We start from the raw sequence: 57,671 nt of genomic DNA, 5'->3' as shown, positions 1-57,671 counted from the left end.
GTGCTCGTCTACGGCGACACCAACTCGACCCTCGCGGCGGCCGTGAGCGCGGTCAAGCTGCACTACCCGGTCGCGCACCTCGAGGCAGGCCTGCGCTCCTTCAACCGCGCGATGCCCGAGGAGCACAACCGCGTGCTCACTGACCACGCGGCTGACCTCTGCCTCGCCCCCACCGAGGTGGCCATGGGCCACCTCGCGAATGAGGGGCTCGCAGATACCTCGGTGCTCGTGGGCGATGTCATGACCGACGTGCTGTTCCAGGTGCGCGACGCGGTGCAGGCCGACGGCACCGCCAACCCGGTCGCCGATATTGATGCCCCCAACGGTTACTACCTCGCCACGATTCACCGCGCCGAGAACACCGACGACCCCGAGCGCCTGCGCGAAGTCGTCGCGGCCCTCGCAGCGGCCGACAGGCCTGTCGTGCTGCTCGCCCACCCCCGCGTGCGCGCCAAGGCGGAGGAACACGGCATCTCGCTCACCACGGGATCACTCATCGTGCGCGACCCGCTCGCTTACCCGCAGCTGATCGCTGCGGCGCTCGGCAGCTCCGGCGTCGTCACCGACTCGGGCGGGCTACAGAAGGAAGCGTTCTTGCTGCGCGTGCCATGCACGACCGTGCGCTTTCAGACCGAGTGGGTCGAGACCATCGAGCTCGGCTGGAACGTGCTCGCAAACACGACCGACGAGATCACGGCCGCGCTCACCCGCCCGGCACCCGCGGCGACCGACGCCGCGCCCTACGGCGACGGCTTCGCGGCCGCGCGCGCGATCACAGAGATCGCGACGCGCATCGGCACGCGTAGCTAGCAGCTAGCGGCGCTACACACAGCGAGGCCACGATCCGGCAGTGTTCCGGATCGTGGCCTCGCTGTGTTGCATCGTCTCCAGCTTTCCCCTCTAATACTGCACGCACGCAGTCACTAGCGTAGGAATCGCCGCTGCTGCGGCCGCAGGCGGGCGAAGGGGGACGCCGATGCTCTGGAAACTTCTCGTGCGACACATGCAGCACGCGTGGCTGCTCGTTATCGGCGTCGTCGTGTTTCAACTCGCGCAGTCAATCGCTTCGCTGCTGCCAAACCTCAACGCCGACATCATCGATCAAGGTGTGGTGAAGGGCGATATCGGTTTCATCTGGTCGACCGGGCTCACGATGCTGGGCATCGCCCTGGTGCAGGTCGGCAGCGCGAGGTAGGCCAGTTTGGTGCCCCCTCACTGATCACCCGCAACACCAACGACGTGCAGCAGGTGCAGGTGTTGGTGCAGGTCACCGCGACGCTCATGGTGGCCGCCCCAATGCTCGCGATCGGCGGCGTGGTCATGGCGCTGCAGCAAGACATCGGACTGTCGTGGCTCATGGCCGTAAGCATCCCGGTGCTGCTGATTCAACGGGCGATGATTCGGTTGCGCGAGAACCGCACCGCGTCTGTGATTGCGCAAAGGTGCCTACTGGCGGCTCTACAACGCGCAGTTCGACGCTCCCATGAGCGAGGCGCTACCGCAGGCGCTTCTGGCGGCGCCAGCACTCCCGAGCGCACCCGTCGATCCGGCAGCGGGGCCGGATCCGGCGCGATCGGAGGGCGAGGGGTAGTCTTCGAGCGCTACGAGCCGAGGGCCGCCGCGGCCTGGGCGGCGCGCGCTGCCCAGCTGTGCTCGAGGCGCACCTCGCGCGCCCGAGCCGCAGCCGCCTCGTACTCGGCGGGGTACTCGCGCAAGCGCGTGAGCAGTCCCTCGAGCGCGTCGACCGAGTACGGCAGCGCCCAGCCCACCCCGTTCTCCTCGACGAACTGGGCGGCAAGCGATCCCTCGGTCGCCACGATGGGGCGGCCGTGGGCGAGGTACTCGTACATCTTGAGCGGCGCCGCGAACTCGCGGTAGGCGATCGGCTCCATGAACAGGCAGCCCAGGGCGGAGCGCGCGTAGTGCGGCTCGAGCTCGGCCCCGCTCGCGTGCACGACCCGGGTCGCGCCCGAGGTCATGAGGGGCTCATACTCGCCGCGCTCGGCCGCCCAGAGCGCCGCGCTCGTGCAGAGTGTGAACGGCGCGTCGGCGCTCCCCGGTGTGCCCGGGGCACCCGGCATGGGGCCGAGGGCCTCGAATGCGCGCACGGCATCGTGCAGCCGGTAGTAGTTGCCGAGGGCCCCCACGTAGAACATTGACGCCGGGTCGTGCGGGGCGGGCGTCTCCACGGGGTCAGACCCGGGCGGCAGAGCCGTGCACTGGGCCACGTCGGTGTGCGGCATGACCTCGGCCATCTTGAGCGACGGTACGAAGATGCGGGTGGCCGCGGTGCGGTATCGCCGCAGGTCTGACCGGTACAGGGCGCACGTGCCGACGGCGATCAGGCGGTTCACCGATTCAAGGTACGCGTCGCTGTTCCAGTAGATGTCACGGTAGAACACTCCCGTCGGCACGCCGCGGCGTTTGCAGAACGCCAGGAAGCTGAGGTCCATGCGGGGGTGCAGCGGGAGCCGGTGCGGGTCGGTAAGTGCGGTGGGCATCGTCGATGACTCGGAATACACAAACTCGAACCGCTCGCCCGCACGGATGCGCCGCTTCACGTCTCGCATCGCGGCACGGCGCTCGGCCGAGTAGCCGGTGATCTCGGTGACCTCGTACCCGAGCTGCGTGAACGCGTCGCGCATGCGCACTGGGCGAATGCCGCTCGCCGCCGTTGCCTCGCGGTTGAGCGGGTACGGCGTGTGAAAAATCATCTGCTTCATGAACCGGCCTTCCGGTAGACCTCAACGTAGTTGTTTACAAACACGGCGCGGCCGCAGTGTTCAATGCTCCGCGCACGAATGTGTGCGGCGTCGAACGCGTCAAAGCGTTCGCGCAGCTCGATCAGCGCGGCCGTCAGTGCGGCTCGATCGCCCACGGGAACGAGAATGCCGGTGTCGGGGCGCGCGGCGCCCCGCCCGCCCCAGGTGTCGCTCGCGATGACGGGGATGCCGAGCGCCATCGCCTCCCAGAACACCGTGCCGAAGGTTTCGGCGTCACTCGTGAGCACGAACGCGCTGAACCCCGCGAACTCGTCGGTGATGCGTTCGCGGGGCACCGCGCCCACGAATTCGATCAGGCCCGCGGCCGGGCTGCCCGCGGCGCGGGCTTCGAGGGCGGCGCGCTCGGGCGAATCGCCCACGATGCGCAAGATTGGTGCGCTGGCTTCGTCAGGAGCGCCGTCGGTGCCAAACGCGTCGGCGAAGGCGTCGATGAGCTGGTCGACGCGCTTACCCTCGTCAAGATGTGAAACATGCCCAAACACGAACCGAGATGTGGGCACGGGGCGCACCGCCGCGCCCTCGAGCTGCGGCGAGAGCAGCCCGGGGACGGCCTGCCAGCGGTTGGTGTCGTATGCCGCGTTGAGGGCATCTGCAAAGCCCGTCGACACCGCAACGAGCGCGCCTGCATCGCGTGCTGCGGCGAGCGCGCGACGCCTCGTGGCCCCGCTGCCGACCTGCGCGGCGACTGACGGTCGGTGCTCGGTGACCACGAAGGGCACGCCCGTGCGCCGAGATATCCGCGCTGCGATGAGCCCCGCCGGCAGCATGGTGTGAGCGTGCAGCACATCGGGGGTGCCGTGCTCGCGCTCGTACCGCTCGTACAGGTCGAGCCAGGCGCGCTCGAGCAGCTTGAGTTTGAGCCCCTCGGCCTTGGGCACGGGGAGCAGCACGTCGCGGCGCAGTACCGCGACGCCGCTCTCATGGGCGCTGCGCACCCCTGAGGGCCGCGCCCGCAGCGCGGCGAGCTGGTAGATCGCGAAGCCGCGCACCGCGAGGACCCCCACCGTGTGCCCCGCGGCGGCGAGCGCCTCGGCCTGTTCCCTGAAAAAGCTGCCACTGAAGTCGGCCGCCGTCTCTGGGTACCAGGAGGGCATCATCAGTATGTGCATCCCATCGAGTTTACGCGGGGCAACTGTGTACCGCGTAAGGCCGGGTGCCGCGCGTCGCGCGACTCTGAATCCGGCTCTGGGAGAATAGGAGCATGCAGCATCTCACGCTCTCGCTCACCCGCCCCCTCGTCTCGAGCGAGACCACTGACGATTTCCCGCTGCACGACGGGGTTTCGCTGTTCGGCCACCCCACGCACGCGGGCGAGCTCGCGGACGCGCTCGTGGCGTCGGCGGCCACTCCCGCCGACACTGGCACTGGCACTGGCACTGACGTGGCCTACCCTGCGGCGATCGCGGGATCGAGCGGCCACTGGGCCGGCGTGGTGGAGGGGCCGGATCGCGTCACGCTGTTCGCGGATCACCTGCGCAGCTACCCACTGTTCTACTGTGTGCTCCCCTCGGGGGTGATCGTCACCGACGATATTGCCGAGGCGCGTCGACTCTCTGGGCTCAACGCGCGGGAGGCGAAGGCCGCGGCAGAGTTTCTATCGCTCGGATTCGTGACGGGGGCGCAGACGCTTTTCACCGGCATTCGCCAGGTGCAGGCGGGCGAACGCATCACCATTCACGCCGACGGCCGCGTGGAGAGCGCATTCACTCGTCGCACAAAGTACACGGGTCGAGACATAACTGACGACGAGCCCGCGAACGAGCGTTTCACGACCGCGTTCGACCGCGCCCTCGATGCCATGTTCAGCTGGGTCGGCGACCGCCAGGTCGTCGTGCCATTGAGCGGCGGGCTCGACTCTCGCCTCACCCTCATCGCGCTGCGCGATCGCGGGGTTGAGAACGTGCTCGCGTTCACGTACGGGGTGGCGGACTCGCGCGAGGCCACCATCAGTCGCGAGGTGGCCGAGCGGCTCGGCTACCGGTGGGAGTTTGTCGAGTACGACCCCGAGGGGCTGCGCACCGCGTGGGCGGGCAAGGACGCCGGCGACTTCGTGCGCGCGAGCTACGCCGGAGCGTCGCTGCCGCACGTGCAGGACTGGTTTGCCGTGCGCGAGCTGCAGCGCCGCGGGGTGCTCGCGAGCGACGCCGTGTTTGCCCCGGGTCACTGCATCGTGGGCAACGGGCATGACGACGAGATCATCGACGCACCGGGCACGGTGTCGCGCGAGCAGATGCTCGACCTCATTCTCGGTCACCACGCCTCCATGCGCGCGGGCGGGCGCCAGGCGCTCGTGCGCGATTCAGACTTCTCGGCCAAGGTGTACGCGTACTTCGACCGCGTGGGCTTCGACGGCTCGCCCCTCGCCCGCTGGCAGACGCTCGAGGATTGGAACCTGCTCGAGCGGCAGACCAAGTACATCAACAACTCGGTGCGCACCTATGAGCATTTCGGGTATGACTGGGCGATGCCGATGCTCGACCGGGAGCTGTTCGAGGCGTGGGAGGACTTCGCGCTGAACATCACTCGCGATCGTGACTGGTACCACCGCTACGTGTTCAACCGTTACGAGGCCACCACGGGCGAACGCATCGGCACGTTTACGGCCACGAACGTGAGCGCGAGCAAGCGCGACGCCGTGAAGCGCGTGCTCGCGAGCCTCGGGCTGCTCGATGCGGTGACGAGGCGCATCACGCTGCGCGCCGTTGAGCACCACCCCATGTCGTTTCAGGCGTTTTTGGGAGCGGCGACACCGCGTCAGCTGCGCCGCGAGATTCTGCGCGGCGGCACTCAGATGGGGCTCTACACCGAGCAATTCCTCGCAGACACGTGGAGCCCCACCGCCCACATTTTTGACTCCCACTAGGGCACAACTTCTAGCTGGCGGCGAGGATCAGCTCGCTAGTGGACGCGTTGAGCCCGTAACGCCTTTGCGAAGGTGCTGACTGATTGCACCATCAGGAGGTCACCCTGTCTCGAAGTAGAATGGGCGGGTGACCAAACCTAGCCTGCTGATCGTGTCGTTCTCGGACATCGCAAATGATGCACGAGTAAAAAAACAGATTGGCCTGTTTGCTGAGAAGTATCGTGTCACGACGTGTGGTCGGGGCCCCGCAATCAGAGAAGACGTTGAACACATTCAGCTCTCTGCGGCTGGTTCACGTGCGGGAGCGATTGGGCAGGCCATCTGTTTGCGTATGCATGCCTGGCGAGCTGCGTTTCTCTTCGAACCCGAAGTAAAACAGGCACGGCGGCTACTCAAGGGCCGTAGCTTCGATGTCGCGATTGCAAATGATGTCGAGAGCGTCGTTGTCGCCGCTGAAGCCGCCGGATACGATAGAACACTTTCAGATCTGCACGAGTACTGGCCTGGCCTGCACGATCAGAATCCGAGCTGGGTGAAGCTCAGGCGCCCGTTCTATAACTGGATGATTCGCCGCTATGTCGCACGGGCAGGGGCCGCGATAACTGTGTCGCAGGCGATCGCTGATCGTTACCTTCGCGAGTTCGGCATTGCGTGCAATGTCGTGCACAACGCGACTCCCAAACACGACCTGTCTCCCACCGCAGTCGGTGCGAACATTCGTATCGTTCATTCAGGGGGCACCCAACCCAACCGGCAACCCGAGGTCATGATGCGGGCTGTTGCAAATAGCTCCGCGCCCGTCTCCATGGACATGTATTTGACCGGGCAGGGAACCGAGTATGCCCGCACCCTGATCAAGCTTGCCGATGAGCTCGGTGACCGCGTCACGATTCTGCCCCCGAAGCCGTATGACGAGCTGATCGCCGCGTTGAACCAATATGACGTGGGCATTCACATCTTGCCGCCAACAAATACCAACAACGTCCTCGCACTACCCAACAAGCTTTTCGACTATGTGCAGGCCCGGTTGGCTGTGGTGGCAGGCCCCACGCCTGACATTCAGCACAGAGTCGAAGAGTTCGACCTCGGCGTCATCACGGATGGTTTTGATGAGGCCGATGTACAACGTGCAGTTGATGCGTTGACTCCTGCTGCGGTGACTGAATGGAAGCACAACGCACACCGAGCAGCGCAGGTGCTGAATGCCGAGTATGAGCTTCCGGTGCTCCGCGACGCCATTGATGGGCTCTTGAAAGCTCGTCGATGATCACCCCTGATGTCGATGTGATCATCGCGGTGCACACCCCCACGCGCCCCGTACACCGAGCAATTTCTTCGGTGCTAAGCCACACGCTCGCCAAAGCGCGCATAACCGTGGTCGTGCACAACACGGACCCGGCACCGATCCATGCGCAATTGCTAGAGTTTCTCGACGATCCTCGGGTTCGATTTGCGACGCATCAAGATGAGTACCGCACACCGGCTGGTCCCAAGAATGTTGGGCTCAAGATGGCTACGGCTCCATTTGTTGCCATGCTTGATTCAGATGACACGCTCGAACCCGGCGCTCTTGACGCTTGGTTGGCCGCAGCTCGCCTCGAAGGTGGCTACGCTGACGCGGTGATTGCCCCCACCGCGTCGGTGAACGGTATGTTCCACCCGTCACCTCCTGTCAGACAGGGTCACGTGCGGAGTGGGCGGTTGCGGCCGCTGAACCCTGTGAAGGATCGTCTGGCCTACCGCTCGTCACCGCTCGGGCTTATCGGGCGTAGCAAGTTTGCCCACTTGAGATTTGCGGAAGGCGTCCCTACGGGGGAAGACCAGCCGCTCACCGCCGAGCTGTGGTTCTCACCTGGAAGCAGAGTCGTCTTCCCCGTTCTCGCTCCGAAGTATCAGGAACACCATGACCAGAGCGATCGAGTCACTGGAGTCATTCGATCGGTGGCTGAGGAGTTTCGCTCCTTAGATTTCACGCTTGATCCGGCTGCGGTGTGGGGGCGGCAGCCGGGAGTAAGGCTCTCACTCGCCGCAAAACTCATTCGAGTGCACGTCTTTGACGCGGTACGAAACCGCGTCGGTCATGGCTGGGATGATCTTTCGGCTCAGCAGACGTCGCTCGTGATCAAACGGATTCTTGAGTGGGAGCCGCGCGCTCGATTCGTGCTCGCCCGCGCGGATGAAGCTCTGCTCGATGCGCTCTGCGGTGGCAGTTGCACCGAAGCAGAGCTGGAAAAATTGCTTGCGGCGCGTAGCCAGCTCCGTAGCGCTCAGGCGCTGCTACCCAAGCGCTTGCGCTTCATGCTTCATGCGCAGGCGCCTCTGCGCTTTCATGCTGCTGGCGTGCTGCTGGCGAGACGAGTGAATCGCCCGCGTTAAAGCTCTGAACGGCCACGAAGCACTCGGTTGACTCCCGGCCGTTCAGAACGATTAGAGCAGTCCCGCCAGTTCTGCCTGCAGTCTAAATTCGGGCACCTGTTCCACGACCTCGTCAAAGGAGCCGCGGCCCAGAATATTGCCCCGGTCGAGGTAACAGACCTGATCGTAGTCGCGAATCGTGGCGAGGCGGTGCGCCACCGTGATGAAGGTCACCTCACCCTGCAGCTCGCGCATCGACTCGGTGACCCGGTTCTCAGTCGCAGTGTCGAGCGAGCTCGTCGCCTCGTCCATCACCATGATGAACGGGTCAGAGTACAGTGCACGGGCGATGCCGAGGCGCTGCTGCTGGCCGCCCGAGATGGAGGTGCCCCGCTCGCCGATGTACGCGTTGATACCGTCGCCACGCTCGGCAAGGTCACTCAGGTGCGCCCGACGCAGTGCATCGCGGACGCGCTGCTCGTCGTAATCATCGCTCCAGGTCAGCGCAACGTTCTGAGCGATCGACGCGTCGAATAGGGCGACGCGCTGTGGCACGTAGCCGACCCGGCTGCGCCACTGGCGCATAACGTTGGTCAGCGGCTCCCCGTCGATCGTCATCGCGCCGCCCGTGGGCACACTGAGCCCCAGCAGAATATCGATTAGCGTCGACTTGCCTGCGCCCGAGGGGCCGACGATCGCGAGGCTCGACCCAAACGGAATCGTGAGCGACAGCCCCGAAAGCACATCTTGCTCACCGCCCGGGTAGCGAAACTGCACGTCGCGCAACTCGAGCGCACGCGGGGAGTGAGGGATCTCGGCGGTGTCCACTAGCTCGACCACCCCGGCGCCCGTCTCGCGGGACTCGCGCAGCTCGCGAATCACGTCGCGAGCGTAGACCTCGTTCGCGGTGGCGAGCGTGAAGCCGCCCTGCACCGCGTTCATCGCGGGAATCATGCGAAAGCCAGTGGCAGCGAACAGTGCGATCGCGACAACGGCCTGGGCTGCACCACCCATCGCAAAGGCGACACCGCCCACGAGGAGGAAGCCGCCGATGAGCACAATCTCGAAGGCATACTTGGGCACGATGCCCAGAAACGACATGTTGGCGCGCGCACGCGTCGCGATGCGGCGGTTCTGCGTCACGACCTCCCCGATTTCATCGAGTTTGCCTCGCAGCACCACCTCCTTGAGCGCATCGACCATCTCAGTCATGAGTGTGGCCACCCGGTAGGCGTACTTGCGGTTCGCGCGTCCAGCCTGCTGCGACTTGCGTGCGATCACGAACAGCATCAGCGTCGAGAAGAGCAGCAGGTAGACGAGCACGATCACAGCGATCACCGGCTCGGCGAACACGAGCACCGCGAGCACCGACACAAATGTGAGGGCGTTACCCGGAATCTGCGACAGTGGCAGAATGAAACCGAGGTTCGTATTGGCCATCGAGCTGTCCACGATACGGGTCACCTCGGCGGTGCTGATTTGTGACCGTTTCTCCCAGCTCGCGTGCGTGTAGGCACGGAACAACGCGTCACCTACCTCGAGCTCGTAGCGCGCAAAGCGGCGCGTCGCGAACCAGTGCAGGGTAACCGCGAACACCCCCTTCAGCACGAACAGGGCGCAAATCACCACGATCATCCACACGGTCGCAGACTCTGGGATCGCTCCGATGACGGGCAATTCGATGGCGGTCCCCGTTGCGAGCGGGGTCACGACCAGCACGATCAGGCCGAGCGCCGCCGTATCCAGGATGGCGAGCAGCCCAGTGACGATCGAGTACCGCAGGTAAAAGGGCTTGGCCCCCGCCGGAAGCACGTCAAAGAGCTCGATCAGGGTCTTCCACATGCTTTTCATCGGGTCGATTCCTCCGTGGGAGCGGCTGAGCGCTCCATCCATTCCAAAAGTGTTTGACCGCTTCGCGCCCCGTCGTGATGGCGCCGCACGAACCCGGGCCCGCGGCTGGCGAGCTCTCGGTACGCAACCGGGTCGGCGGCAATCGCCGTAAGCACCGATTCAAGGGTGCCAGGGGTCGCCTCAAGCACCGGTAGGTCTTCACCGGTGCGTTCGCGTGTGAGATCCCGCACCCGATCTGAGACATGCGACACAACAATTCGGCCAGCCGCGAGCGCCTCACACGCCGCGACGCCATAGTTGCCCACGCGAAACTGGTCGATGACCACGTCTGCCGCGCCGTAGATCCCAGGCATCTCGTGGTGCGGCACACCGCTCACGGGACGGTACTCGATCACGCCTCGCTCATGCAGGTCGTGCAGAGTCGGCTCGATCAGGTCGGTGCCCTTCACCGTCGAACTAGATGGAGCGTGGGCGACACGCAGCGGGCGTCCCGGTGCGAGCGGTGCCTCTGTCTGCACCCACTTGCTCGGGTCGACCACCACGGGCAGCCACTGCGCTCCCGGGATTTCGTCGAGCAGGTCGGGCGTCGATACAAACACCGGCACGTCCGCGGCGCGCACCAGCTCACGATTGCGCGCGGTCACACCGCGAAACACGCGCGTGAAATCGGGGTCCGCACGAAAGTGCGACAGCGGCTCAGCCGCTATATGGCGATCCGGATCACGAATGTCGCTGCCGTGAAACAATAGCGCGACACGAACGCCCGCACGCTGCAGCGCGTGCAACTGCTGCAGGGTGTCGCCGCCCCACAGCGTGGAGAACGGGGGCACGCCCGATTCGAGGAGCGCGGCCTGAGCGCGTGACACGGCGGCGAGCTGTCGCTTCTGCCAGCCGCGGCTGTGTGCCGCATACGAGGAGAGCACGCGCTGGTCGATATCGAAGGCGAAACCGGAGTCGTTGGTGAACGACATGCTGAATCCCCGGATCGCGGCATTGCTGTTGCGCTCCTGTGCCGCATATTGCTGAGCGGCGTGGGCCCAGGCGTGGCCCTGCCCTGCGCTGTTGGCCGGGCCGACGAAGAGCGTCCCGTCGTGAGATTCGATCCCAGCAACGGGCGGGCGGGCGGCACCGCGGGCGCGCAACTTGGCGAGCGTCAGCCAGCTGTAGAGCTTCGCTTTGAGCGCGTTGGCCCCGCTCACTGGCGCCCCCGTGCGGATGAGCCGTGAGCTTCGCGCAGACGCGCGTGAGTGAAGCTGGTCGCTCGATCGGCGACACCCGCGAGCGAAACGTTGGCCTGCGCCCACGCCGCGATCGCGGGTCGCGAGTTCTCGCGCTCACACGCAATATCTTTCAGTGCCGCCGCCACCACACCGGGTTCGAAATCTACGCCGGCACCCAGGTGGGGCGTCGCCGCAAGCACCTCTCGTGCCGGGCCCGGGCCCGCGTACACGACCGGGGTGCCACAGGCCCACGCGGCAAAAATCTTGGTGGGGTAGGCAAAGTCGTAGCCCGCGCCCGGCTTGATACTCGCAACGCTGACCGCCGCCCCGCGCTGCCAGGCCGCTGCCTGCGCCGGCGGCACGGGGTCGTGAAATTCGACATCAGCGCCCCGCTCTTCAGCCAACAGCTTCAGCGCGGGAAGTGCGGTGCCCTGCCCCAGGAACACGAGTTTGAGCGGGGTGCCGCTGTCTTGCAGTTGCGCGATTGCGCGCACAAAGATCTCGGCCCCCTGCCACTCCGATGCCGTACCGGTGTAGATGGCGTAGGGGTGGCGGACTGTTGATCCGGCGCCGTTGTTGTCCGCAGCACCGTCGCCCGCGTCGGGAGTAAATACCGCGGTGTCGATGCCGTTGCCCACGGTCTCGACGACCGCGCGGGGCGCGATCTGGCGCACTCGCTCGGTCACGCCCGCATTGACCGAATAGACGCCTCGCGCGCGGTTCCAGGCGAACCGCTCCATGCGCCGCACAACGTTGACGACGAGGCTCGGAGCCCCCGTGCTGGCGCTCGCGTCAGACCACACGTCGGCGGCGTACGCGAACACCGGGGTGCGACGAATTGAGGCCGCGAGGGTCGCGAACAGCACGGTGGTGGGCGGCGGTTCCACGATGATCGCGTCCTGCTTAGGCCCGAACAGGATGCGAAAGAAGAGCGGAATATCGAAGCTCAGGTACTGCAGGTACCCGCGCACGTAGCCGCTGCGGTCGCGAAGCACCGGAAAGCGCGTTACTCGATACGGCACCTGCCTCTCGGTCGCCGCGCCGCCGGGCTCGCGCAACTGTTTGACCGGCTGGACCGTGAGTACCCGCACCCGATCCCCCGAGCGTGCGAACCCCGAAGCGAGCGCCGCGAGTCGAAACGAGGCTGCGCTCGGTTCGGGGTCGAAGATACGGCTAGCTATAGCGACGCGCATGATTGGCTGGCGGTTTCGCCTACGCCCCCGCCGACATAATCGCGGTGACGCCCGCGATGATGCGCTCGACGTCGCCCTCACCCAGTGACGGGTGCACCGGCAATGACAGCACCTCGGAAGCAGCCTTCTCGGTCTCGGGGAGCTCGAGGCCCGGTGCGAACTTCGCGAGCGACGGCAGGCGGTGGTTGGGGATCGGGTAATACACACCCGCCCCGATGTTGTGTTCTGCCTTCAGCGCGTCGCGCAGTGCATCGCGCTCAGCGGCCTCAACGCGGATCGTGTACTGGTGGTAGACGTGCACCGCCTCGGGAGCAACATACGGCGTGGTCAGCCCGTCGATACCGGCCAGGCCCTCGTTCAGTGCAGCCGCGTTCGCCTGGCGCTGCGCGGTCCACGCGTTCACCTTGGTGAGCTGCACGCGGCCGATGGCAGCGTGGATGTCAGTCATCCGGGTGTTGAACCCGATCACTTCGTTGGCGTACTGCGTCTCCATGCCCTGGTTGCGCAGCAGACGCATATTGCGCGCGATCTCGGGGGTCGCGCACGTCACCATGCCGCCCTCGCCCGAGGTCATGTTCTTCGTCGGGTAGAGCGAGAACATCGCGAAGTCGCCGAGGGTGCCCACCGGGCGGCCCGCCCACGAGGCACCGTGCGCCTGCGCGGCATCCTCGTAGATCGCGAGGCCGTGCTCCTGGGCAATCGCCTCGATCTGGTCGACCAGGTACGGGTGGCCGTACAGGTGCACGGGCATGATGCCCTTCGTGCGGGGCGTGATCGCTGCCTTCACGGAAGCCGGATCGAGTGTAAAGGTGGCCGGATCGATGTCGGCGAACACGGGCGTCGCGCCCGTGAGTGCCACCGAGTTACCCGTCGCGGCGAACGTAAACGAGGGCACGATGACCTCGTCGCCCGCGCCGACACCGGCGGCGATGAGGCCCAGGTGCTGGCCGCTCGTACCCGAGTTCACCGCAACGGTTTCGCGTCCCTGCACGAAATGCGCAGCAAACTCGGTCTCAAAAGCCGCGACCTCGGGGCCCTGGGCGATCATGCCGCTGCGCAGCACACGGTCGACGGCCTCCCGCTCCTCATCACCAATGATCGGCTTGGCAGCGGGAATAAAATCCATAGACATAAACGTTTCACCTTTCGCGTGCGCGCCGACATGCAGGGATGCGCACACATTCGTCTGCCAGAATAGCCTGTATGAGCTTTGAATCCGCGGCACGCGACGCGTCTGCCGCCTCGGCTTGGGTCGTCATTCCGCTATTTAACGAGGCGACGGTGATCGCAACCGTGATTCGTGATCTGCTTCCCGTCTTTCCCAACGTGGTCTGCATCGACGACGGTTCTCGTGACGGTTCGGGCGAAATTGCCCGAGCAGCTGGCGCCCATGTCGTTACGCACCCCATCAACCTCGGCCAGGGGGCCGCATTGCAGACGGGATTCGAGTACGCCCTCGAGCGCGGCGCTAGCTACGTGGTGACATTTGACGCCGACGGCCAGCACCGCGTGATCGACGCCGCGGCGATGCTCGACCGTGCACGAGACGAAGACCTCGCGATCGTGTTTGGTTCACGATTTCTCGATGACCGCACGAACCCGGGCATCCTCAAGAAGATCGTGCTCAAGACGGCCGTCGCTGTCACCAATGTGACGACGCGCACCAAGCTCACCGACGCGCACAACGGTCTTCGCGTGATCCGGGCCGACGCCCTGCGCATGTTCAAGCTGCGGCAAGACCGTATGGCGCACGGCACCGAGATCGTCGTCAAGCTCGGCAGGACGGGCCTCCCGTACGCCGAGCACCCCGTCGAGGTCATCTACACCGACTACTCGAAGGCCAAGGGGCAGTCGCTGCTCAACTCCGTGAACATCCTCGTCGATCTCATCATCAGGTAGGGCGGCAGCATGACCCTCTTTCAGCTTCTTCTTATCGCCGCCGTCGTCATCGCGGCGACCCTCGCGGTGCGCTTCCTCCCGGGGGAACGCTCGCTCGCGCTGAAGCGCATCTTCGCAATTCTGTTTGTTGCAGCTGCGGTGTTCGCAATACTGTTCCCCAACGTGCTGACCGCGGTCGCGCACTTCTTTGGCATCGGCCGCGGCACCGACCTGCTGTTGTACCTGTTCATCGTCGCCATGCTGACCTTCGCGGTCGCCACCGTGCGCGCCAAGGCTCGCAGCGATGCCAGGGTGACCGACCTCGCCCGAGCTGTCGCGCTCATGGAGGCGCGGTTCGAAGAGGGGACCACGCGCGCTGATCGAAACCCCACAGCTGCGGCTGAGGCCGCGGAGTCTGAACAGGACGGGCCTCAGGAGTGATGGCCTGGGTTTCGCTCGGGATCGCAGCTACGGCGGCCATCGGCATCATCGCCCTGCTGGGCGCACCGATCGCCTGGGCACTGCGGGCCCGCGGCTTTGCCCTGGCGGTAATCTCGGTCGCGGCGGCGTTTGCGGTCGTTGCGGTGTCGTCGCTCATTGCCCCGGTTATTGGCGTGCGCTGGTCCGTCCTCGTACCCGTCGCCATCACTGTGGTGCTTACCCTCGTGCTTGTGGGGTTACGGCGCTTCATTCTGCCGCGGATCCCGTCTCGTGCTGCGCACGACGGCACACGGGACCTGTGGGTGGGTGTAGGCGCGGCCGCGATTGGCGGAGCCGTCATCGCGATTACCCTCGCGGTAGGGATTCGCGCGGGCGACGCAGTCTCGCAGACGTTTGATGCCGGGTTCCATCTCAATGCGGTGCGGTACATCCTCGACTCAGGATCTGCGTCACCGCTCGACATGGACATGTCGGCTCCTGGCCAGTCCGTGTTCTATCCGACGCTGTGGCATGCAATCGTCGTGCTCCTCGTGCAGCTCACAGGTGCCACGATTCCAGTCGCGACAAATGCGTTATTGTTCGTGGTCTCGGCGGTCGTGTGGCCTATCGGAGCTGTTGCCCTCGGCCGCGCCGTCGCGGGCCCGAGCCGAGCCGTCACCGTTGTTGCCGGTATCTCCGCCGCAGCTTTTCCAAACTTTCCACTGTTCCTCGCAGGCTATGGGGTGCTTTACCCCAACGTGTTGTCCTTGGCCCTGATGCCGTTCCTGGTGGTTTCGGGCCTGCTGCTGCTCAACCTGGGGCCCGCTCGACGCGCGCTTCCGATTGCCCCCGCTGGCAGGTGGCTACTCTTCTTTGGTGCGCTGGGCGCAGCCGCGCTTGCGCACCCCAACGTGGTGCACGCTGTGCTCGTTTGGGGCTTTGTACCCGTAGTTTGGGCTGCCTGGCGTGCCCTACGCGGTCGCCCTGTTCCTGGTAACAGCGGTGTACTCGAGGTGCCCCGCACCCCGTTGTGGGGCCGACGACTGCTCGCTGTTGTGGGACTCGGCACGCTGCTTTTCGTGACCGCAGCGGCGTGGATCTTCGGTCGCACCTCCGACAACGTGTGGCAGGGGTACTTCGGGCCCCGCAGCGCGTTGCTGCAACTCGTGGGAGGCACCCCCCACCTGGGCGGTGACGCGTGGGTAGTCTCGGCCATTATTCTTGTCGGCGCCGTCATCGTCTGGCAGCGTCGAAGCATGCGCTGGCTACTCGGCAGCGCAGCACTACTGGCTGTGTTCTATCTCATGGCCGACGGCTTCCCCACGTCCGACTGGCGCACGCTGTTCTTGAGCCCCTGGTACAACGATCCCCGACGCCTGGCCGCCCTTGTGCCGTTTGGCGCGCTGCCGCTGCTCGTGATCGGCGCTGTGTCACTGTGGGCCATGCTGCGCCCGGGCATCATGCGGCTTTCCCGGCAGCGGGTTTCGGCCGCGTTCCCTGGAGGTACGGCTCACTCCGGTCGCACTGGCAGAACATCATCCGTGGTGCGCACCCGCCGAGTGGTCACGATTCTCGCGGTTCTTCTGCTGATCGCAGCGGGTCAGTCGGGCACCTATACCGCCTCGCAGACGGTGCGTGGTAGCTACGACGCTGCGAAGCCGCGGTTGCTGAGCGACGATGAGCGCACGCTGTTGGATCGCCTCGACGAGTCGGTCCCTGAGGGTGAGGTCATCGCCAACAACCCGATGAACGGCAGCTCGCTCTCGTATGCGCTGGCCGACCGCGCCGTGCTGTTTCCCCACGCTGGTGGCTCCTATTCCCAGCTCGGGTACGAACTCGTGCGCGACCTCGTAAAAGATCCGGTTCGTGCCTGTGAGGTGTCAACCGAGATTGGCGTGAACTACGTGCTCGACTTCGGCAATGACTACGTGCTCGACGCCGATACCCAGCGCGCAGTGCCGTTCAAGGAGATGAAGAATCTCAAGAAGTCGCCGGTGCTGAGCGAGGTTGATCGCGAGGGCGACGCGGTGCTCTACCGCGTCGAGGGCTGCTAGCTAGTAGCCCCGCGACTGGTTGGTCATCGCGCCCACCAGCCCCATCAATAAAATATGCGCGACTAATTCCGCTTAACAGTCACTCTAAAACGGAATTAGTCGCGCATATTTCTTGGACCAGCGCCGGCTGAGAGTAGGCCTCGCCTACGGACGCCGGGCCACCCGCAACTGGCGCCCGGCCCCTGTGGTTAGTACCGCTCGCCCACACGCACCGTGTAACCCGCGTCGCGCAGCGCCTGCGCGACCTGTTCGCCGTGCTCCTGACCGCGCGTCTCAACGTGAAGCTCAAGCTCGACCTGGCTCACCGGTAGCTCGGTGGCGTGACGCGTGTGAATGACCTCAACAACGTTCGCGTTGTTCTCGGCGACAATCGTGGCGGTGCGCACGAGCTGACCCGGCTTGTCCGGCAACAGAATGCGCAGCTTGGTGTAGCGCGCCGAGGCCGCGAGTCCGTGCCCGATGACGCGCTGCAGCAGCAAGGGGTCGATGTTACCGCCCGAGAGCACGGTCGCGGTGACTCCCGTCGCCGAAACCTTGCCCGCAAGGATGGCCGCAACGCCGGCGGCGCCCGCGGGCTCCACGACGAGCTTTGCACGCTCGAGGAGCATGACGATGGCGCGCGCGATGTCGTCATCGCTTACGGTGACCACCTGGTCGACGTACTTGCTGACGATGTCAAAGTTACGGATGCCCGGTCGAGCGACAGCGATGCCGTCGGCGATCGTGGGTAGGGTCTGAATGGTGACCGGCTCCCCCGCCGCAAGCGAGGCCGGGTAGGGCGCGGCATTTTCGGCCTGCACGCCAATGACCCGGATCGTGCGGCCGTTGGCTGCAGCCCACTGCTTGGCCGCTGCTGCGACACCGGCGATGAGCCCGCCGCCGCCGATCGGCACGACAAACGTCTCGATGTCGGGGGCGTCGGCGAGCATCTCGAGCGCGACGGTTCCCTGGCCCGCGATCACCGCGGCGTCGTCGAACGGAGGAATGAACACGGCACCGGTCTCGGCGACGAACTCCTGAGCGGCCTTGTTGGTCTCGTCGAACGTGGCACCCACGAGCTGCACGTTTGCGCCGTAGCCCTTCGTCGCCTGCAGCTTCGGCAGCGCGACGCCGAGCGGCATGAAGATCGTGGCCTGAATGCCGAGCTCGCGGGCCGCATATGCGACGCCCTGCGCGTGGTTGCCTGCAGAAGCAGCCACGACGCCGCGAACGCGCTCCTCGGCGGTCAACTGCGTGAGGCGGTTGTATGCACCACGCAGTTTATAGGCACCGGTGCGCTGTAGGTTCTCGCACTTCATGTAGACGCGCGACACCCCCAGGCTTTCGGCAAGAAAGCGTGAAGACTCGAGCGGCGTGCGCCGCGTCACACGGTGCACCACCTCGAGCGTCTGCTCAAACTCGGCCAGTGTGGGGGCGGTGTAGGCCTCGGTCATCATTGTCCTTCCTTGCGGATAAATCTTGCGAACGATCGCGCGCGCTTCTTGGCCGCGGTTCGAGTGTGGTCACGCCGGTGATACTCGGCCACCGGATTGGTGCCGGGCGTCCATTCTTTTTTCACCAGCGTATTCACGATGGCGTTTGCAGAGGCAGCGAGCGGCACCGCGAACAGGGCACCGGGAATGCCGGCGAGCAGTGCACCGGTCGAAACCGCGAGCACGACGCCCAGCGGGTGTACGCGCACTGCGTTGCCCATAACGAGCGGCTGCAACACGTGACCCTCAATCTGGTTCACCAGAATCACGACGCCAAGCATGATCAGCGCGTTGACCGGGCCGTTGTAGATCAAGGCCACGAACGTGGCAATCAGGCCCGTCGAGATGGCACCCAAGAACGGAATGAACGAGCCCAAAAAGACGAGAATCGCGATCGGGATCGGCAGGGGTACCCCGAGCAGCGCTGCGCCAACGCCGATACCCACGGCATCAACGAAGGCGACAAAGATTTGCACGCGCACGTACTGGCCAATGGAAACCCAGCCGGCACGCCCCGCGGCGTCAAGGCCCGCGTGTGACTTCGCTGGCAGAAAGCCCAGCACCCAGAACCAAATGCGCTTGCCGTCGATGAGCATGAAGATCAACGAGAAGAGTGTGAGCAGCGCGCCCGTCACAAACGAGCCTGCCGTCGTCGCGACACCGAGCGCACCGTTCCAGATTTCCGACTGATGGTTCTCGATCGTCTTCATGATCTGGGCGACGAAGCCATCGATCTGCTCGGCTGAGAAGCCCAGCGCGTTTCCCTCGACCCACTTCAGCATGTCTTGCCAGACCTCTGCCGAACGTACGGTGAGGTCGTCGAGGCCGTTGCGCATCTGGGTCACGATAAGGGTGACGAGCAACCACACGGAGGCCCCGAACGCCCCAAGGGCGACCATCACGCCGAGCCATTTCGGAGCGCCGTGGCGTTCAAACCAGTGCACGACGGGTGCCAGCAGAGCCGTAAGCAGAATCGCGATCAGCACGGGGATCACGATGATCCGCACCTGCACAATCAACCAGAACACAGCCGCCAGCGCGAGGCCGATGAGGATCAGGCGCCACGACCAGGCCGCGGCAACACGCACGCCGAGAGGGAGCTCTTGCTCCGCGCTCCCGGCTGGGTTGGTCTCGCTTCTGCGCTCTTCCACGTCACAATCCTACCGACCGCCCGCTGTTCACGAGGAATACGCGACAGCGGGCGATCCGGAATCAGATGAGTGAGTTACTCAGCCGCGATGTAGATCTTGCGGATGTGGTCGCGCACCGTCCAGCGGGTGCGCGTACCGCCGACGAGACGCATCGCGTCACCGGTGCGCACGGTGATCTCGCGGCCTTCTTCGGCCCCCGACAGGATCTCGATCGTCGCTTCGCCCGAGAGCACGATGAAGAGCTCGTCGACCTCGGTGTCGGTGACGACCCCGGCCCGCAACTCCCAGATGCCCGCCTCGGCGCCACCGATGGTGCCGAGCTCGGTCACGCCCTGCTGCGGGTCGCCCGAGACGGTGTCTTCCGCGGGAACGGCCTCGAGCGCGACGCCCGCGGTGAGGGCACTGACTGCGATGTTTTGCCCGGTGGGCAGCAGTTCAGCGCTCATGAGTCGAATCCCAGGCCGAGCGCGTCGAGCGTCTTCAGCAGCACGTTGCGCTTGCCATCGTTGTGATCGGCACGGTCGAGCGACCAGCGCGTCAGGTTGATTCCGATCGAGGCTGCGGGCTCGGGCGGGAACGGCAGCGGAACATCCTTCACCATCTTGAGCTCGGTGCGCTCAGTGACGCGGCCCTCGAAGCGGTCGACGAGCACGTCGGCGGCGAAGTGGGTCGCGCCCACGCCCAGTCCGGTGAAGCCCGACACGTACTGCACGCGGCCGCCGTGAGCCTGGCCAAAGAAGGCGCAGAAGCGGGTCGAGGTATCAATGACACCCGCCCAGCGGTGGCTGAACTTCACGCCCGCGAGCTGCGGGAAGGTTGTAAAGAAGTGGTTAGCCAGCTTGCGGTGGCTCTCCATACGATCTTCGTACTGACGCTTGATTTTGCCGCCCGAGTAGTAGACGGCGTCGTAGCCGCCCCACAGAATACGGTTGTCGGCGGTGAGGCGCGAGTAGTGGAACTGGTTGGCCATGTCGGCCAGGCCTTCGCGGCCCTCCCACCCAATCGAGGCGAGCTGCTCGTCGGTCAGGGGCTCGGTCATGAGCACGTAGTCGTACACCGGCACGGTGTGGAACTTGTAGCGCTTGAGCAGCGACGGGAACACGTTGGTGCACAGTGCCACGCGCTCGGCGGTCACAATGCCACCATCGGTCGTGAGCTGCATCGGGGTGTCCGCCGAACCATCGAGGCGCTTCACAGGGGTGCCCTCGTGAATCTCCACGCCGATCTTCGTCGCATGGCGAGCGAGCTCTGCGGCAAGCTTCGCGGGGTGCAGGTTGGCGTTCTCGCGGGGCGAGAACTCGCCACCGAGGAAGGTCGGCGAGTTAATGCGCGACTGCACCTGGGCCTGGTCGAGCAGCTCGACCGTGGGGTCATCACTCTCGCCGAGCCACTCCACCTGGTGCGGAGCGTTGGCTACGGAGATCACGCCGTTGTACTCGAAATCGACGTCGAGTTCGTTGTCCTTGATGAACTTCGCCATCGCATCGAGGTTCTCGTAGCCCAGACGGCTCAGAATGCCGGTCTCGTTGGGCCAGCGCGATTCGGCGTTGGGCTCGCCGTGGGTGATGCTCGCCTCACAGAAACCGCCATTGCGGCCCGAGGCCGCCCAGCCGATCTGCACGGCTTCGAGCAGCATGACTCGGCGTTCGGGGTGCGTCTCCTTCAGCTTGATCGCGGTCCACAGGCCGGCGTAGCCGCCGCCCACAACCACGTCGTCGACGCGCTCATCGTGCACCAGTACGGGGTAGCGTGCAGCCTTGTCAGCTACATCTTCTGTCCAGAAGCAACCAAGCTTAGTCTCGGACAGGGCGTCCTCAACGATCTTCGCTGCGGGCCGGTTTGTTTCAAAAATGGTGGGTTTCATGGAGTCCTCGTCTTCGATATCCATTCACGATCATGGCACATCTGGGACGAGTTGTAAATGCAAATGTCAATGTTGTTGACATTTTTTAGAAAACTACTCTGCGGGTGGCTTCATAATGGCCCCGGTCGCGAGCCCCATCGCGATGCCAGCGGGCAGCCACAGCCAAAATTGGGTCAGCACACTCAGCAGGAGGCCCATGAACAATCCCATGCCGATTCCCACAAACATCTGCTTGCGTTTCGCGGCCGCCGACGGCTCGCCGCCCTCGTTCTTGGGGTCGCGCGGCTTCTGGTTCTTGGGGGGACGAGTCATGCGTCCAGCCTACGCGCACGCTCCTGATCACTGGCATCAAGTGTCTGAAGCGCGGCAATTTGATCCGGATCAGCACCACGCTTCTTCGCGACCGCGACCAGTTGCCCCGATGCCCGCGCGATCTTCGCGAAGCTCAGCGAGACCGTGGCGCCCGCGGCAAGCAGGGGTGGCTCGGCCGCCCCGAGCAGCGCGGGATCCGCGCCGGGCATCAACTCGGCCTCCCACTCGCGCCAGGCCCGGCGCACGGGCTTTGCATCCTTGCCGCTGGCATGCTCAATGCCGAGTACTCGGTCATCGGCCAGCTCAATGACGGGCTGCTCCCCCACACGCAGCAGTGTGACGGTGCGGGAAGTGCGCATCTCGGCCAGCGGCGCGAGCTGCGCTTCGAGCTGCCCGTCGAGGAGCAGGTCGGCAGAGACTCGGTCACGCAGCAGCTCGCGCAGTTTCGAAAAGAGGCCAGTTGGCGCCTCGGCAGCGGGCGGCCACGCAACCTCGCGCACCCCGTCTTCAAGCCGCTGCTTCACATGCCACCCGGCGTCGTGGCCGCCGGTGCGCTGGCGCACCGCGATGCCGGCGGCCGCGAGGGCACGATCCGGCGTATCGAAGTACGTCGCCGTAAGCTCGAACGTGACCGGAGTATCGGTAGTGAAGCCCGCCAGGGCGAATTCTTCCGAGCCGGGCATCACCGCATCTGCGGGGACCTCATACTTGCGTTCAATCTCGATGGACTCGGCTCCCGCTTGCGCACTCATGCCGCCAGTTTACGAGAGCCGCTGGCAGCTTGCCGTTCGCCTCGCAGCGATACACTGGCGGCATGGTGGCCGGGACTGATTCGAGCGGTGATGTTGGTGCGGCCTGGCAGCGCGCGCACCGAGCGTGCGTGCAAGCGGCGTCCCGATTACAGGAGGCGGGTATTACCCCCGATGCCCTCGCGGAGTACGTGCCCGAGCGACGAGTGTTGCTCGTGCGCCGTAAGGCGATAATGAGGCCCCTCAGCGCGGCCTGGCGCATGGGGACCCTGTTATTAACGACCGACGGCACACTCTATGCGCACGGCCATTCCACCCGCGCGGCCGAGCGCGGTCGGCCCAGCTTTCAGTCGGAGTCGCGTGAGGAGCGACGCGAGCTCGCCGCGGCCGCGTTGCGCGGCGGTTTCCCGGTGGGCACGCCCGTCGACTTTGACGCTGTCCCGCTGCTCGACGCCGCGGGGGTTCCGCAGGGCGCTTTGGCTGATTTGGGGGCTTCGGTTGCTTCGGGCGCTTTGGGTGCTGGCCACACACTACCGGTGGGCCTCGCGGAGGGCGAGGTGCGGGTGTGCTGGCGCGCGGGCGCACCACTCGCCGGGGCGCAGACGCTCGAAGCGTTCCTTACGGAGCGCGTGGGTCTGCTGATCGACCCGCCGTTCGCGCGGGAGTAGCTGGGCGTTGCGCCGGCTTCACAAATCGCTTGCGACGTCGTTGAATAACAAGTGCCCTGGAGAGGAATCGAACCTCCGACATCTTCTTTAGGAGAGAAGCGCTCTATCCACTGAGCTACCAAGGCGAGACACAAACCGCTTTGTGACCTCTGCGAGTCTAGCGCAATCAGAGCCACAGTTTTGAAGCCACCGCCAGCACACCGAGTGCACGCACGAGCAACATACCTCCACCCACAAAACCACAAATGGGCGGGGCCGTAGCCCCGCCCAATTGCGTGAAGTTAGTGTGTTTCGGGAGGACCCGAGTACGTCTTAGCGCAGACGAACAACGTCAGGCGTCGCCGAGGGTGATGCGTAGGTGTTGACAACCGTCTGGTTGCCACCCCAGCCACCGTGTACAGCCTGGCCGTTGCCAATGTACACAGCAACGTGAGGCGCACCCGGCCAGATCAGGATGTCGCCGGGGGCGTAGTTACCATCGGTGACGGCCGTGCCGTACTGGTAGAAGTCCGAGACGCCGTGGTCGTAGCCACCCTGGTCACGGCGCTGCGCAGCGCCGATCGCTGCCAGTGCATTCTGCACGAGATCGGTGCAATCCTGGTTGGTGCCAACCTGCGCCAGGGCCGCGTTCACGAGACCCTTTGCTCCCACACCAGCGGGAATGTCGGAAACCTTCGCCGAGGTCTTTTCAGCCGCAGCGGCTGCAGCCTCTGCTTCAGCCTTGGCCTCAGCCTCCAGGCGCTCCTTCTCAAGGATCTCGGAGTCAACCGCTCCCTCGGGGGCGGTGAGCTCGAGAGGAGCTGAGCTTGCGTCGACCGTCTCGAGTGACTGCTGCGCAGCGAACGAGAGATCGGGAGCACCTTCAACCTGAGGTGCCGTGGCGTAGGCCGGAATGCTGAAGGTACCCATGAGGCCGAAGCTGAGCGCCGCTGCGCCAGCCATCTGCGCCACACGCTTTGCCTTCGAGGTCGCGTTCTTCGCGACGGGTGTTGCCGCCACGAGGTCCGTGCTCTGGTTAAAACTCACGAGAATAACTGCCTAACTTCAATTTGCGTACGTTCTCTAATTGCGCCCACTAGGGACGCGACCGTTCAAGGGTAACTGAAGATAACGGGAATGTCACGCTAGGGTCACGAAACCCTAACGCAACTGTTGAGGGTTGCAGAGTCATGCCGCAAACTGACCACCCGCCGACCACCGTTAGCTCGACGTCAAACTAAATGACGCCCTGCTCGAGCATCGCCTGCGCCACCCGCACGAATGCGGCCGAGTTCGCACCCAACACATAATCGCCCGGGCGGCCGTATCGCGCCGACGCGGCATAGGTCGCCTCGTGCACGTCGCGCATGATCTTGTGCAACCGATTCTCACTGGTATCACGGTCCCAGCGCGATCGCGCCGCGTTCTGACTCATCTCGAGCGCAGAGGTCGCGACACCGCCCGCGTTCGCCGCTTTGCCCGGCCCGAACAGCACGCCGGCCTCCTGCAGAATGAGTGCCGCTGCCGGAGTCGTCGGCATGTTCGCGCCCTCGGTTACTGCGCGCACGCCGTTCTGAATGAGAGTGCGGGCATCGGCCTCGCGCAGCTCATTTTGAGTAGCGCACGGGAACGCCAGATGGCACGGAACGTCCCATACCGACCCCCCCGATACGAAACGCGCACTGGGGCGACGTGCGGCATATTCCTCGATGCGACCGCGCTCGACGCCCTTGATCTGCTTCAACAGCTCAAGATCGATACCTGCCTCGTCGACCACGTATCCGCTCGAGTCCGATGCGGTGATCGCGTTGCCGCCCAGCTGCTGGATCTTCTCAATGGCATACGTCGCGACGTTGCCCGATCCCGAGACGACCGCGCGACGCCCCTCAATGGCCTCGCCCACGCGCAGCAGCATTTCTTCGGCAAAGAACACGGCTCCGTAACCGGTGGCCTCGGTGCGCACCTCTGCACCACCCCAGCCCACGCCCTTACCGGTGAGCACGCCCGACTCGTAGCGCTGGGTGCTGCGACGATACTGCCCAAACAGGTAGCCGATTTCGCGGCCACCCACCCCAATGTCGCCTGCGGGTATATCGGTGTCTTCACCGATATGGTGCACGAGTTCCATCATGAAGCTCTGGCAGAACCGCATCACCTCGGCATCGCTCTTGCCGGTCGGGTCAAAATCAGACCCGCCCTTGCCGCCGCCAATGCGCTGCGACGTGAGCGCATTCTTGAAGATCTGCTCGAACCCCAAGAACTTGATGATCGACAGGTTCACGCTCGGGTGAAACCGCAGTCCCCCCTTATAGGGGCCGAGTGCCGAGTTGAACTGCACGCGAAACCCGCGGTTGACTCGCACCCGGTTCTGGTCGTCGATCCAGGGCACGCGAAAGATCAGCTGCCGCTCGGGCTCCACGAGCCGCTCGAGAATACCGCCGCTAATGAACTCGGGGTGCTCGGCGAGCACGGGGGTCAAGGATTCGAGCACCTCGTGCACAGACTGCAAGAACTCTGGCTCACTTGTGCTGCGCGCTTGAACCGTCTCGGTGACCGCGCGCAGATGGGCCTCAGGGGTAAGAAGGGACAACTTTGACTCCTCGGTATATCAACTCCAGTGCAGGCCGCCCCGGTGGGCAGCTCCTTATTGCTGTGCCCGCGCGCGGGCAGAGCCGCACACGAGCGGCGTCTCTACAGCGAGACGAATATGTGAGCGGCAATCTCCATCGGGAGATCGATCGCATCACTCATTCCATCGACCTCGACGCGCACGATATCGCCGCGGCGGGTGAAGGAAGCTCTGTTGCCGGGAACGACGCCCGCGGCAGCAAGTTCTTGAAGCAGTTCCGGATCCACCTGAGCCGGCTCAGCCAGCCGCTTGATGAGCGCGACCTCGGTACGGTCGACCTCTAGGGTAAGTTCGTTCAGGCTCATCACGTCCGTTTGGAATGATCCGGAACGCACTTCGCCGAGCTCATCGAGACCGGGGATCGGGTTGCCGTAGGGCGACTCGGTCGGGTGATCGAGAATGTCGAGCAGCTTGCGTTCGACCCGCTCGCTCATCACGTGTTCCCACCGGCAGGCTTCCTCGTGCACATAGGGCCATTCGAGGCCGATCACATCGGCAAGCAGGCGCTCGGCGAGGCGGTGCTTACGCATCACGCGCACCGACTTTCCACGTCCATCGTCAGTCAGCTCGAGACGGCGGTCATCGGTCACCACGACGAGCCCGTCGCGCTCCATGCGCGCAACCGTCTGCGATACGGTGGGCCCCGAGTGCCCCAGTCGCTCCGAGATACGTGCCCGCAGCGGCACGATGCCCTCTTCCTCGAGCTCGAGGATAGTGCGGAGGTACATTTCCGTCGTATCGATCAGATCCGCCATCACTGTCCTCTCCACTTTTCCTCCCCCCAGCCTATGGCATGTTGGGAGCGAACTACGCCGCGGCCCCTCCCACTTACCTTTAATAAATAGACAACTGTGAGCATTTCTTGAAAACCATGCATTACTTTAGTTCTGTCTTTGCATAGCTATTATTCCCGTGAAAGATCAGCTGGTTGCTTCGCGGGATGACTGGTCCAGTGACAAAAGAATTGCAGCACCTATCTACAGTTCGGTTTCACCCTCGAGCGTCAGACTCAGGGCCGATGCAGGCTGTTTCCCCCCGGCTGGCAGGGGTCGTGGAGGCTGCCCAGGCAGAGGATGCCTTCGTACTCTTGCTGGGCGAGCGCGGCAATGGCAGGATCCATCTTGCTACGGCCGCGGCACACGCACTCAATTCAGATTCGTCGAAAACCGTGACCGTGCTACCGACGCCCCCCACGCATTCAATCGGCGTCACCTCAGTGTTTGGTGATGACTTCGAGGAGCCCAGTTCACCTCAGGAGCTCGCGCGCTCCATCCTCGACGCCCTCGTGGAAGAGACACATACCGAGACCTTGGTCGCACCAGATATTGACGCGTACTCTCCGGCAGACCTGCAGTTGTTGCGCCTCATACTTGACAGCCCCCCGGGCCCCACGGATCATCGCGACTGCGACAAACCTGACGGGCGCAGTCCAGACAGTCACCCGCGGCATTCCACACGCCAAGATCCCGATTGGCCCGCTCAATACGTTCGAGGCGAATGACTATCTCTCGAGCCTGCTCGGCGTACAACGTATCGAACGAAGCACGCTGACTCGCTGGCTGACGCTCTCACGCGGCAAGAGCTATGCGCTCGCTGCTCTTGCGATGGCCAGCGTCAGCTCGGGGAGTGTGCAGCGCAGCAATAGTGTGGCCTGGGTAGCCAGCAACAATGACCATGTTCCCGCCGACTTTGCTGAGCTGCACACCCAGGGGTGCACTGAAGCCGAGCTGTGGCTCCTCGAGTTTGTGGCGATCGCTGAACCCATCACCGAGACAACCCTGATGCGCAGCCTGGACGCCGCACTACTCGCTCAACTCTTTGAACAGGGCTTCCTCTCGTGGCGGCAGTCTGCTCACCAGCATACTCTCGTACTCACACACGTCATGGTCACTGATTCGCTGCGCTCGCGCATATCGCCTCCCAGAAGGCACGAGATTTACGATGCCGTCTATGACCTGCTCGATGAGGACCGCCAGGGAATGGATCCGCTGCACATGCCCGATCGGCTGATCCGGCTCGTAACCTTTGGCCTTCGGGCCAACCGGCGCCTTCCTCAGGAGTGGCTGTGGGCCGCGTTCGAACTGGGTTCAAAACGCACCGATCCGGCGCTGGCATTGCAGTTGGCACAGCAGATGTCCGCGCACCCAGACGCTACCCCGAAGCAGCGCGGCGTCGCGCAGCTCGCCACCATTCGCCTGGCATTCTTGCTCGGCGATGAGAACGCCGCCCACCTCGTCACGCCCGCAATCAATCGATTGCTCGATGATCCCAGCCAGATTGCAGAACTCGACCTCCCGCTCGTGGCTTCTCTGTGTGTCGAGCGCATACGTCTCCAGTTCCATGAGCATCACATCAGGCAGCGTGTGCTCGAAGAACTCGACGAACTCACGGCACGCTTTTCCGATGAGACAACACATGCGCCAGCGTCAGTGAAAGCGATGGCGCTCGAGATCGTGCACACCGTGCACACCTATCTACTGGCAGACTTTGGCCGCATACGGGAGGCCTTCGAAGGCGCCCATCTGCCTGAGGTGACCAGCGACCTCGCGATCGAGTTGATTCGGTCCCCCGCCCGCGGCAGCATGGCCATGATTCTCGCGCAGCAGGGCAACACTGAGCAGGCGAGCAGGCTGGCAAAACAGATGCACTCGCTCAGCCAGCTGGGTCCCCGCGCCCGGCGAGACTATGTCGACCTGCACGCATTCTGCTGGGTAGTGAGCAACTGCTTGGGCGGTCGTTCTGACAAGGCTGCGGAGGTCTGCGAATCACTGTTGAATGGCCCCGTGCAATTTGCGCCGTCCGAATCACAGCACGCAGGATTCTTGAGCACCGCACAGTTGTTCGTGTCGATTCAGACGGGCCGGTGGTCTGACGCCGCGCAACAGAGCGAACAATTGTTGCAACAGTTCAAGCACTATGACAGTTTTGCGCTTACGCAGCTCGTCGCTGCCGCACGAGCCTTTGTGCTGGCGGTGCTCGGCGAGCGCGAGGGGGCCGTCGAGTGCCTGCGCATTGCGGAGGACACTCACTGGGGATTCGGCCAAACGCTCAGCGGCGTGCAGAGGTTGTTAGCGTTGCGCGCCCACCAGTGGTTGCGAGAGGACGATGTCGCCGCGCTGGCCATTGGGCTGGCAGCCTGGGCACGCGAGGAAGGCCTGGCATTGATTGAACCTCAGGCCCTGCATGTAACTTGCTACGAACAATCTGGTCTCGCCGCTGAGCAGCAATCGCGTGCCTTCGAGATTGCGGGAAACATCGAGTCGCATCAGGCACGCGCGCTGTGGGCCCATATTGAGGGTATCTGCGACCCCACGATTGAAGACGATTCCCCCGAGGTACGCTTGCTAGCTGAGCTCGGAGTATGGCTGCCGCTCCCGCCTGCACCGGGCCTGAGCGCGCGCGAGCGCGAGGTTGCACTGTTGGCGGCACTCGGCCACACGACCAAGTACATTGCTGCGCGACTGTTTGTGTCAACACGCACCGTCGAGGCACACCTCGGCCACATCTTCGTCAAGGTTGGGGTCAGGAACCGAGACGAATTGAGCGTGTGGTTCGCGAGACGCCCCTCGCTCATGGCGCACTCCGCGACTCCCGCCGCGCTCAATGCGGCGTCAAGATCCCACAGCCCTCGCTAGAATCGTGGGTATGGCCGACATCACGATTCCAGCTCATCTTCTGCCCGCCGACGGTCGCTTCGGTTGCGGCCCCTCGAAGGTTCGTAGCGCACAGCTCGACTTCCTTTCGACCCTGCAGCCCGACGTGCTGGGCACCTCGCACCGCCAGGCGCCCGTCAAGAACCTCGTCGCGAGCGTGCAGAACGGTCTCGCCGATCTGTTCCGCGCACCCGAGGGCTACGAGATTTTGCTCGCCAACGGCGGCGCGACCACGTTCTGGGATTCGGCGGTGCACTCGCTGATCGAGAACCGCAGCCAGCACCTCACCTTCGGTGAGTTTGGCGCGAAGTTCGCGAAGGCCGCGAAGCAGGCTCCCTTCCTGCAGGATCCCGATGTGCGCGAGGCTGCGGCCGGGTCGCGCTCCGAGACCGAGGCCGTCGACGGCGTCGACGTCTATGCGTACCCCCACAATGAGACCTCGACCGGTGTCATGACGCAGGTCAAGCGCGTCGCAGGCGACGCACTCACCGTCGTCGACGCGACGAGCGGCGCTGGCGGCATTGACTTCGATGCGGCCGAGACCGACGTCTACTACTTCTCCCCGCAGAAGAACTTCGCGTCCGACGGCGGGCTGTGGTTCGCACTCGTGTCGCCCGCCGCCATCGAGCGCATCGAGCGCGTCACCTCCTCGGGCCGCTACATCCCCGAGACCCTCAACCTGCAGGGTGCGGTCGAGAACTCGCGCAAGAACCAGACGCTCAACACCCCGGCGCTCGCGACGCTCGCGCTCATGGATGAGCAGGTGCGCTGGATCAACGAGCAGGGTGGCCTGTCGTGGGCCGCTGCCCGTACGGCCGAGTCCTCACAGGCGCTGTACGACTGGGCTGAGGCGACCCAGGTCGCCACTCCCTTTGTATCGAATCCGGATCACCGCTCGCAGGTCGTCGTCACCATTGACTTCGATGAGACCGTGGACGCCGCAGCGATCGCGAAGGTGCTGCGCGCCAACGGTATCGTGGACACCGAGCCCTACCGCAAGCTGGGCCGCAACCAGCTGCGCGTCGCGACGTTCACCGCGATCGACCCCGCAGACGTGCGCCAGCTCACCGCCTGCATCGACTACGTGCTCGAGCGCCTGGTCTAATTGGCAGCGTGCTCCGGCCGCCTGAGTAGCATCGGCGACTTGGGCGGCCGGCTCGTAGCCCACACGTAGGTGCCGAGAGCGGCGAGCGCCGCAGCTAGTCCTACCGCCCACCAGGGAAACCCTGGAATATTGGGAACCTCGCCCGCGCGGTCGAGGTCGCCCTGGGGCGTGGGCAGCATGCGCTCCCCGGTCACCAGTATGCGGTGCGTATTGATGCCGAGCGGGGTACACGTGACGAGCGTGGCAAGGTCTTTATTGGCCACGGCGCGCAGCGTGTCTGTCTCCTCGGGAGCGGCCGTGCGCTTGTTGGTGACCTGATAGGTCAGCACGTCTCCGTACACCTCAATGGTGAAGGTGTCGCCGGCGTTCAGCTGATCAAGGTTGTCGAACATCGTGGCTTCGGGAAGACCCCGGTGGGCGGTGAGCACCGAGTGTTGGGTCTTGCCTCCCACGGGCAACGATGTTCCCTCGAGGTGTCCGACTCCCTTGAGCAGAGTGGCATCTTCGGTGCCGTGGTAGATCGGTAGATCGACCGCAATCGCGGGGATGCGCAACCGTGCCATGACGCCATCCGGCATCGCTTTGAGGAGCGAGCCGTAGTCAAACCCGTCGATTTTGAAGGGCTCAGCGGTGGGTTTGTGACCGTTGGCGTTGAGGAAGGCGCCTCCGACGAGGCTGTCGTTGTAGGCGCGCGCATCGGCGAGGTGTTCTAGGTTGCTCGGTTCGCCCGACCGCGGCAGCTGCTGTGAGACGTTGACTACGACCCGTGACTGGTAGTACTGCGATATCCAGGCCGCCGCGTGTGGGTAGAGCGGGAGGCACACGCCCGCGAGCAGGAGGAGCGCGGTCGCGACCGCCCCCCACTTGAATTGCCACCGTTTGTGCGGTGCGGAGGCCGTCACTCCCGTGGGTGCTGCGGTTACCTCAGCCGCGGCTTCGGTAGTCAAGGTAGTACGCAAGTCTGGGTCCCCGTTTCTCAGCGTGCGCGATGGCCTGGTGTGCGTGAGGCCGTGGCGTGCAGTACGCCCCGGCCCTCACGGTGTTACGGTCGCTTGTTATGCGCGCTTCGCGAACTTACGACGCAGCAGCACCGTGGCACCGCCCACGCCGACAAGGGCGAGGCCTGCGACCGAGAGCATCAACGTTCCGGTCGAGCCGGTGAGGGGCAGTGCCGGGCCCGGCACCTTGGTGTTCACGACGGGCTTCGTCAGCAGCGCATTGTCGGTGAGGCCGATGGTGACGAGCTCCCCCGCGGTGTTTGCCGCGTACCCGGTGGGAGCAACGGTCTCGTACAGGCAGTAACCCTTGGTCGGGTCAGCAATGACGGAGTTGGAGTTGGCGATCCAGAGACCAAGTTCAGTGACCGTGGGAGTCGGCTGATCTGCTCGGGTCCACTCGACGACGCCCGCGTTGTTGCTGGTGCCGGTCGCAAGCGCACCGCTCGTGGGCAGTGCTGGGCAGGTGGTGCCTGTGGCATTATCGAAGACCTGGAACTCTGCACCCGAGAGCGGCGTTCCCGTGACAGTGGAGTCGTGCTTCGTCACCTTGAGGTTGCCCCAGTAGGTGTACACCTCGGGAGTGGTGCGCGGCTTGTTGTTGATCGTCACCGTAGCGAGGTTGCTGATGCTACCCGCGGTTTCGTTCTCGGCTGTCACGCTCGTGACCGTCGAGGTCAGCGTCACGCGAAGCGTGCTGCCCTGGTGGGCGTCGAGCAGAGCGAGGCCGCTGTCGGTGAGCGTCCAAGACACGTTGCCGGCGCGGTTGTAGTCGTTGCCTTCGACCAGCAGCACGTCGTTGCCGCTGCCAACGATCTCAATAACCGAGGACTTGTAGGCCAGGCGGCTGTCGAGCACGTCAGATACCGATACGTCGGTGAACTTCGACGAGGATTCGGTGAGGGTAGGAATCACCTGCGAGATGGTCCACGTGACGTCGGCGCCGACCACCAGGTCTGCCTGTGACTCACCAATCGTCTTGGTGGGCGCGTCTACGACCGAGTTCTTGGGATAGACGTGTACGTCGTATAGCCAGGTGGTGACCGGCGCTGCTTCGGTGCCCGAGTTGCTCGAGAACGGCACAGTCACGTAGAAGGGTGCTGCCGCCTCGGCGACGTTTGCGTTGGCCTGTTCGACAACGTAGTAAAGGCCGAGGTTCAGGCCACCAAAGGTGGTGGCGCCCGTGCCGTCAGCAGTGGGCTGAGTCACGGCCTGGCCGTAGTTACAGAGATCTCCTGTTGCCGGTGCGGCCGCAGGCGCTGCCGGCTTGGCACCGTTGGCGGCCTGCACGGCGTCCCAGCTGGCAGACGTCGTCAAGTCGATCGCAACGCAGGTGCTGCCGTCCCAGGTGCCCACCTGCTGAGCGGTGAACGCGATACCACCGAGGGGCGATCCCGTGGGGTTCGTGAGCTCGGTGCCGTTGCCCGCCGCTCCGGCCGTGCCCGCGCGCTTGTGCACGGTCAGTGTGCCCGTTGAACCCGCGGCTGCATCGCCCGGAGCTGTACCGGCCGGTGGCACAGCCGCGTGTGCCGCAGTAGCAGCACCGATGGATCCGCCCAGCACGATGGCGAGCGCCCCGACACCAGCAGCAACGCGCTGCAGCGATTTCTTTGTAACGTTCATGGTGAGTAATTTCTCCCTGTTTCTGCCTCTGCCCGGCGAACCAGGCGTAAAGAGTGATGGTGCAAATTTGGAACTAATAGGGGTGGCGCTTGGCTACCGGCGACGCTTCTGGATACGGTTCACCCCGATCGCCGCCGCCGCGAGGGTGAGCACACCGAACCCGGCAATCGTGTAGAGCTCCCGACCGATTCCGCCCGTGAGCGGGATCTGGGGCGACGGGACCGGATCGTTGTTGATCGGGTCAACCGTGATCTCGAGTGCGCCGCCAGCAATCTCGAACTCGTGAGTGGTGCTCGTATCGAGCACATACCCGAGTGGAGCCCGGGTCTCCTCCAGCTGGTAGGCGCCCCAGGAAAGCTCCTCGATCAAGAACTTGCCTGCGCCCGGATCCTGGTCGTGCATGCCCGCGCAGTCACCTTCGGTGCAGTCCTCAACTTCGACCGATGCGCCATCGGCACCCGGTCCGGTCAGGGTCCAAACGGATCCGCCCAGCAGGTCGTTCGTTCCTGTTTCCACCTTCGACCAGGTCACGCTGCCCGGCAGATCGGAGTTTGTGATCGTGCACACTACTTTTCCTGCGGTGGGCACCGTGACCTTTGATCCGGTGGTGTCGAGCGTGTCTTCGCCGTTCGTGCATTCCCAGGCGCTCGCCAGGTAGCCCTGCGGGCCATCGCTCTCACTAAGGGTGTACTCGCCCGCCTCCACGCTGGCGTTCGTAATCGCGGCGTCTCCGGTAATGCCCGTCACACCCGCCGTCGGCCCCTCGGCTGTGAGCGTCCAGTCAGCTACTACGCCTGTACCGCCGTGTTTGTTGGTGACCTTCTTGATGAGTGTCAGCTCGTTCGGTTGCAGCCTGTTCACGTAACCGCAGTCAACGCGGTCGCCCGGCACGATCCCGGCGAGTGTTTGCTCCGCCGGCCCCGCGAGCTCAGTGGTCGTGCTCGTTCCGTCCAGGTGCGTTACAACACATGCTCCACTCTGGAAGGCGTATCCGGGTGTGACCTCTTCGCTTACAGTGACAGCACCGACGTCAGTTTTGGCACCGAACTTGTAGTTCCACGTGGCATCGCCCGCTTCATTGGTTGTGGTCGAGTCCGTTGGATTGCCGTCACGGGCGGTCATCGAACCGGTGGTGGCTACTGCCGTCGCGCTCACTGTCCAGCCTTCCTTGGGCTGAGGGTTGGCTCCCTGCGCGTCGGTGACGTCCTTGTGCACGGTGACCTGCGCAACGAGGGGCGCGTTGTAGATCTGACAGTTCACCGCTTGGCCCGTGACAGGAATCGTGACGGAACCCGAGGTGCCGTTACCCTGCGAAGCCTGCACTCCGTCGATCAGGCAGCGATAGCTCGACACGTAGCCGCTGAGATCAGTGGTTCCCGCAGCGGTTTCTTTAAAGGTGAGCGGCACGTTGCGCACGGTCGGTAGCGGTCCGATGCGGTCAGCCTGCACCCCTACAGAGTTGCCGGTCGTGGTCGCCGAGCTGATCAGGGTGGAACCCTGGTTCAACGACAGCGTGAACTGATCGCTCGCGGCGACACGGCCGCCCTCGATGACCTTTTCAATGGTGATCGTGGGAGGGGAGCCGCATGACGCCAGGTCGGTGCTGCCGTCTAGTCCGCTGCCCGACGTGACGGTAGCTTGGTTCGTCCAGCCAGGCATGTCGTAGCGCTGCACTTCCTTACCACCGCCAAGGAATCCCGTGCCATCAGCATCGAAGGCGACGCCATTCACGTCCTGTGTGGTGTTTTGGACAGGGGAGGAAGGCGATGACGGAATCGTGCCACCGTTCGCCGCCGCAAGGTCTGCAGCGGTAACACTATAAATGGTGGTTGTCGTTCCGGCCCCGCGCACAACAAAGAGGTTGCCGTTGGCATCGAATGCGATGTCACCGTTCGCATTGCCAGAGCCCGGCGCGCTCACCGCACCCTTGTATGCGACGGTGTTGGACGAGGGAGTGTATTCCCAAAGCCTGAAGATTCGATTGTTACCATCGCCGCGGTATCCACCGAGGAAGTACTTGCCTGTGCTGAGGTTCACTGCGCCAGCAACGAAGGTGAAGCCGGTGTCGTTCGAATCAACCGAAACGTTCCGGTTGGACCAATTACCAGTGGCGGGGTTGTACTGATAGATCGCGACCTTGGAGGTCGAGTTACCCGTACCTCCACGGGAGTAGGCGTAGACCGGCGAACCACCTGTCCCAATCCCAAGTCCGTTAAACTCTGCTCCCGACAGCCCTGACGTACTTCCGAGATTCGTGACGCTCCCTCCGGGTGTCACCTGCCGAATCTGGCCAGAGCTCTGAATGCCGTACACATAGCCGGCCACGCAGCTCGGGGCATAATTCACTCTGGCGACCGAGAAGGTACCAAAGTTCAGGGTGCGATTATTGTCAGCGCCCGACCAGTTCTTGGAGTTGGAGTCGACCCGTCCTGTGCCTGAGGTCCAGGTGTATCCCGGTGGTGGGTTGATCGGCTGAAGGCGGTATCGACCATTTGCTTCAACGGCGAGCCGACCGCTGCCTGGGTCAGCACCAGGGGTGTCGCTGTCGATCCACTTCACCGAGAACTCACCCGGATCGTTGTCGCGGTCCACCCCCGTGCAGGTCCCCGACACACAGTCCGTCACAGTACGGAGTCCAGTCCAGTTGTTGTTTCGTCGTTCAAACGTGAATGTCGCGCCGGCAACCGGGTTGCCGTCCTGGTCTGTGACGTTCCAGTACACGTAGGGGGCCGTCGCGCCGTCCGGTGCGCCTGCAACAAGCGGCACCACGATGTTCTCTGGGGCGGGATCCCGCAGCATGTTGATGGAGGCTGAAGCTTGTTCGGCCACCACTCGGACGGTCTCGTCATCCCGATTCAGGGTGATCTTTACGTCGGTCCACGACGCGGCTTCGCCCGCCTTGAGGGATTCGGCGGCAGTCGCCAGCCGCACGCGCGCGACGTCCCCTCCCGCAATCTCCTGCGAGCGAGCGGCATCCGCATCATCAATGAGCGTTTTCACGGTAAATACGCCCGGCGCGGGGTCAAAATCTGCCCCCGAGTAATTCGGCTGACCGACGTTGTCGAGCACGGTGGCGGTCACGGCGCCGGCCCAGCCAGGCGTGCCGTCCGCGCTGGGGGCGTCACTGCCCGCAAGCTGCACAGTGAAAGTGGTGTCACCTACCAATGCCCCCTGCGCATCGGAGACGCTCCAACGCAGATAGGGTACGGCGACGTGGCCGGGCAACGAAGTGGGGACCTGCGACTGAGCCGTGTTCTGCTCCAGAGCGTTCTGGGGTGCCTCACTCGAGGAGGCGGGGGGAACTACTGATTCGGGGGAAACCAGTTCTGGTGCAGCGGACTCAGCCGCAGGGGTCTGGGGGGCGGGGCTGGATGGTTCGGCGGCCTGCTGACCTGTCGAAGCCTGCCCTGCTGATTGTTGAGTCGTGTGGGCCGGATCAACCTGATCCTGGCCGACAGGAGAATTCTGGAAGGTCGTCGCATATGCGGGGCCGGCGCCCAGCACAGCGAAGGCAGCGCACAGCACAGACACGGTCGTCACTTTCATGACGTCCTGAGCCTTCAACCGCATCGCCGGTGCCTGAAGCTCCACGCGACGTACGCGTTGAGCCCCCGGCAGATCTGACAGCTTCATATCCCCTCGCCTCACAACAATCACGAGGGAATAGTGCTGCCAGCGAGCATTCACCAGCAGCTTGCCCAACTCCTACGTCAGACTCCCCCGTCATCAATCAAGATATGAACGAACGGGGTAGTGCAGCATCGGGGAAAAATACCTAAAGGTGGCCAGGGTGCACAAAAAGGCCCGGGGGTAAACCCCCGGGCCTTCCAAGTAAATATCAGCGAATGCTACTCAGATTCGTCTGATTCCTCATCGTCTGAGTCGTCTGAGTCGTCGTCATCAAAGTCGTCGTCAGCGTCATCTTCGCTATCGTCGTCATCATCATCGTCGGTATCGTCATCGCCGTCTTCGGGATCGATGTCGACACCGTCGATTTCGTCGTCGAAATCGCTGTAGTCGTTATCGAGCAGATCGTCCTCTGCCTCGTCTTCGTCGCTGAGCTCCGCTGCCGCGGCGCGCGCATCTGACGCTTCGTCGGCGGCCTGCTGCGCCTGCGTCTCGCGAAACTGCGCGAGCCGCTCCGACCAGGGCACCCAGTCGGGCGCCACAACGGCTCCCTCACCGGGCAGGAGCTCCACTTCAAGCACGTTGACCGGCGACTCGGCGTCAACGCGCGCCAGGGTCGCCGCCCAGCGCCAGCCGGGGTAGCCCTCCATGCGGTTCTCAAAGAACAGCGTGACCACGCGTTCCTCGTGCACCTCGTAGCCAGCCTCGGCGCCAATCGTGCGCGCACCAGTGATTTCCTCGAGCGCGCGGCGCGCTTGAGCGCGAGCCGCAAGCAGCTCCGGATCCGGCACTACTTCAGCAACAGTCACGTCTAGCCCGTCTTTCATATGGTGATCAAGCATCAAAGTCATCTGCCACGCGGCGCAACAGAGCGGCGACGGTGCGGCCCTGTGCGCGTTCGGGGTACTGGCCATTCTTGAGGCGGCCACCGAGTCCGTCAAGCAGTTTGACGAGGTCCTCAATAATGACGGCCATCTCGTCGGCAGACTTGCGATTGCGGTTGCGAGCGCGCGTGGGGAGGCGAGGAGTATCGAGCACCCGCACGGACAGCGCCTGTGGCCCCTTGCGGCCGTCGGCAACGCTGTACTCGAGGCGCATGCCCTGCTGTACCTCCGTGCCGTCGGGAATCACCGAAGCGTGCAGATACACCTGCTCGCCGTCGTCGCCCTGAATGAACCCGAAGCCACGCTCTTCGTCATAGAACCTGACCTTGCCGTTTGGCATGCCCACCCCTTCTCGCGGGATCACCCGCGCACACTGAGTTGCGGATAATACCCGCATATCTCGGCAAGTCTACCGCTCGTCGCTCCATCCTCGCGGCGCACCCGGGCGCACAGGCAGGATAAAATGGGAAAGATGTCTACCTCAGAATCTGGCACCCCGTCGCTCGTCGAGCGAATCCTCGCGTTTGCTTCGCTCAGCATCATCGCTGCCGCGCTGCTTTCGTTTTTCGTGACCCTCATTATTGGGCTCAACGATCGCCAGGCGATGGCCGAGGGCTGGCTGCCCGTTGTGTATGGCATCTCGATCTACGCGCTGCCGTTCGGCTTCGTGCTGCTCATCGCGCTCCTCATCGTCACTCAGCGTCGCCGCAAGCGCGAGTTGGCGGCCGAAGCAGAGGGACACAGCGCTGCCGCCGGCAAGCGCAGCGGCAACCCCAAGCGTAAAACGCGAGGATAACTGCTGTGAGCGGCACGCTGGCGCTGGCCTCCGCGATCGCGGCCCTCGATCGCGAGGCTCTTGCACGCCTCGTGCAAGCCCGCAGGCCCCTCGCCGCCGGTGGAGTCGCCGATCCGATCGGGCTGGCGGCAGAGCTGCTGCGCTCAGAATCCATCACGCGGGTGCTCGCTCCTCTCGACCGCGAGACTCTGCGGGTCCTCGCGTCGCATGATTGGCAGTGCTCCCCCGACATCGTCCAGCGACTTACCGGTCTCGGCCTTGTGGGTGCGGATTCCTCACACACCGATCCTGAACCCGTCGCGCTGATCGAGGTCGACACTTTGCTTCGCACGGCGCTTGAAGCTACCGGTATCGAATGGGATGCATTCGTCGCCGAGGTGAGCTCGCAGCCGGGCATTTCCGTCAGCGCTGAGTTTGCTACCAATTCGAGCGCCACGACAGGCCCCGCGAGCGCGGCCGCGTGGTTCACACCGGCACTCACCGCTGTCGGAGAGGCGGCCGAGTGCCTGCGCGCGCTGCAGGGCGGCGGGCTACGCCTGAACCGCAGCGGTATCGTAGGCGTCGCGGCGGCACGCGAACTCGCAGAGCGCACCGCCGTCACCCCAACAGCGGTGGCCCACGCTCTGCGTCTGCTCAGCTCGGCTGGGCTCACCGTCGCAGTCGAGCACCGACTCGTCCCTGCTGCCAGCGCGGCCAGCTGGCTGGCACTGCCGCATCAGGCGCGCTGGCTCGCGCTCGCACGCGCGTTCCTCGCCACGATCCCCAGCCCGCTTCGCGAGAGCATCACGGAAGGCAACACCATCACGCCCGACCTCGGAGGCGCCCACGCGCACCTGCCGGGCCGGTTTCCGCTGCTGCCCTCGGGCGACCTCAGCACGGCACAGCAGTTCGTGCTCGATGCCGAGCACCTCGGCTGCACTGCCCTCGGGGCCCTAACCCCGGTCGCCCAGCAGATCCTTGCGGGCGTCGACGTACCCGTCACGGTGGTGGCCGAACTGCTCCCGCCCGCCGCGACCGGCGTCTATCTGCAGCCAGACCTCACGATTCTCGCGCCGGGGCCGCTCGATCCGGAGTCGGAGGCATCACTCGCGGCCCTGACGCGGCCCGAACAGATTGGTCCGGCGTCCATGCGCCGGGTCACCGAAGCCTCGCTCGCAGCAGCGTTTGAGCGCGGCGTGACCCGCGAAAGCGCCCACGAGACCTTCTCCCGACTGTCAATGACGGGGGTCCCTCAGCCTCTCGAGTACCTCCTCACGAGCGTCGCAGAGCGCATCGGGCGCATCGTCGTGCACGAACACCAGGGGCTCGAGGGCCGCAGCCGCATTCGCATTGCGCAGCCCGCGCTTGCAGGAACGGCGCTTGTCGATCGCCAGCTGCAACACCTTCAGCTCACTCGCTCCCTCATCGCCCAGGGCGATGAGTTCGTCGTGCTGTTTTCCCGGCTGCGCCCCGACCACGTCGTCAGCGCATTCAACGAGGCGCGCTACCACGCGTCGCTCGCGGGCGAGCCCGCCGATCCCGCCGTACTTAACGGCGCAGGTTCTGCCGCCCGCGATTCCGACGCCGTCGCGGCCGAGGTGCCGGCAACAATCGCGGGCGCTGCCGCGATGCCCGCGCAGGATCCGGATCCGGATCCCATCGAGGCCATGATCGAGCGAGTGTATCTTGCCGCGCGCACCGAGCCCGCGGCCGCCGCGTTCACGCGCCGGCTCGAGCTCGCCATTCGCGACAAGACCGCCGTCGCCGTTACCGCGGAGTCACGCGGGCAGCGCCGCACCTTCACGCTTACGCCCGTCGCACTCACCGACGGTAGGCTGCGCGCGACCGACGTGGGGGCCGGTGTCGAGCGCACGTTTCCCGTGTCCATGATTGTGGCAGTCGAACCAGCGTAAACTAGGTCGTTATGACTCTTGGGCCTCTCATCGTGCAAAGCGACCACACCGTGTTGTTAGAGGTTGCGCACCCCGAAGCCGAGGATGCGCGGCATGCGCTGGCCGTCTTCGCCGAGCTCGAACGCGCGCCAGAACACATTCACACCTACCGCGTCACCCGGCTGGGGCTGTGGAACGCGCGCGCCGCGGGGCACACCGCCGAAGAGATTCTCGCGACGCTCAACCAGTACGCGAAGTTTCCCGTGCCCAGTGGGGTCGCGAGCGAGATCGAGGACACGATGCGCCGCTACGGGCGGCTCACGATTGAGCGCCTCGACGGCGGTGCCGACGACCCCAACGCACAGCCTCTATTGGGCGAAGGCGAGCCGCCCGTGCTTGTGCTGCGGTGCGACGACGCGGCGATTCTGCGAGAGGTCACGAGCGCCAAGAAGATCGCGCCGCTGCTCGGCAATCGTCTCGACGACCAGACCTACCCGATCGAGGCGTGGGCCCGCGGCGAACTCAAGCAGCAGCTCGTCGCGCGCGGCTGGCCCGCCGAGGACCTCGCGGGCTACACCCCCGGAGAGCCGTACCCAATCGCACTCGTCGAAAGCACCGGACCCGACGGATGGCAGCTGCGCGACTACCAGGCGAAGGCCGCCGAGGCGTTTCAGCGCGGCGGGTCTGGCGTAGTCGTGCTGCCGTGTGGCGCGGGCAAGACCATCGTCGGCGCAGCATCGATGGCGGCGGTCGGCGCGAAGACGCTCATTCTGGTGACGAACGCCGTATCGGCGAGACAGTGGCGCGATGAGCTGATTCGCCGCACCACCCTCACCGAGGACGAGATTGGCGAGTACTCGGGGCAGGTGAAGGAGGTCAAGCCGGTCACGATCGCGACCTACCAGATCCTCACGAGCAAGCGGAAGGGCGAGTACGCGCACCTGTCGCTGCTGTCGGCACAGGACTGGGGTGTGATCGTCTATGACGAGGTGCATCTGCTGCCCGCCCCCGTGTTTAAGCTGACCGCAGAGCTGCAGGCGCGGCGGCGCCTCGGCCTCACTGCGACGCTCGTGCGCGAGGACGGTCGCGAGGGCGACGTCTTCAGCTTGATCGGGCCCAAGCGCTACGACGCGGCGTGGAAGGACATCGAGGCGCAGGGCTTCATCGCGCCCGCGGCCTGCTTCGAGGTGCGGGTCGATCTGCCCGAGGCCGAGCGCATGCAGTACGCGGTCGCCGAAGATCAGGATCGCTACCGGATCGCGTCCTCGACGCCCGAGAAGCAGGATCTCGCGCAGCGCATCATCGACAAGCATCCGGGTGAAAGCGTGCTCGTGATCGGTCAGTACATCGACCAGCTCGAGGCGATGGCCGAGGCGCTGGGATCCGAACTGATCACGGGCCAGACCCCCGTCGATGAGCGCGAGCGGCTGTTCAATGCGTTTCGCACCGGTGACATCACCACGCTCGTCGTGTCGAAGGTCGCCAATTTCTCCATCGACCTGCCCGACGCTTCGGTCGCCATTCAGATCTCGGGATCGTACGGGTCACGGCAGGAGGAGGCTCAGCGCCTCGGGCGCCTGCTGCGCCCCAAGGCGAAGGGCCTCACCGCCTCGTTCTACACGTTGATCGCACGCGACACCGTGGACCAGGACTTCGCTCAGAACCGGCAGCGTTTTCTGGCAGAGCAGGGGTACGCCTACACGATTCTGAATGCCGACGAGGTGTAGCGGGTTGGACTACCGGTCCGACGAGAGCACCCACAGCACGCGCGTCCGCTCCGATTCTGACGGGTTGCGCCAGATGTGCGCGTGTCGCGCATCAAAGCTCATGGAATCGCCTTCCTCGAGCAGGTAAGCGTCAGCCTCGATGCGCATCTCGAGTGTCCCATTGAGCACCACGACGAATTCGCGGTCGACCGGCAGCCGGTAGGGCTCAGGCTCAAAACCGCCGCCCGGTTCGACCCAGGTCTCGATGATCTGTACGTCACTCTGCCCGGGGGGCGACAGGATCGAGTCGGCCACGCCGTCGCCCATGAGCCTGGCCGCGGGGCGATCCGCAGCCCGGTTCACAAACACTTTTGGCGGGTCGAACAACCGCCCCATCGGCATCGTCAGGGCGTCGCAGATCGCGGCGAGCGACGTGATCGAGGCCGAAGCAAGGCCGCGCTCCACCTGCGAGATGAAGCCCTTCGTGAGGCCCGTGAACTCGGCAACGCTACTGATCGTCATGCCGCGTTCTTCGCGTGCCACGCGCAACCGAAACCCGATCTGGGCGAGCTGCGCAGTGGCGCCAGCATGCGGCTGACGCGCGGTGGTGCCCTCTGACATGCCGGCTCCTCTCGTGACACGTGAAGCTTAATTCATTTGCCCCGGGGCGGTGTTGACTCGGGACCCCAATGTGTTTAGTGTATCCAAACAGAGTATTACACAACTAAACCTTTCACTGCGGGGCAACCCGTGCAATGTGGACAATGCAGTCCACGAAGGAGTCGTCAGATGCGGTTCGGTCAGGCCATCAGCTCGTTGCTCACCCAGTACGGGGTCGAGCACATCTTCGGGATCCCCGGCGTGCACACCCTTGAACTTTTTCGCGATATCGACGCGAGCGGACTCAACGTCACCATTCCCCGCCACGAGCAGGGTGCCGGATTCATGGCCGACGCCTACACGCGAGTCTCGGGCAAGCCCGCCGTCTGTTACCTCATCACCGGGCCCGGCGTGCTCAACGCGCTCACGCCCATCGCTCAGGCCTGGCACGACTCGATCCCCATGCTGATCATCGGCTCGACCGTCACCCGCCCCGAGCTCGGCGCGCACCGTGGCACCCTGCACGATACTCCCGACCTCGCCGGGGTCCTACGCCCTTTCACACTCATCAGCGAGACCGTCACCACGGTCGAGCGTGTGCCCGAGCTCATCGAGGAGGCATTCACCCGCTGGCAGCACGAACGCCCTCGCCCCGTCTACATCGGCATTCCCCGCGACCTGCTCGAGGAGGAGGTCGGGGAGCTGCGTCGTGCGAACGCCCCGGCCCATGCTGCGGCGAGCGCGCCCCCTGCCGCCACGGCCCCAAACCAGGCCGACCAGATCTCCGATGCACTGTCGCGCCTCAGCGCCGCGAAGCGCCCCGTTATTATCGCGGGCGGAGGTGCACGCTACGACGGCGAGGCCGTGCGCGAGCTCGCTGAGCGATACTCGGCCCCCGTTATCTTGACCGGCAACTCGAAGGGGCTGCTACCCGAAGCTCACCCCCTCAACGTGGGGATCAGCCTGCCGTTCCCGCGCACCCAGGAGCTCGTCGAGGACGCCGACCTCGTGGTCGGGCTCGGCACCGAACTATCAGACTTCGACGTGCTGTTCACAGGCTCCGCCGAGCCCCGCATGGCCGACATCGTGCGCGTCGACATCGATCCAACCGTCACGCACCCCGACCAGACACGCCCCGCGCTGCAGATGCGCGTGGCGGAGTTTGCGCGGCTCGCTCTTCAGCGGGATCCGGCTCCGGAGCTTGCGAACGAAGCCACCCGAAGCTCAGGTGAGGCTCGTGCCACGGTCGCGAAGGCTGGGCTCGCCGAGGCGCGCGCGGCCGACCCGCACACGCCGTGGATCGACGCGATCGAGCGGGCGCTGCCAGCCGATGTGATCCTGACCGCGGATTCGGCACAGGTCGCCTACCAGTCTCACCACTATCTGGGGCTTGATACACCCGGCCGGTGGCTCGCACCCTACGGCTATGGCACGCTCGGGCCCGCGCTCCCCATGGCGGTGGGCGCCGCGATCGGAGCTCCCGGCCGTCCCATCATTGCGCTCGCGGGCGACGGCAGCTCACTGTTCACGCTGCCCGAACTAGCCACGGCGCGAGATCTGGGCGCCAACAACGACGCCAACATCACCTACGTGATCTGGGACAACGGCGGCTACCGCGAGATCGAGGTGTCGTTCGCGCGCACCGACATCGCCCCCGCCGGTGTGCGCACCACCGCCCAAGACCTTGGCATGATCGCGAAGGGGTTTGGGGCCCGCGTCGTGCGACCCACGACCCCCGACGAGCTCGAAGCCGCCCTGCGCATCGAGGCCGGCCAGCCGGGACTCTCGGTGGTCGTAGTGCAAGCGCCCACCGAGCATCGCGTCGAAGCCGACTCACTGAAACCCACCATCGCAACGTCTGGAGCCACCGCATGAGCCTCGAACTTCCCTACACCACCGGTATCGGCGCAGACGGGCGGCCTGTGACGGGCCAGGTCGACTTCTCGCAGGTGCCCCGGTTCGCGGGCCCCGGCACGTTCGCGGGCCTCCCCCGCCTGCAGGACGTAGGCGAGGCGGCCGCTGGCGTCATTGGCATCCCCTTCGACTCGGGCGTCACCTACCGACCGGGCGCACGGTTCGGCCCCGAGGGCATTCGCAGCGCGAGCCACCTGATCCGGCCCTTCAACGTCGAGCTCGACTCATATCCGTTTGCGACCCACCAGGTCGCCGACGTCGGCAACCTCGCCGTCACCCCGTTTGGGGTGGATCGCGCGGTCGAGGCCATGCTCACGGGACTCTCGGCAGCGCGCGAGCGCGCGGGCAAACTCGTGATTCTGGGCGGCGATCACACGATCGCCTACCCCTCAATTAAGACGCTCGCGCAGCAGCACGGCCCCATTTCGGTGTTGCATTTCGACGCGCACATCGACACCTTCGGCCCCTACTTTGGTGCGTCCATGCACCACGGCACCCCCTTCCGCCGCGCGGCAGAAGATGGGCTGCTAGATCCCGAGGGCTGCATGCACGTGGGAATTCGCGGCCCGCTCTACGGGCCGAGCGACCTGTCAGAGGATCGCGCGCTCGGATTCCAGACCGTGCACGCGAGCGAATTCTCCACCACGGGGCTCGAGGGCATCCTCGAACAGATGCGGCACCGTATGGGAGACCGGCCCGTCTACGTCTCCGTTGACATCGACGTGCTTGATCCGGCGTTCGCCCCGGGTACGGGCACGCCCGAGCCCGGGGGCCTCACGAGCCGCGAACTGCTGTACCTGATTCGCGGGCTGGCACCACTCAACATCGTGGGCGCCGACATCGTCGAGGTCGCACCGGCCTACGATCACGCGAACGTGACCTCCCTGGCCGCGGCGCACGTGGCCTACGAGTTCCTGTCACTCTGGGCGCGCTAAGGACCTCGACACTTCCTCCTCTTTTCTGTACCTGCTGTAGTCCTCGCGGGCTTTCCCGCACCCTAGAAACGGATGTATCAATGACGAAACTCACCCGTATCGCCCCAGCACTCGCACTCGCAGCGGCCTCGGCCGTGCTGCTGGCTGGCTGTTCGAGCGGATCGACCGCACCGCCCACTGACCGCGACTTCGGCACCCCCGTCGCGGGCGAGGTCACGCCGGGCGTCCTCGAGGGCACAACGCTCACCTACGCGGGGCCCGGCGGCATCTTCCAGGAGGGGCAGGACGAGGCGATCTGGCAGCCGTTCGCGAAGGCCTCTGGTGCCACGATGCTCATGGACGCCTTTGACGCGGGCAAACTGAAGGCAATGGTCGACAGCGGCAATGTGTCTTGGGACATCGTCGACACCTCACAGGTCGATACCGCGCGCGGATGCGGCACGCTCTATGAGAAGATCGACCGCTCAAAGGTCGACACCTCGGAGCTCCCCGAGGGCACGCTCACTGATGAGTGCATGATCCCCAACGTGATGTACGGCTTCGTGATTGCGTACAACACCGAGGTATTTGGCGACAACCCGCCGAAGAGCGCCGCCGACTTTTTCGATACGAAGAAGTTCCCGGGCAAGCGCACGGTGCCGCAGACAACCTACGTCGACCCGCAGAACATGGAATTTCCGCTGCTGGCCGACGGGGTAGACCTCGACAATTTGAAGCCCGAGCACATTGCGCAGGCGATCGATAAGTACAAGAGCCTGGGCGACGACATGATCGGCTGGACCACGGGCGCCCAGGCACAGCAGCAGCTGGAGTCGGGCGAGGCCGTGATGGGCTACGTCTGGTCGGGTCGCGGCTACGGTGCCGCCGAGTCCGGCGCCCCCATCGCCCCGGTATGGGACGAGTGGCTCGTCGCGATCGATTCGACCGCCATTCCCAAGGGCGCGAAGGATGTCGATGCCTCACTCGCCGCGATCAACTACTTCCTGGGCGCGGATCAGCAAGCGCGCATGACCGAGCTGAACTCGATGTCACCCGTGAACGTGAACGCGGTGCCCGAGGTAGACCCTGTCCTCGCCGATTGGCTCGCAAGCACGCGCTTCGACACGGGCATCGTCCCCCACATCGACTTTTGGGTCGACAACTACGATGCGATGGCCTCCGAGTGGGCCACCTGGGTCACCGGCGGCTAAGGGAAGGCTGACCCACTCTGGACCTGTCGGCTGGGGGTGCGAGGTGTTTTCCTCACACTCCCAGCCGGTTCATAGCAAACGATCAGAGACTGGAAGCATGAACACACAGCCAAAGGGACCCCGGATTCTTATCGTCGACGACGAGCCCAGCATCCGCGAGCTGCTCTCAACGAGCCTCCGCTTCGCTGGTTTCGGCGTGCGCTCCGTTGCAAACGGCGCGCAAACCATCTCGGCAGTGCTCGAGGAAGAGCCCGATCTCATCGTGCTCGACGTCATGCTGCCCGACATGAACGGCTTCAGCGTGACCAAGCGTCTGCGCTCGGCTGGCTACACCGCCCCCATCATCTTCCTCACCGCGAAGGATGACACGGAGGACAAGATCGAGGGCCTCACCGTGGGCGGCGACGACTACGTCACCAAGCCGTTCAGCCTCGACGAGATCATCGCGCGCATCAAGGCCGTGCTGCGCCGCACAATCCAGGAGGACGAGGATTCGGTGCTGTCGATCGGCCCGATCACCATGGATCAGGACACCCACGAGGTCAACGTCGAGGGCACCTCGGTTGAACTCTCCCCCACCGAGTTCAAGCTGCTGCGCTACCTGATGCAGAACGCGAACCGTGTGCTGTCGAAGGCGCAGATTCTTGACCACGTGTGGGAGTACGACTTTAACGGCGACGCCGGCATTGTCGAGTCGTACATCTCGTACCTGCGACGCAAGCTCGACCCGCTCACCGAAGAATCGCTGATTCAGACGAAGCGCGGCTTCGGCTACATGCTCAAAACCGAAGCGAAGTAATTCATGTCGCGCTTCGGCGACCGATTTGCCGACGTCTCGCTCCGCGCGAAGATCACGGGCGTCACGGTCTTCATCCTGTTTCTGGGGCTGATCGTGGCGGGCGTCGGCACACTATCGGTGCTGCGGCCCATGCTGATCTCCAACCAGGAGAGCACGCTGTCGAAGCTGCGCAGCGACCCGTCGCTCGCGCTCGCCACGGGGGCGAACCCCAACGATCTGTCGCGCAACGACGTGCTGTACGCGAACCAGGCCTACTACGTGGCCATGCTCGACGCCGACGGCACGCTGCAGTACGACAACACGCACAGCTCCAACGAGCCGAGCACCCCGGTGGTTCCACAGGTACGTCTCGATGCGGTGCTCAAACACCCCGACGTGCTGATCGGCATGGAGGCACGCGACGGTACCGAGTGGCGCGCCGTCGTCTCGCCCGTCGAAGTGGGGGGCCGCCCAAGCGGCACCCTACTCATTGCGATGTCGGCGGCCCCGATCAATCAGATCGTCGCGCAGTACGTGATCATCTTCACGTGCTTCGGCATCGCGGTGATCCTATTGGGGGCGGCACTCACGCGACTGCTCGTCACGACCACGTTTCTCCCGCTCGCAGAAGTCGAGAAAACGGCGCTCGAGATCTCGCGCGGCGATTATTCCAAACGCATTATGGTCTCGAGCCCGCACACCGAAGTGGGTCACCTGGGCGAATCCCTCAATGCCATGCTCGACCGGCTCGACGGATCCCTCGAGGATCGCGCACAGACGATCGATCAGATGCGACGCTTCATCGGCGACGCGAGTCACGAGCTGCGCACCCCTCTCGTGTCAGTGCGCGGCTACGCCGAGCTGTACCGCATGGGTGCGCTGCAAGACAAGGAGCAGGTCGGCCAGGCCATGGAGCGCATCGAGAAGGAAGCGATTCGCATGACCTCGCTGGTCGAGGATCTGCTTGCCCTCGCGCGCCTCGACGAGCGTCGCCCGCTCGAACTCACGGCGCTGCCACTCAATAAGCTCGCGAGCGATGCGGCGCTCGATGCGCGCGCCCAAGCTCCGGATCGCGTCGTCTCCGTCATCGAAGACCCGTTGGCCCCCTCAGTGGTCGGAGATGAACATAAGGTGCGTCAGCTCATGACGAACCTTATCGGCAATGCGATGCGTCACACCCCCGAGGGCAGCCCTATCGAGGTCGTCGTGTCGACGTTGCCGCCGAACCCTGACGGCCCGCAGTACGCCCGGTTTGAGATCGTCGACCACGGTGAGGGCGTACCCGTGCAAATCAGAGAGAAGATCTTTGGGCGGTTTTGGCGTGCCGACACCTCGCGCAACCGCGAGACCGGTGGATCCGGCCTGGGCCTTGCCATCGTGAAGTCCATCGTCGACGCCCACAAGGGCCGCGTCAGCATTCACGAGACCCCGGGCGGCGGCGCGACCTTTAGGGTCGATCTTCCCGGCGCCCCGGGTGACGACACCGTCCCGGTGTCCACCGCGCGGTGACCATTTCTCGGTAGACCGTGTGGGCTAGCGGCAGTTCTCTGTAACTCGCTAGCCCCCACGGGGTCATCTCGTGCGGGTGCGCCACCAAGTTGCGACGACCATCAGCGCGGCCATTACGCTCAAGACGCAGGCGGCAAGCCACCAGCGCAGCGCGCTCGGGTTCCACATCGGGTCGAGGTCGGGCATCGAGTTCGCTGCGCCAGCTCGCTCAAGGTCATTCGCGATGGAGAGCAAGTGATGCATGTCGACACTCACCGCGCCCATCGCCATCGACCAGCGCGCCGGCACCGTCATCGACACCCAGTTCAGGAAGCCGCTGTCCACGAGCGGAATGAGCCCGCCGTTGAGCACCATCTGCACCATGAGCACCACGATGAGCACGGGCATCACCTGGTTCTGGGAGCTCACCAGCGCAGAGAGCAACAGCCCAATCAGCACGCCGATGGAGATCGTCACCGCGATACCTATGGTGAGTTCCACGCGCGCACCCAGCCCCAGCACCCCTTCGCCGGTGGGCGCATCCTTCAAGAGCCCTGACACCGTCACGATGACGATTGCGCCAAATAGGCCCAGTAGGTTGTACACCACGATCTTCGCCGCGAGGTAGGCCGAGGTGCTGAGGCCCACAGCCCGCTCGCGCGCGTAGATACTGCGTTCGCCGACCAGGTCTCGAATACTCATCGAGATGCCCATGAAGATGGCGCCGATCGTGAGCAGCGTGAGGATCATCTGCGGCTCCTGTGCGTCCTTCGCCTGCTGCACCCGAGTGAGTCCGGTCTCGCCCGGTACCACCAATGGGAGCAATCCGATCACGAACGGAAGCGCAATCAAGAAGGCCGTATAACCGCGGTCTGCGACCATCAGCGATAGCTGTCGCTGCATCAGGGTCATGAACTGCACGAAGCGGTTCGTGGTGGGAACCGGAGCCGGCGCCGCCACCGCCTGCGCGGGTTTGAGGGCGTGCTCAACCGCGAGTGCCCTGGCCTCGACCGAAGCCAGCCACCGGTCTGCGCAGCCCTGCGGGTCGTTCTTCAGCAGGTCAAAAATATTCGACCAGTCCGTCGTCCCGAAGTAGGCGAAAGCGCCAGCCTCGCTGCCAATGAACGCTGGCGCCCCTCCCGGCACGAGTACGAGCACCTGGTCGCACACGTCGAGACAGGCAACGGAATGCGTGATCGTCAGCACGGTTCGACCGCCATCGGCGAGCGCCCGAAATTCCGCCATGAGCTGGCGATCAAGTGCCGGGTCAAGCCCCGAGGTTGGCTCATCAAGAATCAGAAACGCGGGTTCAGTGAGCAGTTCAAGCGCCACCGAGGCGCGCTTACGCTGGCCTCCCGACAGCTTCGAAATGCGGGTGTTCACATGCGCTTCGAGATCCAGCTGGGCAAGGGCCCGCTGCACATGCCCCTCACGCTCGGCCGCGCTCATGCCGGATCCCAGTCGAAGCCTCGCGGCATAGCGCAGGGCCCGCAGCAGCGTCAGCTGCCCGTGGATCACGTCTTCCTGCGGCACCATGCCAATCATGGACTTCGCTCGGTCGTACTCAGCATGCACGTCAACGCCGTCAAACATGACCTGCCCACCACTGGGCCGAGTAAGGCCAGAGACCGCACGTGCAAAGGTTGATTTACCCGCGCCCGAGGGCCCGACGATCGCCGTCAGCGTGCCCCTCCCGGCATCAAAGGTGACGTCGCGCAGCAGTTGCTTGCCACCCTCGACGGTAAACCCGAGCCTGCGCACCTCAAGTCCACCGGCATACGAGCCAGGCCCGCCACCGTGCCCCGCGGTCGCGACAGCGGGAACGCCCGGCACATCTGAGGCAAAAGTCATAGCCGCTCCCGCGTAGGAGAGGATCTCAGCGAGTTGCGGGGGCGCCTCCACCGTGCGCAGCATCTCGCCAAACTCCTGCGGAGTGAGTTGACGCGTGGTTGCAACGGAGACCGACGCGGCATCGGGCACAAGCTCGAGCAGTGGCCCCGTGCGGGCATTGCCGAGACGCACAGAGGTGGCGCCGGTGAGCGCAATGCGCTCGATCCGGTGCCCGTCGACGAAGACGCCGTTGTGCGAGCCAAGATCCTCGATAAACCAGCCGTTCTTGTAGCCGATCACCAGGTGCCGACGTGACACGATTGGCAGATCGATCCGCAGGTCGGCGACGCTCGTGCGACCGACGATAAAGAACTGCGCGGGCGAGAGCGAGTGCACTTCTCCGGCATAGGCAAGCTCGAGGGCGGGCGCCGAAACGGTCACTGGGAAACACCTGTCGTCGACGTCAACATGAATGGCAGACCACCCAGCAAGAACTCACCGTCGAGGTGATGGGTCTCGCGCGGCGGGAGCTTGGGCACGTCACTGCCCGGCCCCAAAGTGGTGCCGTTCGTAGAGCCCAGATCATCGATGAACCAGAATCCGTCGTGGAGCCGCAGCATTGCGTGGGTCGCCGAAATCAGCCGGTGATCGTCTCCAAACACCACGAGTTGGGCTTCTCCATATTCATGCGAAGGATTTCGCCCAATCAACACGGTCGCCTCGGTCAGGGACACGAGCGCCCCGTCAGGGAGCCGCAATTCGGCGAGCTGTGCCGATTTAGGGACCGCGGGGGTTTCGATTCCCGGGGTGATTGAAGCGTGTGCGGGAGCCGCAGCCTGCGGCAACGGGGAAACCTGCGGGCTGGCAACAAGGTCATTGCTCGTCGAGGTCTTGGTGAGGTCTTCTGGGGAGGGGCCGCAAACCCCGCCTGCCACTGACCGTAGGCCCGGTCGACGGCGGCGTCGAAGCGTGCAGCTGCCTCGGGCAGGGGCTGCCCAACTGCGGCCATCTGCTCACGCAGCGCAAGGTAGTGCTTGTACATCGCCATGCGCAGCTCCCCGTCACCGGTTTCCCACAACCAGGATCGCAGTGGCTCGTCTGAGTGACGGTGCACGGCGACCGCGAGAGCCTGCTCGGGCTGCGCTGCGAGTATCTCGCGCAGCTGCTGAGGAGTGAGATTGGGGTGCAGTTCGTCGGTGCGTTCAGTCGGAGCGACGGCGAATGGTGAGTGGATGTTTAACCTTTCATGGAAACATGACGGGCAACTCCCCATCGTAACATTGGAACTACCAACACATGACGCTCCTCAGCTTTGCTACAACACAAAAGCGGGGCCGTGCCCGAAGGCGCGGCCCCGCTGTGTCAGCGAGTGCTGTTGTGAGGACTTAGAAGTCCATACCACCCGTGGGGTCGCCAGCCGGAGCTGCCGATGCGGGGAGGGGCTTCTCAGCCACAACTGCCTCGGTGGTGAGGAACAGACCTGCGATCGAAGCCGCGTTCTGCAGCGCCGAACGGGTTACCTTGGCCGGGTCGAGGATACCCTGAGCGATCAGGTCACCGTACTCGCCGGTTGCGGCGTTCAGGCCGTGGCCGTTGGGCATTTCGCTCACCTTGTTCGCCACAACGCCGGGCTCGAGGCCTGCGTTCTGGGCGATCTGGCGCAGCGGTGCCTCGATTGCAACGCGAACGATGCGAGCGCCAACTGCCTCGTCACCCTTCAGGTCGAGATCGGCGAAGACCGTCTTGCCAGCCTGGATCAGTGCCACGCCACCGCCGGGCAGAACGCCCTCTTCGACGGCTGCCTTCGCGTTGCGAACGGCATCCTCGATGCGGTGCTTGCGCTCCTTGAGCTCAACCTCGGTTGCAGCGCCAGCCTTGATGACTGCCACGCCGCCGGCGAGCTTCGCGAGGCGCTCCTGGAGCTTCTCGCGATCGTAATCGCTGTCGGTGTTCTCGATCTCGCGACGGATCTGGGCAACGCGACCCTGGATCGCGTCTTCCTCGCCGCCACCCTGAACGATGGTGGTCTCGTCCTTGGTGATGATGACCTTGCGTGCGGTGCCGAGCATGTCGAGCGTCGCGTTCTCGAGCTTGAGGCCAACCTCTTCCGAGATGACCTGGCCGCCGGTGAGGATCGCGATGTCCTGCAGCATTGCCTTGCGGCGGTCGCCGAAGCCGGGAGCCTTCACAGCAGCCGACTTGAAGATGCCACGGATCTTGTTGAGCACGAGGGTCGCAAGTGCTTCGCCCTCGATGTCCTCAGCAATGATGAGGAGCTGCTTGCCCGACTGGATGACGGGATCGACAACGGGGAGCAGGTCCTTGATGTTCGAGACCTTGCTGTTGACGATGAGGATGTAGGGATCCTCGAAGACTGCCTCCTGGCGGTCAGCGTCGGTCACGAAGTATGCCGACAGGTAGCCCTTGTCGAAGCGCATGCCCTCGGTCAGCTCGAGCTCGGTGCCGAACGTGTTCGACTCCTCGACGGTGACGACGCCTTCCTTGCCGACCTTGTCGATCGCCTCAGCGATGAGCTGGCCGATCTGCTCGTCAGCGGCCGAGATCGACGCGGTAGCGGCGATCTGGTCGGTGGTCTCGATCTCCTGAGCGTTCTCAAGGAGCTGTGCCGAGACGGCAGCTACTGCCTTCTCGATGCCCTTCTTGATCGCGATGGGATCGCTGCCAGCGGCAACGTTGCGCAGGCCCTCGCGCACGATTGCCTGTGCGAGCACAGTGGCGGTGGTGGTGCCGTCGCCTGCGACATCGTCGGTCTTCTTCGCGACCTCCTTGACGAGCTCAGCGCCGATCTTCTCGAAGGGATCGTCGAGCTCGATCTCCTTGGCGATCGAAACGCCGTCGTTCGTGATGGTGGGTGCGCCCCACTTCTTCTCGAGCACAACGTTGCGGCCACGCGGGCCGAGCGTTACCTTTACGGCATCAGCGAGGATGTTCAGTCCACGCTCCAGGCCGCGACGTGCTTCCTCGTCAAACGCAATCATCTTTGCCATGTAATTCGCCCCTTTCGGACGGTCTCGAAATGGTGAGCGCCGACGTAGGTCGTCACCGTTAGCACTCAGTCGATCCGACTGCTAACAACAATACTGGCACTCGTGCTGTGTGAGTGCAAGCAGCTCGCGCACAGCGAACACGACCGCGACTGCAACAACGCGGCGCGAGCGAGGGGCAGAAAGAAGGCTTACTGCCCCTCGGGCGTCTCTGGCACTGCCCCGCCAGCGTCAGCCGCGCCCTCGGGCGCGATCGTGCCTTCAGCGCCACGTTCCGCGGTCAGCGAGGCGGCTTCCTCGAGCCCCGGGCCGGCGTAGTCCGAGCCGAGCAGCACAACAAGCTTCGCCCCGTACTCGACGTAGTCCTGCGTCGTGTAGGTCGAGAGACCGCCCAACTTGGCGGCTAGTCCCGCGGCGGCATCTGCATCGGCGGGGTCTGAATAGAACACCGCAGAGATTTTCACATCCTGCGACGCTGCGCTGCCCGAGAAGAGAATCTGGCCCCACTGCTCGTCAGTGATGAGTTTGTCGAGCGAAGCCGCCAGGTTGGGTGTTTCGCTGCCGTTCAACACGGCCACGGTGGCGGTCGGGTCAAGCTTCGCTTCGGGCTTCGCGGGTGCCGTGGTCGCGGGCGTCCGGTCCAGCGAAGGGAGCTTGCCGGCCGCGCCAATGTTGTGCACCACAAGCACTCCCACTGTGGTGAGCAGCGCGAAGCCCAGCAGGCCCGCAATGAGAAACTGCCACACGTAGCGTGGACGAGCGGTCACCCGGTGGGCGCCAACGCGTCCTGTGCGCGCAACACGGTCGAAGCGGTCTTCGGGGTAGCGCTGACGCTCCCCTGACCCTGCGGAATTCTGCCCCACACTGCTCCTCAAGTAACTGACCGGTTTCACGCCGGCATCGTGCACCCGGTGATCGCACCTACATTACAGTGCGACAACTGCAAACGCGGTGAAGACCACCCTGTTTGCGTGGCTCCGATCCGGCATTGTGGGCTACTGCTGAGCCACAGCCGGGAGCGAATCGGGCGCGTAAATTGCGCGTGCGAGACCGTCAATCACGTCGGGGAGGCGTGAGCCCCCCGCAAACAGCAACTTCTCGTCCACGTCAATGATGCGCCGATTCTTGCCCGCGGTGGTGAGGGCAATGCTGGGCTGTGCGGCGATCAGACCGTCAACACCGCCGGCACTCTCGAGTCCCTGACTCATCACCAGCAGAATGTCGGGGTCGATAGCCACAAGCGCTTCATCGGTCATGGGCCGCTCGCCCTTCCAACCACTCTCAGCTGCAACGTCGACCGCGCCGATCGACTGGATCATGCTGTCGATGCCGCTCCCCTCACCGAAGAGGTAATAGATCCCCGAGCTGCCTCGGATGTACAAAAATGCAACGCGCGGCAGATTCGCTTTATCTGCGGGCAGCAATTTTGCTACTTCGGCTTCCTTGGCCTCGATCGCGGTCTTGAGCTGCGCGTTGCGGTCACCCGCAACCTCACCGATGCCGAGGGCGTCGGCCACTTGCTGAGTGGTTTCGTAGGTGGTGTGTTCATCGATCGCTCGATCAACTGTCACCACCGGGATCCCGGCGTCGCGCAGCTGCAGTACCACGTCGGTGGGCCCGATTGAGCCGTCGGTGATGATGAGCGAGGGGCTGAGTGACAAGACACCCTCTGCGTCGATCGAGTGACCCTCGCGGGTCACGACGGGGAGGTCCTCAGCCCCAGAAAAATTGGTGGAGACGTCGCGGCCGACGAGGCTGTCGGACATGCCGAGCGAGTGAACGGTCTCCGCCAGCGATCCACTGAGCGACAGCGCAAGCACGCGTGAAACGTCGGTGACCTCGACATCTACGTCGCCGCCGCGGTCGTGAGACTGCACCGTCACCGGCAGCTGAGGAGTAGGGGTCGATTCAAGTGGCTCGATGCTCGGGCCGCCGATAATGGCGGTCGTGGGGCCCTCGTATGTACGGGGATTCTCCAGCGGGGTGACCTTGTCCAGGGGAGGCAACTCAACTTCGGTGCCCGCAACCACTCCAGAACCAGCGGCTCCGCTCGATTGACAGCCGGTCAACGCAATCCCACACAGCAGGGTGAGCGCGAGCGCTCTGTGAACGCGAGATGTGCGGTGCTTGAGCATGTGTACCCCTCTAATTAGCTCGACGATCTCATCGTCGCAGCGGCCCTACAGGAAATCCCCGCGGCGGGCTTACTCCTGTCTGTGACCGACAGTGGGGCGCCGCATTCGCGACGCCAAAGCACCGATGCCGCGCGCAGATTAGCCTAACCTAGTCAAGATATGATGAAGTGTGAATGCGCTTAATACTCGTGCAAACGAGTGTGCGCCCAAACGTGCCTTGCACACACGAAGAAAGCTCCCCACGGACGCATGAATCCACTCGACAGGGCGACCGCCAGACGGCATACGGTCAGAACCACGATCCTGTTCACGGTACTGACGGTTGCGGTTGCCGCCTCAGTGCTGGTGTCGGCAGGCACCGGGCAACTCGAAATACCGCCGCAAGAGGTGCTCGGTTCGCTGCTGCACCGCATCGGCATCGACTGGCTCCCGCTGCCATCTCACCCCGCCGGTGACGCGACGCTCTGGACCATCCGCTTCCCCCGTATTGCTATGGCGGTGCTCGTAGGCGCGGGTCTCGCGGTCTCTGGTCTCATCATGCAGGCCATTTTTGGCAACCCCCTCGCTGAGCCCGGTGTGATCGGCATTTCCTCGGGCGCCGCCGTCGGCGCTGGTTTGTCCATCGTGTTTGGGCTCACCCTATTCGGCCCGTGGACCACGGCCGTGCTCGCCTTTGTTTCGGGGCTGATCGCCACATTCATTGTGTACGCGATGAGTCGCGCCGATGGCAAGACAGAAGTCGTCACGCTCGTGCTCACCGGCATCGCGGTAAACGCGATCGGCGGCGCAGCGATCGCCCTCCTCACGTTCCTCGGGGATACCCAGTCGCGCGAACAGATCGTGTTCTGGCAGCTCGGCAGCCTGCAGGGCTCAAGCTGGTCGCAGGTGCTCGTCACTGCCCCCATCATCGTGGTCGGCCTCGTCTCGGCCTACGCCGCTGCACACAAGCTTGATCTACTCGCCCTCGGTGAACGTAATGCGCGCCACCTCGGCGTGAATGTTGAAGCGCTACGCATCGTCATGATCGTGGTCGTCGCACTGCTCGTCGGCGCCTCTGTCGCCTTCGCCGGCATCATTTCCTTCGTCGGTCTCGTGATTCCGCACCTCATGCGCATGGTGTTGGGGCCCGCACATCTGCCGCTCGTCACCGGCTCAGCCCTCGGTGGAGCGCTGCTACTCACGTTGGCTGATCTCGGCGCACGCACGATCGTGCCCATGGCCGAGATGCCGATCGGCATGCTTACCGCCCTCGTGGGCGGCCCGTTCTTCTTCTGGCTGCTACGCAGAACTCGCAAACGGAGTGGAGGCTGGGGATGAACGCCCGCCACATCGCGCTTCCCGAGCGCGCAAGCACAGGATCGGTCGTCTGCGCCGCAGAGACCGTCACGCTGTCGCGCGGCGGCCGCGCACTGCTCGACGACGTCTCGCTCGATCTCCGCGCCGGCGAGGTGCTCGCGCTCCTCGGCCCCAATGGTGCTGGCAAATCGACGCTCATGAGCGTGCTGGCCGGGGATGTTTCGCCGGACCAGGGTGCCGTGCAGTTCGGCGATCGCGGCCTCCGCGACTGGTCGCTCGTCGACCTGTCGCGTCGTCGCAGCGTACTACTGCAGGACAACCAGCTGTTGTTCCCCTTCACCGTGCACCAGGTCGTAGAGATGGGTCGCGCGCCCTGGCGTCGCACCGAGCGCGAGGAAGAGGACAACGAGGCAATCTCCGAGGCCATTGCTTCGGCCGACATCGCGCATCTGGGCAACCGTCGAGTTCCGTCGCTCTCTGGCGGAGAGCGCGCACGCGCCGCCTTCGCACGCGTCATGGCGGGCCGTACCGGCGTGCTCATGCTGGACGAGCCGACCGCGGCACTCGATATCGGGCATCAGGAGGCTGTACTGACGCTCGCGCGGGAGCGCGCACGCCAGGGTGACGCCGTACTGATCGTGCTGCACGATCTCAACCTTGCCGCCGCCTACGCGGACCGCATCGCGCTGCTGCGCGATGGCAAGATCGTTGCCTGCGATGCGCCCGAGCGGGTGCTCACCAGTGAGATCGTCAGTCACGCGTACCGCACCCCGGTTGAGGTGATCCGGCACCCCGTGAC

General features: G+C 64.6%; 48 protein-coding genes, 1 tRNA gene and 1 pseudogene (1 of these 50 running past the window's edge). 23 read left to right on the top strand and 27 right to left on the bottom strand.

The features are described from left to right. From wecB to C795_RS17410, 3 genes and pseudogenes are all read left to right on the top strand, one after another. Positions 1–810, top strand: partial view of a non-hydrolyzing UDP-N-acetylglucosamine 2-epimerase gene (gene wecB, locus C795_RS0107965; RefSeq protein WP_017793230.1) — the 3' portion only. Its footprint begins 267 nt before the window's first position; the window shows 810 of its 1,077 coding nt (coding positions 268–1,077); its start codon lies beyond the left edge, outside the window; its stop codon occupies positions 808–810. Positions 811–976: 166 nt separating this feature from the next. Further along, positions 977–1,410: pseudogene (locus tag C795_RS17550) on the top strand (ABC transporter ATP-binding protein); the annotation flags it as partial. A 22-nt stretch (positions 1,411–1,432) separates the two neighbouring features. After that, complete coding sequence (locus C795_RS17410) at positions 1,433–1,591, top strand: hypothetical protein (RefSeq protein ID WP_198008446.1); 159 nt, start codon at positions 1,433–1,435, stop codon at positions 1,589–1,591. 10 nt (positions 1,592–1,601) lie between these two features. Here the strand turns inward: C795_RS17410 and C795_RS0107950 are convergent, their stop codons facing one another. Together C795_RS0107950 and C795_RS0107945 are read right to left on the bottom strand one after the other, a co-directional pair. Next, entirely contained in the window at positions 1,602–2,723 is a 1,122-nt protein-coding gene (locus C795_RS0107950) for a glycosyltransferase family protein (protein ID WP_017793227.1), read from the bottom strand. Beyond that, on the bottom strand, positions 2,720–3,892 hold the full coding sequence (locus tag C795_RS0107945) for a glycosyltransferase (RefSeq protein WP_083879179.1): 1,173 nt from the start codon (positions 3,890–3,892) through the stop codon (positions 2,720–2,722). Before C795_RS0107945 ends, C795_RS0107950 begins: the two co-directional genes overlap by 4 nt. A 92-nt stretch (positions 3,893–3,984) precedes the next feature. Here C795_RS0107945 and C795_RS0107940 point away from each other — a divergent pair, with 92 nt between their 5' ends. The 3 genes from C795_RS0107940 (at position 3,985) to C795_RS15565 (ending at position 8,022) form a co-directional block, all read left to right on the top strand. Continuing rightward, entirely contained in the window at positions 3,985–5,646 is a 1,662-nt protein-coding gene (locus tag C795_RS0107940) for an asparagine synthase-related protein (protein ID WP_017793225.1), read from the top strand. A gap of 127 nt (positions 5,647–5,773) precedes the next feature. Then, complete coding sequence (locus C795_RS0107935; RefSeq protein WP_017793224.1) at positions 5,774–6,913, top strand: glycosyltransferase; 1,140 nt, start codon at positions 5,774–5,776, stop codon at positions 6,911–6,913. Then, positions 6,910–8,022 (top strand): glycosyltransferase family A protein, encoded by a 1,113-nt coding sequence (locus C795_RS15565; RefSeq protein ID WP_017793223.1) that lies wholly within the window; start codon positions 6,910–6,912, stop codon positions 8,020–8,022. Before C795_RS0107935 ends, C795_RS15565 begins: the two co-directional genes overlap by 4 nt. A 51-nt stretch (positions 8,023–8,073) precedes the next feature. Here the strand turns inward: C795_RS15565 and C795_RS0107925 are convergent, their stop codons facing one another. The 4 genes from C795_RS0107925 to C795_RS0107910 are packed head-to-tail and all read right to left on the bottom strand — an operon-like array spanning position 8,074 to position 13,397. Then, entirely contained in the window at positions 8,074–9,852 is a 1,779-nt protein-coding gene (locus C795_RS0107925; protein WP_017793222.1) for an ABC transporter ATP-binding protein, read from the bottom strand. Further along, complete coding sequence (locus tag C795_RS16610; RefSeq protein ID WP_017793221.1) at positions 9,849–11,051, bottom strand: glycosyltransferase; 1,203 nt, start codon at positions 11,049–11,051, stop codon at positions 9,849–9,851. The genes C795_RS0107925 and C795_RS16610 overlap by 4 nt, the downstream gene beginning before the upstream one ends. Continuing rightward, a complete protein-coding gene (locus C795_RS15555) occupies positions 11,048–12,265 on the bottom strand; it encodes a glycosyltransferase family 4 protein (RefSeq protein ID WP_017793220.1) in 1,218 nt (405 codons plus the stop codon). Before C795_RS15555 ends, C795_RS16610 begins: the two co-directional genes overlap by 4 nt. Positions 12,266–12,284: 19 nt before the next feature. Further along, complete coding sequence (locus C795_RS0107910) at positions 12,285–13,397, bottom strand: DegT/DnrJ/EryC1/StrS family aminotransferase (RefSeq protein ID WP_026139535.1); 1,113 nt, start codon at positions 13,395–13,397, stop codon at positions 12,285–12,287. Between the two features lie 71 nt (positions 13,398–13,468). Between C795_RS0107910 and C795_RS0107905 the strand changes: the two genes are divergently transcribed. From C795_RS0107905 to C795_RS0107895, 3 genes are read left to right on the top strand one after another with little or no spacing between them, the layout of a single operon-like run. Next, positions 13,469–14,164: a glycosyltransferase family 2 protein gene (locus C795_RS0107905; RefSeq protein WP_017793218.1), complete on the top strand. Its 696-nt coding sequence runs from the start codon at positions 13,469–13,471 to the stop codon at positions 14,162–14,164. A 9-nt stretch (positions 14,165–14,173) separates the two neighbouring features. After that, positions 14,174–14,584, top strand: coding sequence for a DUF2304 domain-containing protein (locus tag C795_RS0107900; RefSeq protein WP_017793217.1), 411 nt, complete (start codon positions 14,174–14,176; stop codon positions 14,582–14,584). Continuing rightward, positions 14,584–16,617: a DUF6541 family protein gene (locus C795_RS0107895; RefSeq protein ID WP_017793216.1), complete on the top strand. Its 2,034-nt coding sequence runs from the start codon at positions 14,584–14,586 to the stop codon at positions 16,615–16,617. The genes C795_RS0107900 and C795_RS0107895 overlap by 1 nt, the downstream gene beginning before the upstream one ends. Before the next feature lie 188 nt (positions 16,618–16,805). On the opposite strand, the gene ilvA is transcribed toward C795_RS0107895, so the two are convergent. From ilvA to C795_RS15550, 6 genes are all read right to left on the bottom strand, one after another. Then, the gene (ilvA, locus tag C795_RS0107890; protein ID WP_017793215.1) at positions 16,806–18,053 is read right to left on the bottom strand and encodes a threonine ammonia-lyase; all 1,248 of its coding nucleotides are present in this window, start codon (positions 18,051–18,053) and stop codon (positions 16,806–16,808) included. After that, complete coding sequence (locus C795_RS0107885) at positions 18,050–19,240, bottom strand: AI-2E family transporter (RefSeq protein WP_017793214.1); 1,191 nt, start codon at positions 19,238–19,240, stop codon at positions 18,050–18,052. The genes ilvA and C795_RS0107885 overlap by 4 nt, the downstream gene beginning before the upstream one ends. A 74-nt stretch (positions 19,241–19,314) precedes the next feature. Continuing rightward, on the bottom strand, positions 19,315–19,686 hold the full coding sequence (locus tag C795_RS0107880; protein WP_017793213.1) for a cupin domain-containing protein: 372 nt from the start codon (positions 19,684–19,686) through the stop codon (positions 19,315–19,317). Then, entirely contained in the window at positions 19,683–21,104 is a 1,422-nt protein-coding gene (locus C795_RS0107875; RefSeq protein WP_026139533.1) for an NAD(P)/FAD-dependent oxidoreductase, read from the bottom strand. The genes C795_RS0107880 and C795_RS0107875 overlap by 4 nt, the downstream gene beginning before the upstream one ends. A 93-nt stretch (positions 21,105–21,197) precedes the next feature. Continuing rightward, entirely contained in the window at positions 21,198–21,416 is a 219-nt protein-coding gene (locus C795_RS0107870) for a hypothetical protein (protein ID WP_017793211.1), read from the bottom strand. After that, positions 21,413–22,168 (bottom strand): CYTH domain-containing protein, encoded by a 756-nt coding sequence (locus C795_RS15550; protein ID WP_017793210.1) that lies wholly within the window; start codon positions 22,166–22,168, stop codon positions 21,413–21,415. The genes C795_RS0107870 and C795_RS15550 overlap by 4 nt, the downstream gene beginning before the upstream one ends. A gap of 62 nt (positions 22,169–22,230) precedes the next feature. Here C795_RS15550 and C795_RS0107860 point away from each other — a divergent pair, with 62 nt between their 5' ends. Beyond that, positions 22,231–22,833: a hypothetical protein gene (locus C795_RS0107860; protein ID WP_017793209.1), complete on the top strand. Its 603-nt coding sequence runs from the start codon at positions 22,231–22,233 to the stop codon at positions 22,831–22,833. 52 nt (positions 22,834–22,885) lie between these two features. On the opposite strand, the gene C795_RS0107855 is transcribed toward C795_RS0107860, so the two are convergent. The 4 genes from C795_RS0107855 to C795_RS0107840 form a co-directional block, all read right to left on the bottom strand. Continuing rightward, positions 22,886–22,958, bottom strand: a tRNA-Arg gene (locus C795_RS0107855). A 187-nt stretch (positions 22,959–23,145) separates the two neighbouring features. Continuing rightward, positions 23,146–23,859: an NlpC/P60 family protein gene (locus C795_RS16605; RefSeq protein ID WP_017793208.1), complete on the bottom strand. Its 714-nt coding sequence runs from the start codon at positions 23,857–23,859 to the stop codon at positions 23,146–23,148. 190 nt (positions 23,860–24,049) lie between these two features. Beyond that, positions 24,050–25,402: an NADP-specific glutamate dehydrogenase gene (gdhA, locus tag C795_RS0107845; protein ID WP_017793207.1), complete on the bottom strand. Its 1,353-nt coding sequence runs from the start codon at positions 25,400–25,402 to the stop codon at positions 24,050–24,052. A 101-nt stretch (positions 25,403–25,503) separates the two neighbouring features. Further along, positions 25,504–26,196 (bottom strand): metal-dependent transcriptional regulator, encoded by a 693-nt coding sequence (locus C795_RS0107840; RefSeq protein WP_017793206.1) that lies wholly within the window; start codon positions 26,194–26,196, stop codon positions 25,504–25,506. A gap of 615 nt (positions 26,197–26,811) precedes the next feature. Here C795_RS0107840 and C795_RS16600 point away from each other — a divergent pair. Together C795_RS16600 and serC are read left to right on the top strand one after the other, a co-directional pair. After that, the gene (locus C795_RS16600) at positions 26,812–29,076 is read left to right on the top strand and encodes a helix-turn-helix transcriptional regulator (RefSeq protein WP_017793205.1); all 2,265 of its coding nucleotides are present in this window, start codon (positions 26,812–26,814) and stop codon (positions 29,074–29,076) included. Positions 29,077–29,086: 10 nt separating this feature from the next. Next, a complete protein-coding gene (gene serC, locus C795_RS0107830; protein ID WP_017793204.1) occupies positions 29,087–30,199 on the top strand; it encodes a phosphoserine transaminase in 1,113 nt (370 codons plus the stop codon). On the opposite strand, the gene C795_RS0107825 is transcribed toward serC, so the two are convergent. The 5 genes from C795_RS0107825 to C795_RS0107805 form a co-directional block, all read right to left on the bottom strand. After that, the gene (locus tag C795_RS0107825; RefSeq protein WP_026139532.1) at positions 30,196–31,146 is read right to left on the bottom strand and encodes a class C sortase; all 951 of its coding nucleotides are present in this window, start codon (positions 31,144–31,146) and stop codon (positions 30,196–30,198) included. The two genes, serC and C795_RS0107825, sit on opposite strands and share 4 nt — an antisense overlap. A 108-nt stretch (positions 31,147–31,254) precedes the next feature. Then, positions 31,255–32,817 (bottom strand): SpaH/EbpB family LPXTG-anchored major pilin, encoded by a 1,563-nt coding sequence (locus C795_RS15535; protein WP_017793202.1) that lies wholly within the window; start codon positions 32,815–32,817, stop codon positions 31,255–31,257. Between the two features lie 93 nt (positions 32,818–32,910). After that, complete coding sequence (locus C795_RS16595) at positions 32,911–36,450, bottom strand: SpaA isopeptide-forming pilin-related protein (RefSeq protein WP_157487031.1); 3,540 nt, start codon at positions 36,448–36,450, stop codon at positions 32,911–32,913. Between the two features lie 215 nt (positions 36,451–36,665). Then, positions 36,666–37,253, bottom strand: a complete 588-nt coding sequence (locus C795_RS0107810; RefSeq protein WP_232225456.1) for a DUF3027 domain-containing protein — start codon at positions 37,251–37,253, stop codon at positions 36,666–36,668. Positions 37,254–37,278: 25 nt separating this feature from the next. After that, positions 37,279–37,668 carry a cold-shock protein gene (locus C795_RS0107805; protein ID WP_026139531.1) on the bottom strand — a complete coding sequence of 130 codons (390 nt, stop codon included), beginning with the start codon at positions 37,666–37,668 and terminating at the stop codon, positions 37,279–37,281. Between the two features lie 132 nt (positions 37,669–37,800). Here C795_RS0107805 and C795_RS15525 point away from each other — a divergent pair, with 132 nt between their 5' ends. From C795_RS15525 to C795_RS0107790, 3 genes are read left to right on the top strand one after another with little or no spacing between them, the layout of a single operon-like run. Next, a complete protein-coding gene (locus C795_RS15525; protein ID WP_198008445.1) occupies positions 37,801–38,124 on the top strand; it encodes a hypothetical protein in 324 nt (107 codons plus the stop codon). 5 nt (positions 38,125–38,129) lie between these two features. Next, the gene (locus tag C795_RS0107795) at positions 38,130–40,016 is read left to right on the top strand and encodes a helicase-associated domain-containing protein (protein ID WP_017793198.1); all 1,887 of its coding nucleotides are present in this window, start codon (positions 38,130–38,132) and stop codon (positions 40,014–40,016) included. A gap of 11 nt (positions 40,017–40,027) precedes the next feature. Next, on the top strand, positions 40,028–41,722 hold the full coding sequence (locus C795_RS0107790; RefSeq protein WP_017793197.1) for a DNA repair helicase XPB: 1,695 nt from the start codon (positions 40,028–40,030) through the stop codon (positions 41,720–41,722). Positions 41,723–41,731: 9 nt separating this feature from the next. Here the strand turns inward: C795_RS0107790 and C795_RS0107785 are convergent, their stop codons facing one another. Next, on the bottom strand, positions 41,732–42,322 hold the full coding sequence (locus C795_RS0107785) for a helix-turn-helix domain-containing protein (protein WP_017793196.1): 591 nt from the start codon (positions 42,320–42,322) through the stop codon (positions 41,732–41,734). Positions 42,323–42,490: 168 nt separating this feature from the next. Between C795_RS0107785 and C795_RS0107780 the strand changes: the two genes are divergently transcribed. The 5 genes from C795_RS0107780 (at position 42,491) to C795_RS0107760 (ending at position 48,627) form a co-directional block, all read left to right on the top strand. Further along, entirely contained in the window at positions 42,491–44,176 is a 1,686-nt protein-coding gene (locus tag C795_RS0107780) for a thiamine pyrophosphate-binding protein (RefSeq protein ID WP_017793195.1), read from the top strand. Continuing rightward, positions 44,173–45,150, top strand: a complete 978-nt coding sequence (speB, locus tag C795_RS0107775; protein ID WP_017793194.1) for an agmatinase — start codon at positions 44,173–44,175, stop codon at positions 45,148–45,150. Before C795_RS0107780 ends, speB begins: the two co-directional genes overlap by 4 nt. A gap of 80 nt (positions 45,151–45,230) precedes the next feature. Further along, complete coding sequence (locus tag C795_RS0107770) at positions 45,231–46,340, top strand: ABC transporter substrate-binding protein (protein ID WP_017793193.1); 1,110 nt, start codon at positions 45,231–45,233, stop codon at positions 46,338–46,340. A gap of 97 nt (positions 46,341–46,437) precedes the next feature. Beyond that, a complete protein-coding gene (locus C795_RS0107765; RefSeq protein WP_017793192.1) occupies positions 46,438–47,139 on the top strand; it encodes a response regulator transcription factor in 702 nt (233 codons plus the stop codon). A gap of 3 nt (positions 47,140–47,142) precedes the next feature. Next, the gene (locus C795_RS0107760; RefSeq protein WP_017793191.1) at positions 47,143–48,627 is read left to right on the top strand and encodes a sensor histidine kinase; all 1,485 of its coding nucleotides are present in this window, start codon (positions 47,143–47,145) and stop codon (positions 48,625–48,627) included. A gap of 63 nt (positions 48,628–48,690) precedes the next feature. Here the strand turns inward: C795_RS0107760 and C795_RS15520 are convergent, their stop codons facing one another. Beyond that, the gene (locus C795_RS15520) at positions 48,691–50,877 is read right to left on the bottom strand and encodes an ATP-binding cassette domain-containing protein (RefSeq protein ID WP_017793190.1); all 2,187 of its coding nucleotides are present in this window, start codon (positions 50,875–50,877) and stop codon (positions 48,691–48,693) included. Continuing rightward, positions 50,874–51,371 carry an FHA domain-containing protein gene (locus tag C795_RS16590; RefSeq protein ID WP_083879174.1) on the bottom strand — a complete coding sequence of 166 codons (498 nt, stop codon included), beginning with the start codon at positions 51,369–51,371 and terminating at the stop codon, positions 50,874–50,876. Before C795_RS16590 ends, C795_RS15520 begins: the two co-directional genes overlap by 4 nt. Positions 51,372–51,538: 167 nt before the next feature. Between C795_RS16590 and C795_RS17690 the strand changes: the two genes are divergently transcribed. Next, the gene (locus tag C795_RS17690; protein WP_017793188.1) at positions 51,539–51,664 is read left to right on the top strand and encodes a hypothetical protein; all 126 of its coding nucleotides are present in this window, start codon (positions 51,539–51,541) and stop codon (positions 51,662–51,664) included. 157 nt (positions 51,665–51,821) lie between these two features. On the opposite strand, the gene groL is transcribed toward C795_RS17690, so the two are convergent. From groL to C795_RS0107730, 3 genes are all read right to left on the bottom strand, one after another. Further along, on the bottom strand, positions 51,822–53,444 hold the full coding sequence (groL, locus tag C795_RS0107740; RefSeq protein WP_017793187.1) for a chaperonin GroEL: 1,623 nt from the start codon (positions 53,442–53,444) through the stop codon (positions 51,822–51,824). Between the two features lie 188 nt (positions 53,445–53,632). Continuing rightward, positions 53,633–54,304 (bottom strand): LytR C-terminal domain-containing protein, encoded by a 672-nt coding sequence (locus C795_RS0107735; protein WP_017793186.1) that lies wholly within the window; start codon positions 54,302–54,304, stop codon positions 53,633–53,635. 132 nt (positions 54,305–54,436) lie between these two features. Beyond that, positions 54,437–55,576, bottom strand: coding sequence for a heme/hemin ABC transporter substrate-binding protein (locus C795_RS0107730; RefSeq protein WP_026139529.1), 1,140 nt, complete (start codon positions 55,574–55,576; stop codon positions 54,437–54,439). Positions 55,577–55,825: 249 nt separating this feature from the next. Here C795_RS0107730 and C795_RS0107725 point away from each other — a divergent pair, with 249 nt between their 5' ends. Both C795_RS0107725 and C795_RS15510 read left to right on the top strand, forming a co-directional pair. After that, positions 55,826–56,893: a FecCD family ABC transporter permease gene (locus C795_RS0107725; RefSeq protein ID WP_017793184.1), complete on the top strand. Its 1,068-nt coding sequence runs from the start codon at positions 55,826–55,828 to the stop codon at positions 56,891–56,893. Further along, a partial coding sequence (locus C795_RS15510; protein WP_017793183.1) for a heme ABC transporter ATP-binding protein occupies positions 56,890–57,671 on the top strand: 782 nt, incomplete at its 3' end. The genes C795_RS0107725 and C795_RS15510, both read left to right, overlap by 4 nt.

This window comes from Leucobacter salsicius M1-8, from assembly GCF_000350525.1.
In the GTDB taxonomy this organism is placed as follows: Bacteria; Actinomycetota; Actinomycetes; order Actinomycetales; family Microbacteriaceae; genus Leucobacter; species Leucobacter salsicius.
This window is presented reverse-complemented; position numbering and strand designations above follow the sequence as displayed.

Coding starts and splice junctions, on each gene's coding strand:
- C795_RS0107950 (WP_017793227.1), bottom strand. CDS start 2,723: ATGAAGCAGATGATTTTTCACACGCCGTACCCGCTCAACCGCGAGGCA.
- C795_RS0107945 (WP_083879179.1), bottom strand. CDS start 3,892: ATGCACATACTGATGATGCCCTCCTGGTACCCAGAGACGGCGGCCGAC.
- C795_RS0107940 (WP_017793225.1), top strand. CDS start 3,985: ATGCAGCATCTCACGCTCTCGCTCACCCGCCCCCTCGTCTCGAGCGAG.
- C795_RS15565 (WP_017793223.1), top strand. CDS start 6,910: ATGATCACCCCTGATGTCGATGTGATCATCGCGGTGCACACCCCCACG.
- C795_RS0107925 (WP_017793222.1), bottom strand. CDS start 9,852: ATGAAAAGCATGTGGAAGACCCTGATCGAGCTCTTTGACGTGCTTCCG.
- C795_RS15555 (WP_017793220.1), bottom strand. CDS start 12,265: ATGCGCGTCGCTATAGCTAGCCGTATCTTCGACCCCGAACCGAGCGCA.
- C795_RS0107910 (WP_026139535.1), bottom strand. CDS start 13,397: ATGTCTATGGATTTTATTCCCGCTGCCAAGCCGATCATTGGTGATGAG.
- C795_RS0107905 (WP_017793218.1), top strand. CDS start 13,469: ATGAGCTTTGAATCCGCGGCACGCGACGCGTCTGCCGCCTCGGCTTGG.
- C795_RS0107900 (WP_017793217.1), top strand. CDS start 14,174: ATGACCCTCTTTCAGCTTCTTCTTATCGCCGCCGTCGTCATCGCGGCG.
- C795_RS0107895 (WP_017793216.1), top strand. CDS start 14,584: ATGGCCTGGGTTTCGCTCGGGATCGCAGCTACGGCGGCCATCGGCATC.
- ilvA (WP_017793215.1), bottom strand. CDS start 18,053: ATGATGACCGAGGCCTACACCGCCCCCACACTGGCCGAGTTTGAGCAG.
- C795_RS0107880 (WP_017793213.1), bottom strand. CDS start 19,686: ATGAGCGCTGAACTGCTGCCCACCGGGCAAAACATCGCAGTCAGTGCC.
- C795_RS0107875 (WP_026139533.1), bottom strand. CDS start 21,104: ATGAAACCCACCATTTTTGAAACAAACCGGCCCGCAGCGAAGATCGTT.
- C795_RS0107870 (WP_017793211.1), bottom strand. CDS start 21,416: ATGACTCGTCCCCCCAAGAACCAGAAGCCGCGCGACCCCAAGAACGAG.
- C795_RS15550 (WP_017793210.1), bottom strand. CDS start 22,168: ATGAGTGCGCAAGCGGGAGCCGAGTCCATCGAGATTGAACGCAAGTAT.
- C795_RS0107860 (WP_017793209.1), top strand. CDS start 22,231: ATGGTGGCCGGGACTGATTCGAGCGGTGATGTTGGTGCGGCCTGGCAG.
- C795_RS0107840 (WP_017793206.1), bottom strand. CDS start 26,196: ATGGCGGATCTGATCGATACGACGGAAATGTACCTCCGCACTATCCTC.
- serC (WP_017793204.1), top strand. CDS start 29,087: ATGGCCGACATCACGATTCCAGCTCATCTTCTGCCCGCCGACGGTCGC.
- C795_RS15535 (WP_017793202.1), bottom strand. CDS start 32,817: ATGAACGTTACAAAGAAATCGCTGCAGCGCGTTGCTGCTGGTGTCGGG.
- C795_RS16595 (WP_157487031.1), bottom strand. CDS start 36,450: ATGAAGCTGTCAGATCTGCCGGGGGCTCAACGCGTACGTCGCGTGGAG.
- C795_RS0107805 (WP_026139531.1), bottom strand. CDS start 37,668: ATGCCAAACGGCAAGGTCAGGTTCTATGACGAAGAGCGTGGCTTCGGG.
- C795_RS15525 (WP_198008445.1), top strand. CDS start 37,801: ATGTCTACCTCAGAATCTGGCACCCCGTCGCTCGTCGAGCGAATCCTC.
- C795_RS0107790 (WP_017793197.1), top strand. CDS start 40,028: ATGACTCTTGGGCCTCTCATCGTGCAAAGCGACCACACCGTGTTGTTA.
- C795_RS0107785 (WP_017793196.1), bottom strand. CDS start 42,322: ATGTCAGAGGGCACCACCGCGCGTCAGCCGCATGCTGGCGCCACTGCG.
- C795_RS0107780 (WP_017793195.1), top strand. CDS start 42,491: ATGCGGTTCGGTCAGGCCATCAGCTCGTTGCTCACCCAGTACGGGGTC.
- speB (WP_017793194.1), top strand. CDS start 44,173: ATGAGCCTCGAACTTCCCTACACCACCGGTATCGGCGCAGACGGGCGG.
- C795_RS0107770 (WP_017793193.1), top strand. CDS start 45,231: ATGACGAAACTCACCCGTATCGCCCCAGCACTCGCACTCGCAGCGGCC.
- C795_RS0107765 (WP_017793192.1), top strand. CDS start 46,438: ATGAACACACAGCCAAAGGGACCCCGGATTCTTATCGTCGACGACGAG.
- C795_RS0107760 (WP_017793191.1), top strand. CDS start 47,143: ATGTCGCGCTTCGGCGACCGATTTGCCGACGTCTCGCTCCGCGCGAAG.
- groL (WP_017793187.1), bottom strand. CDS start 53,444: ATGGCAAAGATGATTGCGTTTGACGAGGAAGCACGTCGCGGCCTGGAG.
- C795_RS0107730 (WP_026139529.1), bottom strand. CDS start 55,576: ATGCTCAAGCACCGCACATCTCGCGTTCACAGAGCGCTCGCGCTCACC.
- C795_RS0107725 (WP_017793184.1), top strand. CDS start 55,826: ATGAATCCACTCGACAGGGCGACCGCCAGACGGCATACGGTCAGAACC.